A 57,133-nucleotide genomic window follows, 5' to 3' on the forward strand; every position below is an offset into this window, starting at 1 on the left:
CTCGATTGTTCAGGTGCACGGCTGGTCAACGACTCCGGCCCCGCCCTGGACGCCGACAGTCTCCAGGTCGGCCACGGCATGTTTCTCAACAACGGGTTCCAGGCCATCGCATCGAGTGACCTGGCCGCGGTACGACTGCTCAGCGCACACATCGCCGTGTTGGACTGCGACACTGCACGGTTGGTCAACGACTCCGGCCCCGCCCTGCACGCCGACAACCTCCGGGTCGACCACGGCATGTATCTCCGCGGCGGATTCCAGGCCACCGGGTCGAGCGAATTGGGTGCGGTACGACTGATCGGCGCGCACCTCGGCGGACAACTCGATTGTTCAGGTGCACGGCTGGTCAACGACTCCGGCCCCGCCTTGCACGCGGACAACCTCCAGGTCGACCACGGCATGTATCTCCGCGGCGGATTCCAGGCCACCGGGTCGAGCGAATTGGGTGCGGTACGACTGATCGGCGCGCACCTCGGCATGTTGGACTGCGAGACTGCGCGGTTGGTCAACGACTCCGGGCCCGCCCTCAACGCTGATCGCCTCCGGGTTGACCAGAGCATGTTCCTCGGCAACGACTTCCAGGCCACCGCGTCCGGCGACGACGTCGTGCTCCACCTCAGCGACACACACATCGGTGGTGTCCTGTTCGTCAGCCCGAACAGCCTGGAGCACCGCACCCACCCGCACCACAAGCTCCGCCTCGACGGCCTGACGTACACCGGCCTCCCCCAGGGAGTCACACCCGACCAGTGGCTGGCGCTGCTGCGACACGACACCGTCGACTACGCCGCCCAGCCCTACCAACACCTCGCCGCCGCGCACCGCGCCGCAGGCCACGACCGCGAAGCGCGCCACGTCCTCATCGCCCAACGCCAAGACCAAATCCGCCGACACGCCCTCACCGGACGCACCACACGCATGTGGGCACGCCTCACCGGCCTGCTCCTCGGCTACGGCTACAAACCCTGGCGCGCCCTCATCGCCCTCGCCGCCGTCCTGGCCGCTGCGGTCGTGGCCGCCGTCATCCTCGGCGGCACCTACGGGGCACTCGCCCAAACCCGCACCCCACCGACCGCGACACCAGTGCCCTGTACCTGGGTCGAGCACGTCGGCGTCGGCCTCGACCTGGGCACACCGCTGCTCACCACCGGCACCCGCACGCGCTGCGACACCACCAACACCACCCCGGGCCACATCCTCACCATCACCGGATGGACACTGCGCCTGCTCGCCTGGGCCTTCGCCACCCTCTTCATCGCCGGATTCACCGGAGCGGTCCGCAAAACCTGAATTCCACGGACGACCGTGTCCTGCTCGGACACCACCGTGCATCCAGGTACGGCTACGGCTTCACTGGAGCCCGCCCAGGCCCCGCGCCATGATCGGGTACACCACCTCCGGCTCGTTGAGACCGCCGGTCAATGAGTCGTACACCGTCATCCAGATGTCGTTGCCGATGGGCCGGCCGCCCGTGCCCTGCGCACCGCTGAACAGTGCACGGAGTTGTTCGGCACGCATCCCGGACCCGCGCAGGACACGGTCCACAACGAGGTCCTGGATCATGTGCGTGGAAGCCCCGTGCGCCGGGGACAGCTTGAGCACCGCCAGATCCAGGAACCGGTCGCCGGTGAGCACGACCTGGTCGTAGAACTCCTGGACACCGAACGACTCGTTCGGCCCGAGAATCCGCACCGGCGCACCGGCGCGGCGGGAGAGCACCATCGCGGCCTGGCCGTAGCGGCTCGCGGCATCTCGCGGCGCCATCAGCCCGAGCAGGTGCTCCTCCAGCCAGACGTCGGCGAGCGCGTTGGCGATCTGATCAGGGTCCCGCAGTGCCCGCCACACGTCAGGCATCACGCGTGCCAGCTCGTCGTTGCTGCCCACGCCCGGGTTGGCCGCCAGCTGTTGCTGCAGGTCCTGGAACAGTCGCTCGGACCCGGCCGGGTCGCCGGTTTGCGTGGCGGCGCGCAGGTCGGGCAGGACGGCCTGGCGGAGCTGGTGTGCGGCTCTCGCTTCGATGGCACCGCCGGCCGCGCCCAGGGCCGTCCCGGCCGCCGCGCCCACCGCGAAACCGCGTTCCATCGCGGCCGTGATCCCGGCGATGTCCTGACCGTTGATCGCCGCCATCAGCCCGGCCTGCAGGGCACCGATCACCGACCCCGTCGCACCACCGGAAATCGCCCTGGTCAGCGACCTGCGGATGACCAGCGACATCAGGCCGGAGTTGGCCGGCCCGAGCATGGCACGCACGTACTGCCCCACGTGACTGGCGACCAGGCGTTCCGCCTGCGCACCGGCGAACGCGAGCACGCCGTCGACGAAGCCACGCCGCATTCCCTCCCAGCCGGCCTGCCCAAGCTGGGCGACATCGAAGTTGTCGGCCGCACGCTCACTGCCCCTGACCAGATCGGCCAGCGCCATACTGGCCTGTGCGCCGAAGGTCGCGATCACCTGTCCGGAACCTTCGATGCCCGCGCCCAACCCTCCCATCGCCACAGCCGTGCCGCCGTAGGTGAGCAGCGTGCCCGCGCCGGCTGTGGTGAGCGCTCCGGCGACGACCGGCGCCGCCACGACGACGGCGATACCGACCGCGGCGGCGAAGGCGATGTCCCGGACGGTGGTGGAGACCGCGACGACGCCCTCGGCGGAGTGGCTGAAACCCTCCAGATAGGCGGAGTATTCGGCGCGGTACTGGCTGTCGAGCCGGGACACCTCGTCGAACGCCGACATGGCGGCTGAGGACAGTCGCCCGCCTTCCCCGATCGACTGCGCGGTGATCGGATGAGCCAGCGCGGTGTCGAACTGGGCGGCCGTCGAGTCCCAACGCTCGATCACCTGCTGCCAGCGAGCCGGGTCGGTACGGGGAGCCGTGTTGAACCAGTCGATGAACCCGCCCATCAGGCCGAGATTGGCATACCAGTCCCGCTCATCCTGCTGAGTCGCGACACTGAAGCCCTTGAACCGGTCGATCGACCGGCGGTAGCGAAGGACGCGACCGCCCAGGTTCGTCGCGACCTCGGTGACCGTCCGGCCGTTCACCTCGGGGTCCGAGGAGTTCAGGCGGGCGTCTTCGGGCGCACACACCTGGGCCGACGGATCGGCTGGCGTGTACTGCCCGGGGTCGCGCTGCACTGTGAGCCGCTGGACGAACTGCGGCGGAACATACGGCGTATTGGCCGCGCCTTGCAGTAGCCGGCCTACGGCCGCGTTACCCGCCGAGGCGAGCACCGACGCCGATTCCGGCCGGGCATGATGGGCATGCTGGGCTGTTTCCCGCTGTGGGCGACCAACATCGGTGCCCTCAACCCAAGGCGTGGTCATCGACGTACGGTAATCGCCGAGCCATCGCGGCCAACACCCACCGATCGGGACACGGCCACCCGGAAACACCGTCTCACCTGGGGAACGAGCGTCGTCACGCAGCGATGTCCGCCCGTAGTCCTGCCCGTTCGGGCACGGTCACCGCTGGTCCAGGCTGAGCGCCTTCAGCATGCCTTCCACCGACGAGGGCCAACTGAACTCCTCCGCCCGCGCACGGGCCGCCTCACGCCGCCCCGACTCCGGCGCGGCGAGCAGGTCCTCGACCGCGTCGGCGAACGCGTCCGCGTGGTCGTCCACCGCGGCGCCACAGCCGGGCCGGACGATTTCCCGGAGAGCCGACGATGCCGAGACCACCACCGGAGTTCCCGACGCGAGCGCTTCGAGGGCCGCGAGCCCGAACGTCTCATGCGGGCCGGGCGCCAGTGAGACGTCCGCCGTGGCGAGCAGTTGGGCGACATCCGTGCGGGACTGCACGAATCCCAGGAATGTCACGGGCAGGCCCGTTGCCCGGCGCCGCAACGAACTCATGCTGGGACCGTCGCCCGCGACGACCAACCGTGCGCTGTGCCCCTCGGAGTGCAACTGCGCCAGCGTGTCCACGCTGCGCTCCACGTGCTTCTCCGGCGAGAGCCGTCCACAGTGGATCAGCAAGGTCTCCGCGCCCGCGGCGAGGTCCTGGCGCAGTGCCGGAGATCGCCGTGCCGGGGTGAAAGTGGACAGGTCGACACCGAGCGGGACCCGGCGGATGTTGGTGACGCCGATCCGGTCGAACTCCTCGCGGGCGAACGCGGTCGTGCACACCACGGTGTCGTAGTACGCCGCCATCCGGCGGTTGGCGATGTCGGCGGCGCCGCGCGCCCAGCGCCGAGGAAGGAGGAACTGTTCCAGCAGACGGTCAAGGCGTTCGTGGGAGATGACCACGCTCGGCACGCCGTTGCTCCGGGCCCACCGGCCCATGCCGCGAAGTGTCAGCCGGTCGGACACCTCCAACCGGTCGGGTTCCAGCCGGGTCAGCAGCGCGCGGACGCGCCACGGGTCCACCGCGCGGTAGCCACCGGTGCCGGGGATTCGCGGAGCGGGCAACGTGATGCGACGGACACCGTTGGGCATCGGCTCGTCGGCGAACCGCGTGCCGGGGACGACCAGGATCACTTCATGGCCCTGCGCGCGGTATCCGGCGCCCAGGTGGTGCAGGGCCGTGCGCAGCCCGCCGGACTTCGGGCCGTAGAAGTTCGCGAGCTGGACAACCCGCATCACGCCGCCTGAGCCAGGTGGGTCACCGCCGTGTAGTGGCCCATGAGTTCGTCGCAGACAGCCGTCCACGTACGGCCTTGCACGGCGCGACGGCCCGCCGTGGCCAGGCGGACCCGCAGTCCCGGGTCGAGCAGTTCGGCCACAGCCGGTCGCAGTTCCCCAGCCATGTCACGGAGGAGGTACCCGGTCTTGCCGTGGTCGACCAGGTCACGGGGCCCGCCCGAGTCCGGGGCGAGCACGGGCACACCGGAGGCCATCGCCTCCTGGACGGCCTGGCAGAACGTCTCGTGCGGGCCGGTGTGCACGAACACGTCCAGGCTGGCGTACGCCTCGGCGAGCGGCACCCCCGTCCTGAACCCGAGGAAGGCCGCTCCGGGCAGCAGGGACCGCAGGTTGTCGGTGTCCGGGCCGTCGCCGACGACCACCACCCGCACGCCGGGCATGTCGTTCAACGCGGCCAGCCGGGCGACCTGTTTCTCCGGGGCCAGGCGGCCGACGTAGCCGACGAGCAGCTCGCCGTGGGGCGCGAGCTCACGGCGGAGGTCGTCGTTCCGGCGGCGCGGGGTGAACAGGTTCGTGTCCACGCCACGGCCCCAGCGGTGCACCCGGGGAATGCCGTGCTCGACCAACGAGCGCACGGCGTCGGTCGAGGGCGCCAGGGTCCGGTCGGCGAAGGTGTGCAGCCTGCGGATCCAGCGCCAGGCCACGGCGGCGCCTCTGGCCAGGCCGTAGGACGCGGCGAATCCGGCCACGTCGGTCTGGTAGACCGCGACCGTCGGCACGCCGAGCAGGCGTGCCGCCCGTAGTCCGCCCGCGCCGAGCACGAACGGCGAAGCCAGGTGGACGACGTCGGGCTCGAAATCCAGCAGGGCGGTGGTGATCCGCGGCCCTGGCAGGCCGATCGGCAGGGAGGTGACGACCGGGACGTCCACCGCACGGGTCCGCACGACCGGCGCGTGCAGGTAGCTGTCCGGCCCCGGGCCAGGCGCGACCACGAGCGCCTCGTGACCGTGGTCACGCAGGTACTCGACAACGCGGAGAACGGAGTTCGTCACGCCGTTCACCTGCGGCAGAAAGCTCTCGGTGACGATGGCGACTCGCACGGACCTCACGATGATCGGGCATCCGAGCACTGGGGCGACAGCCGCATGACGTGCCGGGGAACGAAGCCGAAACTTCCAACGTGTGGTCTCGCGATCCTTCGCTGGTCATCTCCCGGTCGCATGGCGGACACCCGGCGCGGTCACTCTAGGTCGGCATGACCCTCTTGTCGTCGCGCCCGCCCAGGCCAGTAGAGCCGGGACTGCTGTCACGGGCACTGGAAGTAGCCGGCCGGCTGGCCAACGACGCCACCGACGTGATCACCGCGACCGCGGGCCGCGGCGCCCGCCCCGGCGGGAAGGACTCACCGTTCGACTGGGTCACCGACACCGATCGAACCCTCGAACGGCACACCCGCCGGGTGCTGACCGCGGAGTTCCCCGGGATGCCGGTGGTCGGCCAGGAGTTCGGCCCCGACATCGGCTCGGACCAGGCCGAGTACCGGTGGGTGGTCGACCCGGTGGACGGAACGGCCAACTACGTCGCGGGCGTGCCGTGGTGCGCCTACAGCCTGGCGTTGGTGGACGCCGCGGGTCCGGTGGTGGGAGTCGTGGCGGATCCGTACCGCGGGCAGATCTACGCGGCCGCGCGTGGCCGGGGTGCCCGGGCCAACGGAGTGCAGATCTCGCTGACCGACCGCTTCTCCACGGCGGGCTCGATCGTCTGCACCGAGCTGACCAGGACCGGCCCATGGCCGGGGATGGGCGGGTTCATCGAGCGAGCCGCACAGGCCCACGCGGGCGTCCGGGTGCTGGGCTCGGCCGCCCTGGCGATAGCCCAGGTCGCCTTGGGTCACGCGGCGGCTGCCGTGCTGCACAGCTACCACGAGTGGGACGTGGCCGGTGCGGTCGCGTTGGCGATCGAGGCGGGAGCGTCCGTGCTCGACCGGCACGGCGAGGACACCGCGTTGCCGGTGGACGGCCTGCTGGTCGCGGCGCCCGGGGTGTCCGACGAGGTGCTCAGCTGGTGGCAGGAGACGGCGACGGTCTGAACAGCGGGCCGTAGCGCTTCATCCACCACAGGATGGGCCCGATCACCAACCACAGGAACAGGATCAGCGTGCCCGCGGGCATCAACGACAGGTAGGCACCGCGGCCCGCGACCTTGACCAGGTCGGGTTTGGCGGCGTCGTACTCGACCTCGACCAGCTGGCCCTTCTGGAGTCCGGCCGGATACCCGACCCCGTCCGGCGGAATGTGGTCGGCACCGTCAGGCGTCTGGTAGCGCACGAGCGTGCGGTCGAAGGACACCGACAGCACCTCGGCCGTGGTCCGGACCGCGCGCGAGTTCAATCCGGCGTCCTCGCGGTACGCACCGATCACCAGCACAACGGCGAGCAGCGTCACGGTCGCACCGATCGACACCAACGCGATCGCGGCGATCTGCCGGACCCGCGCCGCTCTACCCACTGCCACGCCCGCACTGTACCGAGGCACCGCGCGCGGTCGTGCGGCCTTCCCGCGGTCCGGCAGGAACCCGCCCGCCACCAGCAGACCCGTGTCCACCACTCCAGCACCCCGAAATCCCCCTTCCAGCACCCCGAAGTTCCCTTTCCGGCACCCCGAAATTCCCCGCACAGGCCCGGCAGCGCGGCACCAGCCAGCCACCACGACAGCCGGGCCGAGAAGCGCTCCACGCGCTGCTCGGCCCGGCGGTCAGTGATCCATCGACTTTCCGGGACGGCTCAGTGGCCGTGACCGTCCCCGTGCGAGTGGCCCGCGTGATCGTGGCCGTGGGAGTGGCCCGCGTGGCCGGTGCGGGCCAGGACGTCACGGGTCAGGTCGAGCTTCTCGATCGCCTTCGGCGGCGCGGCCACACCGGCCACTCCCGCCGAATGGGCCGCCGCGTTGCCGAGGTCCTCCGGAGCCGGCTTGCCCGGGGTGAACAGCCAGGTCTGGAACAGGGCGAACAGCGGCTTGCCGGAGATCCGCTCGGCCAGCGCGATGAACTCCTCGATCTTGCCGTTGCCGTTCTTCTTCGTCGCCTGCCAGGTCTGCAAGGTCTCGAAGAAGGCCTCGTCGCCGACGGCGTTACGGAACGCGTGCACGGCGAGCGCGCCGCGGTCGTACACCGCGATGTTGAACTCGTTGCCTGCTCCCGGATCGCCGACGACGACCTGCCAGAACGGGTCCTCCGCCGGGCGGCGGTCGTAGTAGTACTGGGCGATCTCCGCCGCCGTGCCTTCCGCCTGGTTCTCCGCCCACAGCCACTCGGCATACCGGGCGAAGCCCTCGTTCAGCCAGATGTCACGCCAGTTGCGGACCGACACCGAGTCGCCGAACCACTGGTGTGCCATCTCGTGCGCGACCACGCTGGTGTTGGCGCCACGCGGGAAGAACGCGGTGCTGTACACCGGGCGGGTCTGGGTCTCCAGTGCGAAGCCGATACCCGTGGACACGACGCCGCCCTGGGCTTCGAACGGGTACGGGCCGAACTGGGTCTCCAGGAACTCGGTCACCTCGGGCGTGCGTTCGACGCTCGCGCGGGCGGCCGGACCGTTGGCGCCGAGGTCGTCACCGTAGGCGCTGATCACCGGTTGCCCGTTGGGCGCCGAGCTGCTGCGGATCTCGTACTGGCCGACCGCGAGGAAGGCCAGGTACGTCGCCTGCTGCGAGACGGTCCGCCAGTTCCACCGGATCCAGCCGTTGAGCGTCTGCTGGGTGCCGGCGAAGGTGCCGTTGGACAACGCCTCGACGCCTTGCGGCACAACGACGGACACGTCGAAGGTGGCCTTGTCGGTCGGGTGGTCGCTGCTCGGGTACCACCACTTCGCGATGTGCGGCTCGTCCACCGCGAGCGCGCCGTCCGGGGTCTTCTTCCAGTAGTTGGCGCCCTTGGCGTCGTTCACTGTGGACGGTTTGCCCTCGTACTGCACCACGATGGTGAGGTTCTGGTTGGCACCGATCGGCCTCGGCGGCGTGACGGTGACCTCACCGGTGTTCGCGGTCGACCGGGACAGGAAGTTGTTGACCCGCACCGACTTGATCGGCAGCAGCAGGTCGAGGTTGAGGCTGGACAACTCCTGGGTGCTGCGGGCCAGGATGGTGGTCGTCCCGGTCAGCAAATCGGTCGCGGGGTTGTAGGTGATCCTGATGTTGTAGTGGGAAACGTCGTAACCGCCGTTTCCGTCATTGGGGTAATAGGGATCGCCGACGCCAGGCGCACCCGGCGCGGGCACGGCGCTGGCGGTCGATCCGAACAAGACCGTGGCAAGTCCGGCCGCGGTCGCGGCGACCGCCACTCTCGATCGCAGAAGCATTTCGGTGCCCCCTCCAAGGTTCAGCGAAACGTCTCTGCAACCTAGCCACGTATGCAAGGGCACGAATACCCACCAAAGTGGCTATTCCAGCAAGCGGGATCAGCCGAACGCGGCATCCGAAACAGCGGTCCGCAGCCGAGCGTGCAGGTCCCGCAACCGTGCGCGATCGGCCCGGATTTCGACGACTCGCAAACCAGGCCGGGGCCGCAGTGCCTCGCGCAATTGTTCCGGCGATTCGGCCACCACATGCGGCACGCGATATCCCGCGCACAATGCGGCCAGATCGGTGCCGTGCGGGGTGCCGAACACCCGCTCGAAACTGTTCTTGTGTTCGGCGGCTCCCTGTTCCAGCAAGGAGAAGATTCCGCCGCCGTCGTCGTTGAGCACCACGATCGTCAGGTCCGGCCGGGCCTCGTCCGGCCCGATCAGCAGACCGTTGGAATCGTGCAGGAACGTCAGGTCGCCGAGCAGTGCGTACCCGGGGCGATCGGGCTCACCGAGCGTGACTCCGATCGCGGCGGACACGTTCCCGTCGATGCCCGCCACGCCCCGGTTGGCGTGGATCGCCAGGTCGGTCCGGGTCTCGGCGACCAGGTCGACGTCCCGGACCGGATTGGACGAACCGAGGAAAAGCATCGCGCCGGAAGGCAAAGCGGCGACCACGTCCCGCGCCACCCGGAGCCCGGACGGCCACTCGTCCTCTTCGAGGAGCTTGTCGACCGCGGTCGAAGCACGCTCCGCGGCCGTCCGCCACGCCGTCAGCCACTCCGGATCGTGGCCCTGCACGTGCGAGAGATCCGTTGTGTCGAGCCAGCCCCGGACGTGGATCGCGACGTACTGCGGATCAGTCCACTGTGGATGATCGCCGATCCCGTACACCGGCGCCCGGCCCATCAGGCCACGCACCCCGCGCGACAACGTCGGCCTGCCAACGACAACAACCGCGTCCGGCCGCAGATCCTCAGCCTTGTCAAGGGATGCGAGCAACAACGGGCCACAGCGCAGCACACTCGCACCGCCGGTGGTCGCCACCGGCTCGGCGATGATCGGCCACCCGGCCCGGGTCGCCACCTCGCACGCGGCCGCGGCGCGGTCCGGCCGGCCGCTGCCGACCACCATCAGCGTGCGCGCGGGCAGCGGGAAGTCCACCCGGCTGCTCGCGACCGAGCGCGGCGGCGCGGACGTCGTCCAGCGCTCGTAACCCGGCCTGCCCGTCAGCTCCTCCGGCCAGGCCGGCCCGAAAGTCGGCACCAAAGGCTCACGGAACGGCACGTTGATCTGCACCGGACGCCCTGACTCGGCCTGCGCGACCGCGCGGCACACCAGGCCACGCCAGACCGGGTTCTGCCCGGTGCGCCGCTCGGCCACCGGGAAGTCGACCAGGATCGCCGCCGGGGCGAACAGGTTGCGCTGGTCGATGGTCTGGTTCGCGCCGCTGCCGTGCAGCTCCGGCGGGCGGTCCGCGCTGATCACGATCAGGCCGACGCCCGCGTGGTACGACTCGAGCACCGCCGGGTGCAGGTTGGCGACCGCGGTTCCGGACGTGCAGACGACCGCGGCGGGCCTGCCGGTCGCCACGGCCAGGCCCATCGCCAGGAATCCGGCGCTGCGCTCGTCCACCCGCACATGCAGCCGCAGCTTGCCCTCGGCCGCCGCGTCGACCAGGGCCATGCTGAGCGGCGCGTTGCGGGATCCGGGGCAGACGACCACATGCCGCACGTCGTTGCGCGCCAGCTCGTCAGCGATGACCATGGCCTGCGCAGTCGACGGGTTCACATGCCTATCCTCGCAAACGTGTCTGACACCGTTGTTTCGGAGCTGTTCGACCCGACCGCGTGGCGTGAAGTGCCCGGTTTCGACTTCACCGACATCACGTACCACCGCGCGGTGGACCAGGGGACTGTGCGCATCGCATTCAACCGTCCCGAGGTGCGCAACGCCTTCCGGCCGCACACCGTCGACGAGCTGTACAAGGCTCTTGACCACGCCAGGATGAGCTCGGACGTCGGCTGCGTGCTGCTGACCGGCAACGGGCCGTCGCCCAAGGACGGCGGCTGGGCCTTCTGTTCCGGCGGTGACCAGCGGATTCGTGGCCGTACGGGCTACCAGTACGCGCACGGCGAGACGTCCGACACCATCGACCCGGCGCGTGCGGGCAGGCTGCACATCCTGGAGTGCCAGCGGCTGATCCGGTTCATGCCGAAGGTGGTCATCTGCGTGGTCCCCGGCTGGGCCGCGGGCGGCGGGCACAGCCTGCACGTGGTGTGCGATCTCACACTCGCCAGCGAGGAGCACGCCCGGTTCAAGCAGACCGACGCGGACGTCGGCAGCTTCGACGGCGGGTACGGCTCGGCGTACCTGGCCAGGCAGGTCGGCCAGAAGTTCGCCAGGGAGATCTTCTTCCTCGGCCGTACCTACACCGCCGGGCAGATGCACCAGATGGGCGCCGTGAACGCGGTCGTGCCGCACGCGGAGCTGGAGAAGACCGCGCTGGAGTGGGCCAAGGAGATCAACGGCAAGTCCCCGACCGCGCAGCGGATGCTCAAGTACGCGTTCAACCTGATCGACGACGGCCTGGTCGGTCAGCAGCTGTTCGCGGGCGAGACGACCAGGCTGGCGTACATGACCGAGGAGGCGGTGGAAGGCCGGGACGCGTTCCTGCAGAAGCGTTCGCCCGACTGGTCGGCCTTCCCGTACTACTACTGATGAGGACGATCGTCGCGGTCTCGCCCGCCGAGGTCTACGACCGCCTGCCCGCCGCGCTGGACGGTTCGGGTCCGGCGCTGCTGCCGGGCGGTCCCGAGACCCTGGCGGGTCCGTTCGGGCCCGGCGAGGACTCTCCGGACGACCCCACGGCCGTGGTGGTGGCGACCTCGGGCTCGACCGGAGAGCCGAAAGGCGTGCTGCTGCCGGCGAGTGCCTTGCTGGCCTCCGCGGAGGCGACGCACAAGCGGCTCGGCGGCCCGGGACGCTGGGTGCTGGCGACGCCCGCGCGGTACGTCGGCGGCATCCAGGTGCTGGTCAGATCGCTTCTGGCCGGGGAGCCGCCGGTCCAGCTGCACCTTGATGAGGGCTTCCGGGTGCCGGATTTCGTGGCCGCGGTCGCCGAGGTGCTGCGGACGCCAGGCAGGCACTACACCGCTTTGGTACCGACCCAGCTGGCCCGGATCGTGGCCGTGCCGCAAGCCCTGGAAGCGCTCCGAGCGTTGGACGGGATCGTCATGGGCGGCGCTCCGCTGTCCGCCGAGCTGAGGGCCGCGGCGGAAGGCGTGCCGCTGGTCTCGGCGTACGGGATGAGCGAGACCGCAAGCGGTTGCGTGTACGACGGCGTGCCGCTGGACGGCGTCGCGGTGAAGCTCGTAGGCGACCGGGTGGCGATCTCCGGGCCCACGCTCGCGCGGGGATACCGCAACCGGCCGGACCTCACCGCCGAGAGCTTCGTCGACGGCTGGTTCGTGACGTCCGACCTCGGCCGGTTCGTCGACGGCAGGCTGGAGATCCTCGGCCGGGCCGACGACGTGATCAACACCGGCGGGGTGAAGGTCCCGGCCAACGCGGTCGAGCGGCTGCTGGAGCGGTACGTCGAAGCGGCGTGTGTGGTCGGCCTCGACCACCCCGAGTGGGGCCAGATCGTGGCCGCGGCCGTGGTCGGCGAAGCCGGCCACGACGAGCTGCGTGCCCACGTCCGGGCCGAGCTGGGCGCGCCGGCGGTCCCGAAAGTGGTGAAAACGATCGACCGGATGCCGCTGCGCGGTCCCGGAAAGGTGGATCGGGCCGCGGTACGGCACTATCTGTCCCAATGAGACGGTTCGCACGCCGGCGCCGGTGGCGCCGCGCGGGCGAGGCGCTCGTCCCAGGGGTGAGCGGCGCCACCACCTGCTGAGTTGCCACACTGTCAGCATGGCGACAGTCGCGCAGTGGATGGCGGGCGCACGAGTCCGCACGTTGCCCAACTCGATCTCGCCGGTGCTGGTCGGCGCCGGCGCGGCGGTGGCGATCGACGGGTTCGTGTGGTGGCAGGCGGTTCTCGCCTTGGTCGTGGCGCTGGCGTTCCAGGTCGGCGTGAACTACGCCAACGACTACTCGGACGGCATCCGCGGCACGGACGCCGAACGCGTCGGCCCGCTACGCCTGGTCGGTTCCGGCCTCGTGCCACCCAAAGCGGTGCTCACGGCCGCGTTGGTGTGCTTCGGGATCGCCTGCCTGGCCGGGCTCGGCCTGGTCATCTCCAGCGGCCAGTGGTGGCTGATCGCCGTCGGCCTGGTCTGCCTGCTGGGCGCCTGGTACTACACGGGCGGCAAGAACCCGTACGGCTACTTGGGTCTGGGCGAACTGGCGGTGTTCCTGTTCTTCGGCCCGGTCCCGGTGCTCGGCACCATGTACGTCCAAACCGGACGGATCAGCTGGTTCGGCGTGGTCGCGTCGGTCGCGCTCGGCTGCTTCTCCGCCGCCGTGCTGGCCGTCAACAACCTGCGTGACCTGCCCACGGACAAGGAATCCGGCAAGCACACGATGGCCGTGCGCCTCGGCGACCAGGGCGCCCGCACGTTCTACAGCCTGCTCGCGCTGGCGCCCTTCGTGGTCACGTTCACGCTGACGTTCCTGGTCAGCCCGTGGTTCCTGCTCGGCCTGTTCGCCGCGATCCAGGTCTCGCCGAGCGTCCGGACCGTCTACAGTGGAGCAACCGGTCCGGCGCTGATCCCGGTGCTCAGGGACACCGGGCTGGCCATGCTGGTGTGGGCGGTCGCGACCACGGTCGCCGCGATCGTGTCATGACGGCCAGCGGCCGGTTTCGAAGAAGTCGGCCAGCACCCGGTGGTGGGGTTCGAGATCGAGGCCGTTCGCGGTGACCCAGGCATCGTCGTAGTACGTGTGCCCGTAGCGCTCGCCGCCGTCGCACAACAACGTGACCACGCTGCCTTCCTTACCCGCCGCCACCATCTCGGAGATGATCTCGAACGCACCCCACAGGTTCGTCCCGGTCGACCCGCCGACCCGGCGGCCCAGGATCGGTTCGACGTAACGGATCGCGGCGATCGAGGCGGCGTCCGGCACCTTGATCATCCGGTCGATGACCTGCCCGACGAACGACGGCTCGACCCGCGGCCGGCCGATGCCCTCGATCCGTGACCCGCGGCATCCGGTCAGCTCCGGCAAGGTGTCGCGCCACGCGTCGAAGAACACCGACTGCTCGGGATCGACCACGGCCAGGTGCGTGCGCATCGACCGGTACCTGAGGTAACGGCCGATCGTCGCGCTCGTACCGCCCGTTCCGGCGCCGACGACCACCCAGGCCGGTTCGGGATGCGGCTCCAGGGCCATCTGCTCGAACATCGACTCGGCGATGTTGTTGTTGCCCCGCCAGTCCGTGGCCCGCTCGGCGTGCGTGAACTGGTCCATGAAGTGGCCGTTCAACTCGGCCGCCAGCCGCCGTGACTCGGTGTAGATCGCGCCCGGCTCGTCGACGAAGTGGCACCGGCCACCCTGGCGCTCGATCAACGCGACCTTCTCGGTACTGGTCGACGCGGGCATGACCGCGATGAACGGCAGGTCGAGCAGCCGGGCGAAGTACGCCTCGGACACCGCCGTCGACCCCGACGAGGCCTCGATCACCGGTGTGCCCTCGGTGATCCAGCCGTTGCACAGCGCGTAGAGGAACAACGACCGCGCCAGCCGGTGCTTGAGCGAGCCGGTGGGATGCGTCGACTCGTCCTTCAGGTAGAGCCGCACACCCCACTCGACGGGCAGCGGGAACGTCAGCAGGTGGGTGTCCGCGCTGCGGTTGGCGTCCGCCTCGATGATCCGCACCGCTTCGCACACCCACTCCCGGGTGGTCTCACAACATCGATCGACTGTGGTCACGGAATGCACAGTAAGCGCTGCTCAAACCGGCGACCACCCGCCATTGGTCACCCCGTGTCGACCGCGCTCCTGGTACCTCCCGGCAGGAACTCCGGGTAGTTGTCGCGCATGTACGTGATGAGCTTCTCTCGGATCTCACAGCGCAGGTCCCACGCGCTCGGCGCGTCCGCCGCGGAGGCGAGCACGCGGACGACCATCGTCCACGGCGTGGAGTCGACGACCTGCAGCACCCATTCGCGGCGATCCCACAACTCGGAGTCCTCGACGACGCGTCTGGCCTCGGCGCGCAACTCCTCGACAGGCGCCCGGTAGTCCAGGTGCAGTTGCACGGCGCCGAGCACGCGGGTCTCGTGCCGTGTCCAGTTCTGGAACGGGGTCTTGGTGAAGTACGTCGTCGGCAGGACCAGTCTGCGCTCATCCCACAGGTGCACCACGACATACGTCAGGGTCATCTCCTCGATGCGGCCCCATTCGCCTTCCACCACAACGACATCGTCGTAACGCAGGGAGTCCGTCAGCGCCAGCTGCATGCCGGCGAACACGTTCGTCAGGGTCGTCTGCGCGGCGAGACCGGCGATCACACCGACGATCCCGGCCGAGGCCAGCAGCGACGCCCCGAGGGTCCGCAGCTGGGTGAAGGTCATGAACATCGAGGCGATCGCGATGACCGTGATCGCCGCGCCGGTCAGCCGCCGGATCAGGGCCACCTGCGTGCGCAGCCGTCTGATCCGGCGGTTGTCCGGGACGTCCACGTTCAGGCGTTGCAGAGCGAAATCCTCGACCACGTAGAGCACGCGGATCACCAGCCACGCGGAGACCGCGATCAACGCGAGCAGAAGCGCGTGCCGGATTCCGTCGACAACACGGTTTTCGATCTCGAACAGCACGATGTAGTTGGCCGCGACCACGAGCACGGCGACGAACGGCTTGTGACAGTTCTCATGCAGCCGGGTCAGAGTCCGCCGGTAGCGGCGTCGCGCCACGAAGCGAACCACGAACCCTGTCAGCCAGCCCGCCAGCAGTGCGGCCGCGGTCGCCACGGCAACAGACAGGACAATTCGCCACAACACCCTGCCCAGCCTGACTGATCATGGCCGCGTTGGCGAATCGACAGCACGCGCACGGAAGAACTCGGCTTCCGCCGTGGTCGGCGCGAGGTCCGCGGCCAGCCGGTCGGCTTCGGCCGCCTCATCGCACCGTCCCAGGGCGCGCAGGAACTCGGCGCGAGCGGCAGGCAACAGGTAGTAATGGCCCAGCTCAGCGGAAAGCCGGTCGGCCTCGGCCAAACCCGCTGCGGCGCCGTGGACTTCGGACAGGGCGACGGCACGGCCCAGCGCCGCGGTGGGCGACGGGTACACCGTGACCAGTTCGTCGTACAGGGCAAGGATTTGCGGCCAGTCGGTGTCCGCGTAGGCCGGCGCTTCGGCGTGCACGGCGGCGATCGCGGCCTGCAACGCGTACGGCCCGCCGCCGCGCAAGGCCTTCCTCACCAGGGGAAGCGCCGCCGCGATCGCGGAACGGTCCCACCGCGAACGATCCTGTGCGGCCAAAGGGACCGGCTTGCCGTCGGATGAGAACCGGGCCGCCGCACGCGCCTCGTTGAGCCGGATCAACGCCAGCAGGCCGAGAACCTCCGGCTCGGGCAGCAGTGACGCCACCAAGTGCGCCAGTTCCACCGCCCGGTCGGCGGAACCGGCCGTGTAGACCAGGTACACGACGGCGAGCACCGCGGGCAGCCGGGCGGTGAGGTCGTCGGGCACGTGGAACGGGATTCCGGCCGACCGGATCTTCTTCTTGGCCGTGGTCAGCCGCGCGGCCATGGTCGGCTGCGGCACCAGGAAAAGGTGCGCGATCTCACTCGTCGGCAGCCCGCACACCAGGCGCAGGGTCAGCGCCACACGGGCGTTCATCGCCAACGCCGGGTGACAGCACATGAAGATCAACCGCAGCCGGTGGTCCTGGATGACCTCAGGATCGTCGTCGGGGACGACGAGCAACGGCAGCCTGCGAGCCAACGCGTCCGCGCGGCGCATCCGGTCCAACGCCTTGCGTTTGGCGGTTGTGGTGAGCCAGCCGCCTGGGTTGGGCGGCACTCCGTCACGCCGCCACGCGACCATCGCGGCCTCGAACGCCTCCTGGACGGCGTCCTCGGCCGCTTCGAAGTCACGGGTCAGGCGCATCGTCGCGGCGAGCACAGCGGCCCACTCACGCCGATGCGCCTGCGCCACGGCCGCTTCGAGGCTCATGCGTCCCAGATCGGCCGGATCTCCACCCCCGAGCCGATCGGCACGTGCTTCGCCACTTCGATCGCCTCGTCGAGGGTGTCGGCCTCGATCACGTAGAAGCCGCCTATGTGCTCTTTCAGTTCGACGAACGGGCCGTCGGTGACGATGATGTCATCGCCTTTCGGGCGCAGCGTCGTGGCCGTGCAGGAGGGCCGCAACGCCTCTCCGGAGAAGGGGCGGCCGCGTGCGGCGAGGTACTGGACGAACTCGGCGTGCTCGGCGAGCGCCTTGTCCAGCTCTTCCTGGCCCACCGCGGTCCAGTCGGTGTCCGGTTCGTGCAACAGCAGCATGTATTTCATGTCCACTCCACGAACGCCGGTCCCCGGGAATCGAAAGAGCTAGGACTCCTTGTCGCCGCGCAGTTCGGCACGCAGCCGTTCGCGCTCGGCGCGGCGGGACTCGTTGCGTTCGGCCATCCCGGCGGTGACCCGCTGGTTCAGGCCGCGGAACAGCACGAGGCTGAGCGGGAACGCCACCACGACGGCGACAGCCAGCCCCACGAGCAAGGGGATCTTGACCAGCACGAGGATCACCGTCACCACGGCGACCAGCGCGATCCGCGCCGCCGTGTACAACGCGAGGTCCCGGCCGAAATGCGCTTCCACGGCCACAAAGCCTACTCGGCGGTCGCGGTGTTCGGGCGCCCCTCGAACCTGGTGGACAGCACGACGGTGGTCCGGGTCCGGGCGACGCCGTCGATCCGGCGCAGCCGCCCGAGGGTGCGTTCGAGCTCGTCGACCGTGGGGACGCGGACCTTCACCACGAACGCCTCGTCGCCCGCGACCGCCCAGCACGACTCGACCTCGACCAGTTCGCCCAGCTTGACGGCGACTTCGTTGTCCTCCGCGTTGTCCGACGGCTGGATGCCGACCAACGCGGTGACGCCGAGCCCGATCGAGCTCGGGTCGACCGTGGCGTGGTAGCCGGTGATGACGCCGCTGGACTCCAGCTTGCCGACCCGCTCGTGCACGGCCGACGCGGACAACCCCACCTGCCTGCCGAGCTCGGCGTACGTGGCTCGGCCGTTGAGCCTGAGCTCGTTGATGATGCGGCGGTCCAAGTCGTCCACGCGCAGCAGCCTACGACCAGTGCCACCACCGCCGGCGGACGGTCGCCGAAGGTAAAGCCCAAGCAATGTGCAGTCCTGACGTGAACTGTGCTTGTCTGGTGAAGGAGTCCCACACACGGTCAGGACCAGCGGCAACCGCAGCCGGGAGTGACCAGGCTCACGGCCTGACGAGCGACTTTTTTCCGCGACGGCGAGCGGCGAACACGTCGGCAGGCCGCGAGAGCGGCCGCGGAAGGCGCCGGACGGGCGACGTCTCCGCAGGTCAGAGCACGTGATGTCCAGTGTGGGCGTTTTGCCCCTTACTACCTCTTTACCTTTACTTAGCCGTTCGAGTACCCGACGGGCGAAGTGACACGATGCGACCCATACGCCGGAAAACGTGTTAGGAGGCGGATGTGACCACTACCGTCGGTCATGTCGGAGAGCGGTTGCTGACCCCTGGTGAGGTCGCCGCGCTGTTCAGGGTCGATCCGAAGACGGTCACCCGTTGGGCCACCGCCGGCCGGATCGGCTCGATCCGCACCCCGGGCGGGCACCGCCGGTTCCGCGAGTCCGAGGTGAAGGCGCTGCTGGCGGAGCTGACCACCGAAGCCAGCCATAACGACTGATACCACTGTCCGTCACATTCAGCCATCGCCTGCATGTGACGGCGGCGCGGAACGAGCAAACGGGCTAACCTCGGAGAGGAAACTCAAGGAGGTGGCGACATGCTGTATCTGCTCGCCGCGGTCGGAGCACTGACCATCGCGGTACTTCTGTGGCGAGCGTTCGGAGCTCAGTCAGCCGGCGTGACCACACGCCGCGAGCGACGCGTGATCGCCCCTGACGACGACCCGGAGTTCCTGCGCGGGTTGACCGAACGCAACAAGAAGGCCGGCGAGGACCCGCCGGCCTGAGTGGAAACGATGCCCCTACCGCTCGGTGGCGAAGTCGTCGGCGACGGTGGCGGCCATCTCCAGCAACGCCATCTTGGTGGCGTGCTGCAGCCGATCCAGTTCGATCTCCGCACCTTCTTCCAGGTGCGGATCGAACGGGATCCGGCACACCGCACGGCAGCGTGACGCGAAGTGCGCGCTCAGCTTGTCCAGGTCGACCGAGCCGGACTTGGGCCGCACCGAGTTGATCACTGCGACCGACCTGGCGACCAGGGTGCGATAGCCGTGCGCGTCAAGCCAGTCCAACGTGGCTGACGCACTGCGTGCGCCGTCGACCGAACCGGACGACACGATGACCAGCGAGTCGGCGATGTCCAGCACGCCCTTCATGGCCGAGTGCATCAAACCGGTGCCGCAGTCGGTCAGCACGATGTTGTAGAAGTGCTCCAGCAACGCGACCGTACGCCGGTAGTCGTCCTCGCTGAACGCCTCCGACACCGCCGGGTCCTGTTCACTGGCAAGCACTTCGAGCCTGCTCGGGCCCTGTGAGGTGTACGCGCGCACGTCGCTGTACTTCGTCACCCGGCTCGCGTCGCGCAGCAAGTGCCGGACTGTCGCCGTGGTCTCGAGCGGGATCTTCTGGCTGAGCGTGCCACGGTCGGGGTTGGCGTCCACGGCGATCACGCGGTCACCGCGCAGCGACGAGAACGTCGAGCCGAGCGTGGTGGTGACCGTGGTCTTGCCGACGCCGCCCTTCAGGCTCAGCATCGCGATCTTGTAGCAGCCCCGCAGTGGCTGGCTGACCCGCGCGATCAGTTCGCGCCGGTGCACGTCCTCCGGGCTCTCGCCCATGTTGATCAGGTGGCCGGTCGCCTTGTAGACAGCCTTGCGCCAGCCCGACTGCGGGCTCTTCTTCTCCTGCTTGATCAAACGGGAGGTGGACAGTTCCGAGGGCACCGGGTGACCGGGCTGCTGGTACTGCTGCGGCGGGAACGGCTGCTGTTGCGGGTACTGGTATCCCTGCGGTGGCACGGAATACGGTCCCGAACCGCCCTGCGGGACGTGGTAGGGCCCGGAACCGCCCTGTGGCACTTGGTAAGGACCGGAGCCGCCCGGCGGAACCTGGTACGGCCCAGAACCTCCCGGCACCTGATACGGCCCGGATCCCCCCTGTGGCACCGAATACGGACCAGAGCCGCCCGGCACCTGGTGCGGGCCAGACCCGCCCGGTGGCACCGAATACGGACCGGAACCCCCCGGCACGTGGTACGGCCCGGACCCGCCGGGCACCTGGTGCGGGCCGGACTCGCTCGCGTCGCCGGCAGGCGCGTACGGCGCCGAGTCGGTCGACGGCTCGACGTAGAGCTCGGGCTGGTCCGCGGCCGTCTCGTCAGCAGAGGTCCGATCGGCCGGAGGGTTTTCTCCGCTAGGCGGCTGCCACCCGGCCTCGGGCCGCTGAGCGGAGTCGTCGTAGCGTCCAGTCACCCCGGGGTCCCTCCCTGCACGGAACTTCATGGTTCGAGACCACCTCGACCATCACATCGACGGTAGCCGTAGCTCTGCGCGCAGGTCGAACGGGGGTTACCCGTTCGTCGGGGTCATCCGTTGGCGTACGAGTGCAGTCCGACAGTCACCAGGTTGACGAAGAACAGGTTGAAGACCGTCGCGGCGAATCCGAGGATGTTGATCCACGCCGCCTTGCCGCCTCGCCACCCCGCGGTGGCGCGAGAGTGCAGGTAGGCCGCGTAAATCACCCACGCGACGAAGGCCACGGTCTCCTTCGGGTCCCATCCCCAGAAGCGTCCCCACGCCGCCTCGGCCCAGATTCCGCCGCAGATGACTCCGAAGGTGAAGATCGGGAAGGCGATGATCGTGGTCCGATAGGCCACCCGATCGAGCACGTCCGCACCCGGCAACCGCTCGCCGAGCCGGACGAACTTGGCCTGATCGTGGTCATAACGATTGCGGATCAGGTACAGGACACTGGCCACACCGGGCACCAGGAACAGGCCGGACGCGATGATCGCCGCGGCCACGTGCACGATCAGCCAGTACGAGCGCAGCGCTGGTTGCAGCGGCGCGGCCTCGGAGTACAGCACGGTGCCGCCGAGGAACATCAGGATCACGATCGGCAGCAGCACGAACGCGGACAACCGGCGGACCGGGAACTTCTTCATCAGCACGATCCACGTGACCACGGCGACCAGGCTCACCGCGGACATGTACTCGTACATGTTGCCCCACGGCACGCGGCCGACGGCCAGTCCGCGCAACACGAGCGAGGTGAAGTGCAGCAACGCGCCCAGCACCATGAGCGCCGCGCCCATCCGCCCGAACCGCTCCGACCGGGTCCGCTCCGCGGGCCGTGCCTCCACCGCGGGCACTTCCTCGACAGAGGTACTGGGACCGCCGACCGTGGCGAGCTGGCGGGCCACGGCACGCCGCGGCTTGGCCTTGCCGAACGCCTGCTCGATCAGGGCGAACGCCATCGCGAAGACGTAGACGACGACGGTGGCGCCGTACGTCCAGTCACCGAATCGGGCCAGGGTCTCGTTGACCATCAGTTCTTCCCTCCGGTTACCGCACCCGAGAGCCGTTCGAATTCCTCGCCGTATCCGGCCTGGTCAGTGCGGGCGAGCCCGCCCACCTCGACCACGGTACGGCCATCCGCCGCGGGCACCACACGGACCCACAGCCGACGTCGCTTGATGATCAGCGACGCCCCGATGCCCAGGATGATCGCGATCGCGAACACCAGCACCCACACCTGCGCCGGGTCGTGCGAGACCTGCAGGTAGACCCAGCGCTTCACACCGTCGAACCGGACGACCGTGCCGTCGTCCAGCTTGACCTCACCGCCGACGGAAAGGTTCTCCCGCGCGACCCGCTTCAGCCTGCCGTCGTCGACCATGCTCTGGTCGATCGTGAAGATCGACTGGCCGCGGCCGTTGTCGATGCCCAGATCACCGCGCATCACGTCGACCGCGACCATCGGGTCGCGCAGATCCGGGAAGCTGGAGTTCAGCAGCGACCCGTGCAGCTGCGCGGTCGGCGCGAACACCCCGGTCACCGCGATCTGCTTGGTCCGCCGCTCCTCGGAGTCCGTGATGCCCGGCGGGTCGAACTTGGTCGCCCCTTCGGACAGGAACGTCACCTGGTCCACCGGCCGCCACTGGGTGTCCATCGTGCGCTTCTCGCCGTTGGGGAAGGTCACGGTGAACACCGGCGCGTAGCCGTGGCCGAGCAGGTAGACGCGGTCGCCGTCGGTGCGCAGCGGGGAGTTGACCTCCAGGCCGTAGGTCTGCCACGTCCCGGTGTCCAGGTCCTTCTCCGACTGGTACTCCAGGTTCGCCCGGAACAGGTCCGGCTGGCCGGTCGGCAGGAAGTTCACGTCGAACGACGCGACCTTCAGGCAGAACGGCGTCAGGTCGGTGCCGTCGACCCGCAGGCCGGGCTGGAAGGAGTCGTAACCGAGCACACCGGAGTTGCAGAACTCCTGGCTGCCGTCGGCCTTCACGATCACCTGGCCCTCGTAGCCGAAGAGCTTGCCGACCGCCAGTGCGATGATCAGACCGAGCATGGCGAAGTGGAAGACCAGGTTGCCGGTCTCGCGCAGGTAGCCGCGTTCGGCGGAGATCGTGCGGGCGCCGTTCTCCTCTTCCCGCTCGGTCTTGCGCCAGCCGGACAACGCCCTGGTGGCCTGGGCGATCACCTCGTCCGGCGTCTTGTCCACAGTGGACTCGCTGTGGTGCGGCATCCGGCTGAGGTTGCGCGGCGTGAGCACCGGCTTGGTCCGCAGCGCCCTGGCGTACTCCAGGGTCCGCGGCAGCAGGCAGCCGACCAGGGAGATCATCAGCAGGATGTAGATCGCCGAGAACCACACGCTGGCGTAGACGTTGAAGAACTGCAGCCGGTCGAGCAGCCGGCCCCACCAGCCGTGCTCGGCGATGTAGTCCGCGACCTTGTTGGCGTTCAGCGTCCGCTGCGGCAGCAACGCGCCGGGCAGCGCCGCCAGCGCGAGCAGGAACAGCAGGATCAGGGCGGTCCGCATGGACGTCAGACCGCGCCAGGTGTTGCGCAGGAACGGAACCACTGTGCTACTCACAGCGGCAGCCCCGTGTCGGTGATGAAGGCGTAGCGCATCCACGCGATGAACTCGCCCCAGAGCCCGGTGATCAGCAGCACGCCGACCGCGAACATCAGCACGCCGCCGAAGATCTGCACCTTGCGGCCGTTGCGGCGCAGCCAGCCGGTGGCCCGCACGGCCCACCGCGCCCCCAGCGCGATCAGCAGGAACGGCACACCGAGCCCGGCACAGTAGATCAACACCAGCAGCATGCCGCGTGCGGCCGACTCGCCGGTGCTCGCCGCGATGGTGAGCACGCCGGAGAGCGTCGGGCCGATGCACGGCGTCCAGCCGAGGGCGAAGATCGCACCCAGGATCGGGGCGCTGACCAGGCCGCCCCGCGGCAGTTTGTGAATCCGGATGTCGCGCTGCAACTTCGGCACCAGGCCGACGAAGACCAACGCCATCAGGATCATCACCACGCCGCCGACGCGTTGCAGCATGTCCTGCTTGTCGATGAGCTGGTCCGACAGCCACACCAGGCTGCCGACCGTGGCCGTGAAGACGACAGTGAACCCGAGCACGAACAGGCCGACGGCGCCGACCACCCGGTACCGGCCACGCTTGGCCTGTTCCTCGGCGTTGACCGCCGGGGCGTCCGCACCGACCAACGCGGCCAGGTAGGCCAGGTAGCCGGGGACCAGCGGGACCACGCAGGGCGAGGCGAATGAGATCATGCCGGCGAGCAGGGCCAAGCCGCTGGCCAGCAGCAGCGGTCCCGACGCCGCGATCTCAGTCGGATTCACACATCAGAGGGTAGGCACGGGTCTTGACACGCCAGGAACCGGCACCCAGGACCTAGGTCCCTGGTCACACCTCGTGAGTGTTTATCCGTGTTCTAACCCTGACAAACACTCACGAGGGTTCGGCCAGGAGTTTGTCGACGATCGGCTCGAAATCCGACTTCAGCTTGCCGATCAGGAAGACCTGCGCCACCCGGTGCTGCTTGTCCAGGATGATCGTGCTCGGCACGGCATTGCGGGGATAGCCCTTGAGGGCCAGCAGGGAGCGGCTGCCCGGGTCGTAGATCGACGGGTAGGTGAGGCCGCGGTCACGCATGAAGTCCTCGGGCTGGCTGCGGATGTCGTCACGGACGTCGACGCCGAGGACCTGCAAGCCCTTGTCCTTGCGCTCGTCGTACAGCTTCTGCAGCTCAGGAGCCTCCGACCGGCACGGCCCGCACCACGCGCCCCAGATGTTGACCAGCACGACCTTGCCCGCGTAGTCGGACAGTTTGATCTGCTTGCCGGGTTCGAGCAGGCTTTCGCCGGTCAGCTCGGGCAGCTTCTTGCGATCCGCGCCCTCGTAGGCGATCTCCAGCTGGCCGCCGGGGGCGACGAAGTCGAACTCCGTGCCCCGCACGACCGCGTCCGTCCCGGTCGAGCAGCCGGTCACCAGCAGCAGAGCCGCGAGCAGAAGCTTCCTCATGCCCCGGTCACCTTCGGGTCGGTGGCGCCCGCGGGCTCGGTGTAGACGATCCGGACCAGCCGCTCGTCGTCGAACTCCAAGCTGGTCAGCGACGCCAGCGAGCACTCCCGGTTGCGCGGGTCGTGCCACATCCGCTTGCCCTCCAGGAACCGCCGCAGCGTCCAGATCGGCAGCTGGTGCGACACGCACACCGCCTCGTGCTCCACGGCCGCCGCCCGGGCGCGGTGCGCGGCGCCGAGCATGCGGTGGGCGATCTGGAGATACGGCTCACCCCAGGACGGCAGGAACGGGTTGGTCAGGTGCCGCCAGTGCTTCGGCGAGCTCAGCGCCCCCGCGCCGACCGACACCTTCTGGCCCTCGAAGACGTTGTCCGACTCGATCAGCCGCTCGTCGGTGGCCAGTTCGAGCTGGTGCGAGTCGACGATCGGCCGCGCCGTCTCCTGCGCCCGCTGTAACGGCGACGCCACGACGTGCGTGATGTCGCGGTCCTTCAGGTGCTCCGCGACCGTCAGCGCCTGACGTCGTCCCAGGTCGGAAAGGCCGTAACCGGGCAGACGGCCGTAGAGGACGCCCGTCGGGTTGTGCACCTCGCCGTGCCGCAGCATGTGAACGATCGTGCGGGTCACTTGACGGCCCCCGCAGCCGCGGCCGCCGCGTGGGGCAGGGCGTCGGCGATGACGGTGAACGCCTCGTCATCGAGCGCGGCGTTGACGAACCACGCTTCGAACGCACTCGGCGGTGCGTAGACGCCGTGTTCGAGCAGCGCGTGGAAGAAGGCCGGGAAGCGCCAGGTGTCGGCCTTCTTGGCGGCCTCGTAGTCGGTGACCAGGTCCTCGGTGAAGAACACGCTGACCAGGTTGCCCGCGTACTGCACCCGATGCGGCACGCTCTTCTCGGTGAGGGCGTCGGTGAACAGGGCGCCGAGGCGATGGGCGTTGGCGTCGAGCTTCTCGTAGACGGTGGCGTCCGCGTTCTGCAGTGTGGTGAGCCCGGCGGCGACCGCGACGGGGTTCCCGGAGAGCGTCCCGGCCTGGTAGACCGGGCCCTGCGGGGCCAGCCTGGCCATGATCTCCTGGCTGCCGCCGAACGCGGCGGCGGGCAGCCCACCGGACATGACCTTGCCGAACGTGTACAGGTCGCCCGCGACGCCCTCAAGCCCGAACCAGCCGGCGCTCGACACCCGGAAGCCGGTCATCACCTCGTCGATGATCAGCAGGGCACCGTACTGCTTTGTGAGCGAGCGCAGGCCCTCGTTGAAGCCGTTGATCGGCGCGACGGCGCCCATGTTGCCCGCCGCGGCCTCGGTGATCACAGCCGCGATCGTCTCGCCGTGCGTCTCGAACGCCGCACGCACAGCGTCGATGTCGTTGTACGGGAGGACAATCGTGTCGCCCGCCTGCGCGCCCGTGACCCCCGGCGTGGTGGGCAGGCCGAGCGTCGCCACGCCCGAACCGGCCTCGGCGAGCAGCGCGTCGACATGTCCGTGATAGCACCCGGCGAACTTGATGATCTTCGTGCGCCCGGTGAACCCGCGGGCCAGCCGGATCGCGCTCATCGTCGCCTCGGTACCCGAGTTGACCAGCCGCACCTGCTCGACCGGCTCGACCCGGGTGATGATCTCCTCGGCGAGCTCGATCTCACCCGTCGTCGGCGTGCCGAACGACAGACCGTTCAAGGCCGCCTCCCGGACCGCTTCGACGACCTTCGGATGCGCGTGCCCCAGGATCATCGGGCCCCACGAGCTGACCAGGTCGACATAGCGGTTGCCGTCCGCGTCCCAGAGGTACGTGCCTTCGCCCTTGACCATGAACCTCGGCGTGCCGCCCACCGAGTGGAACGCCCGGACCGGCGAGTTCACCCCGCCCGGAATCAGGGCACTGGCCCGCTCGAACAACTGGGCCGAGGTCTTGACCTGCTCAACACCTGTGCTCACGACCTTCAGTCTTACAGGTCACCGGATGTGGCCTGACGCACGGGCAGGTGTGCGCCCCGGCCTGGTCGTCACTGGAAGATGGCCAGGACCGGGTCGATCACGAGCCGCTTCGTGTCGGGATCCCACTTCTGGATCCGGCCGAGGCAGCGCGCCGGGAACGGACCGGTGGGAACGTCCTCGCGGCGCAACTGCGCGGTCACGCACGTCACGCTCACCTGACGGGGTTCGCTGGTGGGATCGGCGGGGTCACCGTACGGCGCGGAGAACGTGGTCGTCTTGTCGGTCTTGTCGGTCACCCGGAACCGGCCCATGACCGACACGAAGATGAGCGGCTTGAGATCGCGCAGGCGGGCGGAGCGCCGCCATGCCGGGTTCTTTCCCGGAACGGGCCGGAACGCGTGGTCCAGCCCGTTGGTCGGTTCGAACGACTCGGTGAACAGGTCGACGTGCACGATCTTGTTGGCGCGCTCCAGCTCGGCGATGATCCGGCGGATGACGGTGACCGGGCCTTCGTCGGCGATGTACCGGATGGTCTTCTCCTTCTCGGCCTCCCGTGCTCCGTGCGCGCCGACGCCGTGCACCTCCGCGCTGACCCTGCCTTCCGTGCTGCTCCGCCACCTTTCCTCGACTTCTTGTTGCAGGGCTTTGTATTCGCCCTGCAGGTTCACGACTGTCTCGTCATGCAGGTAGAAGCAGATACCCGGATCGTCGTGCGAAGGGGCCGTCATCCGCCGGTACCGGTGCACGGCGAGCCAGTACGCGCGCACGATCGCCGCGGCGGCCAGCACTGAGCCGCCGAGGACCAGCCACAGGATCATGTCCGTCTCCAAGCGTTATCGGCAGCCGCGGGTTTTCTTGAACGCTTCGTGCAGCGATGTCGCCGAGGCGTCGACCATCTGCCCGCCGGTCGCGCGGGCGGCGCGATCCAGCGCGGCCGGATCCGCGTCCCCGTACCGGATCGTGTACGTGTGCACCGCGCGGGCTTCCGGCGGGAGTGAGCCGTGGCGCCGCAGGAACTCCTCGAAATCGATACCGGCGTTGCTCTCGCCGTCGGTCATCAGCACGATCGTGACCGGTTGCCCGGGATTGTCCCGGACCAGCCGGGAAGCCGTCTGGTACGCGTGGTCGAGCGCGGACCAGACCGCGGTCCGCCCGTCGAACTGGTCGGTCGCCAGGAACGCCCGGATGGCGTCGATGTCCGCCTGGCCGCCGATGGTGAAACTCCGCTCGGCGAGCACCTGCCCGCCGAACCGGGTGAGCACGAACTTCTCCCCTTGGTAGAACCGGAGAAACCGGCCGGTCGACGAGCTGTCCGCGCCGCTCAGACCGTCGAACGTGGACCGCAGCGCGGCGATCCGGTCGCCTTTCATCGACCCGGAGAAGTCCAGCAGGAAGATCACCTGACCGTGTACGGCCGACCGTGGGTCGTAGTTCGCGAGCAGCTTGTCCACGACCTCCGGCTGGTCGGGGAAGAACAGCGCGTTGCCGATCGTGGCCGCCAGGCGTGGATCGCGCGGGATGTTCGGGTCGACCGGACGCCGCAGGGTGCGCTCCATGATCCTGCGCTGGCCGGTTTCGCTCTTCAGCCAGGTGACGACCGTGTCGTAACTCGCGCGGTGCGCGGGATCGAGGAGCAACAGCGGGTAGTCGGACAGCACGATGCCGTCCTCCGGATAGATGATCTCCAGCGGTTCGGTCAGCCGCCCGCTGGCGTTGAGCGACAACAGCACCGACTCGTAGGTGATCAGCGCGTCGGTGTCGGCCTGCCGCGCGACGAACTGGTCGACCAGCAGGTTCGAGGTCTCCGCGGTCATCGTCCGGCCGGTGAGGAAACCCCGCAGCCGATCACACGTGACGTCCTGCGGGCGCAGTGCGCTGCCCGTGCCCGCGGCCGCGGTGGCCACACCGATCAACGCGGAGAGACCGCTGTTCGTGCGACTCGGGTCCGCCATGCCGAACCGGACCCGCCCGACGGCGGCGGCGTCGGCGATGTCGGCCCAGGACAACCGCGGATCCGGTGCCTCCCGGCGCAGGAGTTCGGCCGTCTTCGGGCGGACGCCGATGACCACGGGAGAACTCATGATCTTCGTGGACAGCGGCCGGGGCCTGGTGTTGCGCGTCGCCTGGAGTTTGAGGTGGAAATAGCGCTCCGAGGACAGCCACGCGAGGTCATGGCGGTGATCACCCGCCGCCAGCGAGTCGGCGGCGGCCACACTGCCCTGGTAGTCGAGGACGAGTTCGATGCCGGTGTCCCGCCGCAGGTCGTCGAGCAGCGGTTGCATGTCGGCGAGTTCCGAACTCGCCAGCACCCGCAGGGTGGTGGCCGGCGGCGTCGTCGGCGCGGGCGCGGTGCACGCACCGACGGCCAGAACCACGCAGAGCACCAACAAGACCCGGACGGACGGCGGTTTTGTCATTGCTGGCACCGGCCCACCGTGCGGATGAGGTTCTCCAGCAGGCCCAGTTCGGGAAAGTCCGCGCTGGTGAGATCGGTGCGGTCGGCCGGGGGGATGATCCCGTTCACGCGGAGATAGTCGAACAACTGGCGCGTGCCACGGACATCGGCGCCCTCCGTGACGCGATAGCCCAGTTCCTTCATCCGCTCCTGGAGGGCCGTGTCGGTGGCGAGCACCTCGGCGAGCCTGTGACCGTTCGGGGTCAGCGCGACGAACTCGGGATCGCTTTGGAACTCCTGCTCGGGGTAGAGCAGCACCCGGGTGTCGTCCACCCGTTCATGCCGGCGCACGTGTTCGATCTGGTACGCGAAGTACTGGTGCTCGTACACCACGACGATCGGTCCCTGGCTTTTGCCCTCCGGCGTGACGTACGACTTGAACAGGTCCGACTCCGGCATGCCCGCCGCGGTGATGAGCGGCTGGATCTGCTGGGCCACGTTGCTGACCTCGGCGTCGTCCTTCGGCGGCCGCGTGCCGTTGCGGACGAAGGCCAGCAAGCTGAGATAGGTCGCCGCGGAGTTCGAGCGGCACACGCCCGAGCTGTGCGCGAGCACCCGGTTGCCGTTCGCGATCACCCGGTCGTTCACGTCGCGCTGTTCCTGGATTCCGATGCTGTTCCAGGTGCTGCCGTTCTCGCCGAGTTCGATGAACTTCCCGGTGTGCAGCGTGTAGTAAAGGGACGTCTCCGGTGGCCGGTGGTGTGTGGTGACGGCGCCGTTCCTGGACAGCGTTTCAGCGTACTCGCGATAGCTGGCGAGCACGATCGGGCTGGTGAACAGCCTCGTCGTCCGGTTGTACTTGCCTTTGGCCTGCCGGTCGTTCTTGATCAGGTCGGCCGCGGGCTGACCGGACGGGAACGCGAAGTCGTACTGCTCGGACTGCTGGCCGGTGACCTCCAACGCCACTTCCCGCGAGCCCCGCCTGGTGACTTCCACCTGGATGTTGTGACCGCGCAGGAGCCGTTGCACCTCCTTGTCGTCGAAGAAGTCGGCCTTCGACGCCATCACGCCCTTCAGCGTGAGCACGACCGGCTGGGCCGGCGGCTGAACGGCGGTGGACAGCAGCAGGATGGAACAGGCGAGTGCCACTCCGGCGGCCGCGGCGAACGACCATCCGAACGGCGAGGCCCAGAATCGAGGTGGACGGGGAATGGTGAGGGCGGGCTCTTCATCGATCGAGCTGTCGGCCGTCACCGACACCTCCTCGCGATCACTTTTGATATATGCCACGAGTTTACGCATGCCCACCGACACCGGCGAGCGGTTTGCCGCACCCTGCCACCCGTCCGTGGCCGGGTCACCGGCCGTGCCCGGCGGCGACCCGGCCCGCCCGGGACCGGCCTACGAGGCCGGGCGTTGGGTGATGGAGTTCGCGCTGACCGAGCCGTCCTCGCCCCGCGGGCCCTGGACCACCACGGACGAGCCGGGAGTGATGTCGGACATCTCGCCCTCGACGGTCTTCTCCACCTTCGTGGCATCCGAAGTGGTCACCTTCACCTCGGAGCCGTCGGGCATCTTCAGGTAGATCGTGTCGCCTTCGATCCGGTCGACCGTTCCCATCGTGCCGCTGCGCAGGCCGCCGCCCTGACCGCCCTGGCCACCTTGACCGCCGGGACCGATGCGGATGCCGCCTTGCCCGCCGCCGGGCCGTTGCGGTTGCTGGGCCGCCGGTGTGGTGGAGCCGGCGATCGCCGAGTGCGTCCAGACGCCACCGAAGAACGCGGCCAATGCCAGGACCAGGACACCGAGGCCGACGGTGACCTTGGACAGCCCGCGTTTCGCCTGGGTCAACTCCTTGTCCAGATCGCTTCCGGCCACCGGTGTGGCGACCACGTGCTCCGGGTTCTGCCGTTGTTCGGTCATCAACTCTCTCCTAATCGTGGCGCAGGGCTTCGATCGGGCGCAGCGAGGCGGCCCTGCCCGCCGGGTAGCTGCCGAAGAACAGGCCGATCAGCGCGGACACGCCGAACGCCAGGAAGATCGAGCCGGGCACGACCACGGGCGTGATGCCCGCGATGGTGAACTGGCTGCCGACCACGCCCGCCGCGACACCCAGCGCGCCGCCGAACAGGCTCAGCAGGGTCGCCTCGGTGAGGAACTGGCCGAGGATCACGCCACGGGTCGCGCCGATCGCCTTGCGGATGCCGATCTCGCGGATTCGCTCGGTCACCGTCACCAGCATGATGTTCGTGACGCCGATTCCACCCACCAGCAACGAGATCGCGGCCACCGAAGCGAGCAACACGGTGAACGTCTCGGTCGCGGTCGTGCGCGTCGCCAGCAACTGTTCCTGGCTCAGCACACGGAAATCCGGTGTCTGGTTCGCCGCGATCCGGTGCCGTGCGGACAGAATCGCCGTGATCTCCGCCTGCGCGGCCGACATCGAGTCCGCGCTCGTCGACTGCACGAGGATCTGGTTGACCTGGCCGTAGCCGGTCAGCGAGTTCTGCACGGCGGTCAACGGGGCGATCGCGGTGTCGTCCGCGTTCGCCAGGCCGGAGGAGCCCTTCGACTGCAACACCCCGATCACGGTGAACTGGATGTTGTCCAGCAGCACCTGTTCGCCGACCGGATCGGCGCCCGCGAACAACTCCTGAGCCGTCGTCGGACCGAGAACCAGCACCTTGCGCCCGAAGGACACGTCGTCCGCCGTGAACAGCGAGCCGGACGCCACCGCGCTGTTGGACGTCGAGAAGTACTCCGGGTTCGTGCCGATCAACTGCGGCACGTCGTAACTGGTGCCGCCGGACACAGCGGTGACCGGAGTGGACACGACGGGCGAACTGGCCTTCACGTCCGGCGCGCCCAGTGGATCGACCAAGGCCTTGGCGTCCTCGACGGTCAACGGCCGCGCGGTCGAGCCTTGTCCGCCCGCACGCGAAACCGTCAGCACGTTGGTGCCGAGTCCGGCAATGCTCTGTTCGATCGACGCCGACGCACCACTGCCCACGGCGACGAGCAGGATCACGGCCGCGACGCCGATCATGATGCCCAGCGTCGTCAGGCCGGAACGCAGTTTGTTCGCCGCGAGCCCGCGCAACGCGAACCGCAGCACCTCACCGGTTTTCACGTCAGGGCTCCCGTCCTGTGCCACCGCGAGGTGTCCTCGACGATCTGCCCGTCCGAGACGCGGACCGTCCGGGCGGCGCGCCCGGCGACGTGGTCCTCGTGCGTGATCATCACGATCGTCCGGCCGATCCGGTTGAGCCGGTCGAACACGGCCAGCACCTCGTCCGTGCTCTCGCTGTCGAGGTTTCCGGTCGGTTCGTCGGCGAGCACCATCGCGGGCCCGGTGACCAGCGCACGGGCCAACGCGACGCGTTGCTGCTGTCCTCCGGACAGCTGGTTGGGCTTGTGCCCTGAGCGATCCGCGAGGCCGACCATCTCCAACGCGGCCACCGCGCGCTTGCGCCGTTCCCTGCGGCCGACGCCCGCGTAGATCAGCGGAAGCTCCACATTGGACAAGGCGGACGTGCGCGGCACCAGGTTGTACGACTGGAAGACGAAGCCGATCTTCCGGTTGCGCACCAACGAGAGCTGACGCTCGTTCAGGTCGCCGACGTCGATTCCGTCCAGTTTGTACGTTCCCCGGGTCGGCACGTCGAGACACCCGAGCACGTTCAGCAGGGTCGACTTGCCGGAGCCGGACGCCCCCATGATCGCCAGGTACTCGCCGGACCACACCGTGAGATCCACTCCGCGCAACGCGTGCACCTCGGTTTCGCCGGTGCCGTACGTCTTGTGCAACGCGGTGACTTCGATGACCGGGTTCATCGCCCGTTCCCGCCGCCCTGCTGAATCCGCACTCCGCCGCCACCGGCTCCGCCGAGGCCGCCGCCCCCGCCGAACGGCGCGTCACCGCCGCGTTGCTGCTGGCCACCGGTGGCGGGCGTGGCCGTCGGGAGGACGACCTGGTCGCCCACGGTCAGCCCAGAGGTCACCTGGACCAGCGACTCGCTGCGCACGCCGATCTCGATCGCGCGGCTGCTCTGCTGGCCGTTCACCATCAAGGTCACCGTGTGCGCGTCGCCGACGGTGCGCATCGCGGCCGACGGGATCGCGACCGCGCCGTCGGCCCGTGCCACGGTGATCGCCACGCTCGCGGACTGACCGGGCTTCAGCGACGCCGGAGGCTGGTTCAACGTCAGGGTCACGCCGTAGGTCACGACGTTGTTGGTGCCCGTGGTCGCGGTGAGATCGACCGCCGACACCTTGGCCGCCTGCGGGCTGTCCGGCATCGCGTTGAGCGTCACGGTCGCGTCCTGGCCCGCTTTCACCTTGGCCACGTCGATCTCCGCGAGATTCGCCTTGACCTGCAGGCTCGCCAGGTTGGTGATGGTGATGAACCCGGACGAACCGCCCGTGGCGGCGGACGAACCGGCCGCTGAGGACGAACTGGTCGAGCCACCGGCCGACGAAGATCCGGTCTTCTGGCCGACGGTCCCGTTCACCGCGGTCACCGTGCCGTCGCCCGGCGCGGTCAACGTGGTCGCGTTCAAGGCTTCCTGGGCCTGTTCCACGTTGACCTCGGCCTGATCCACCTGCGCCTGCAACGACTTCGTGCTCTGTTGCTGAGACGACTGCCCAGTCTGGGTCGCGGTCGTCGTCGAGGCGTTGGCCAGGTTTTCCTTGGCGGCACTCAGACTCGACTTGGCCGCGGCGAGCTGGAGGCGGGCCTGCGAGTCGTCCAGTTTGGCCAGCTGCTGGCCTTTGGTGACGGTGTCACCGATTTTGACGTTGATCTGCGTGATCGTGCCGCTCGTGGCGAAATCCGCGGTCCCGACGTAACTGCTGGCCACCGATCCCGCCGCCGACACCGTCTCCACGACATCGGCCGTGGTGGCCGCGACGGTCCGGGCACCGGTCGGCGTGGCAGCGTTCGAACTGGGCCACAGGAAGGTGTACGCACCCCAGCCCGCGGCCACCAACGCCACCACGAGCACACCATTGATCAACCACGCACGGCGTCCGCGTCTCATGGCGGCAATGCTCGACGCGGCAGTTCCCAGTCAGCTGGGAGCGGCCTGGGAGTTGACTGGGAGCCCTCAGGCCCGGTGCTTGGGCCGGGACCGTGCGGCCAGCATCAGCTGGCGGATCGCGTCGACCAGCAGGACTCCGGCGACCGTGCCGGAGAGGATCGCCAACGACATCCAGCTGCCGTAGTACCGGTGCGAGACCAGCGCTGGGCGGCCGTCGTCGAACGTCGTGGTGATGGTCGTGATGGCCTTCGGCCACAGCCAGAACGCCAGCCAGATCAGCCCCGCGGCGACAAGCACCTCCGCCGCCGCGACGAGCGCGCGCTTCGGCTGGTTCAGCTTCGCACGCACCGGCGGCAGATCAGGCAGCTCAGGCTCCTGCTCCGGGGCGGCCTTCGGCTGGGCAGTCACGTCTTGCAGCTTCTCACGAGTCGATCCGCTCGCGTAGGGCAGCCCGCAGCGCCTCACCGTCCTTGGCCCACGCGAGCACAGTCGTGCCGTCGTACAGCTTCACCGGGACGGAGTCGAACTTCCGCGGCACGGCCAGGCCACCACCGAGGACCCGGGCCGCCATTGGCGTACCGACTTCCTCGTCGGCCGCGACGATCTGCTCCAGCGGGATCACCTCCCGGCCCTGCCGCAGCGTGAGATGCGTCAGCTCGACCGAGCAGATCTTGCGCCTGGCCTGCACCCACACCGCTGAGGCACCGGCGAACAGGAACGCGACGATCACCCACGCCGCGGTGTGCACCGGTCCGGTCATCCACTCGACGAGCGCGCCGACGACCGCGAAGATCGGTCCCCACAGCACCGGCCACCACGTGGAACCGGGTTCGGAGTAGAGGACCGGTGCGCTCATGCCTTCTCCTCGCTGTTGGTCACTCGCGTCGCATGAGCGGGCCCTGTGTTGATGATTCGCTCGCAAGCTCGCTCATGCCTTCTCCTCGCTGTTGGTCACTCGCGTCGCATGAGCGGGCCCTGTGTTGACGATTCGCTCGCAAGCTCGCTCATGCCCGCGGCGGCACCTTGCGGAAGCTGCGGAAGTACGCGTTCGACGGCGGCATGTACATGTACACCAGCCCGGCCGCGAGGATCACCACCGCGACCATGCCGATCACCGACGTCGTGCCGACCGCGGACGCCTGCGTCACCAGGCTGAACACCGCCCACGCGGTGAGCAGCGCCCGCGCCCAGTTCTTCCCCGAGCGCATCGCCCACGCGAACGCGATCACCACCAGGGTCAGCACGATCTGCGTGAAGATCAGCATCAGCTTGATCGTGCCAGGCGGCGCCTGCATCTCCGGCTGGTCGGCGGTCAGCTTCAGATACTGCTCGACCGTGGCGTTCAGGTCGAGCAGCTGGATCACCGACATCACGATCGCGCTGAGCACCCAGACCGCGAACGCGATGTTCACTTCCTTCGGCACCGGCGGGCGTTCCGGCTTCTTCTCGGGTGCCGTCGACGATGGCGGAGCGGGGAAAAGCGGATCGGACACGGGAGAGAACTCCTAGACCTCGTTCGTGAAGTAGGTCTTCGCGGTGGCCGGCAGGTACATCGCCAAGGCTCCCACCAGGGACAGCACCACGCCGATCAGCACGACCAGGCTCACCGGGAACAGGATGCTGACCACCAGGTGCACCACACCGGCGATGAGCAGCCTGGTGCGCGCCTTGCGTTCGCCCGCTCGCATCCGGTACGCGAAGTACACGTACAACGAGCCGAACAGGACCGCCAGGATCAGCGTGAGCCAGACGAACGAGTTCGCCCCCGACCGGACCTGGTCGATGTTCAGGCTCGGATTGGCCCGCATCGTGCTGTCGATCAACTGGTTCTTGAAGTAGAAGAACAGCACGGCGTCGATCAGCCCGACCACGGCGGCCGCGATCCACGACCAGAACGACACGCGGATCACCGAAGGCGCGTCTGTGTCACCGCCCGAAATGCGCATCTTCACAGTGCGCACGCTACCCTCAGGCCTCGCGTAGCCAGCCCGCGACCTCGACTGCCCAGTAAGTGAGCACGATGTCGGCACCGGCCCGGCGGATCGACATGAGCGCCTCCATGATCGTGCGCCGCCGGTCCAGCCAGCCGTTCGCGGCCGCCGCCTCGATCATCGCGTACTCGCCGGAGACCTGGTACGCGGCCACCGGGACGTCCGAGATCTCCGCCGTCGCCCTGATCACGTCCAGGTAGGCCAACGCGGGCTTGACCATCACCATGTCCGCGCCCTCGGCCAGGTCGAGCTGGACCTCGCGCAACGACTCGCGGACGTTGGCGGGGTCCTGCTGGTAGGCCTTGCGGTCCCCGGTCAGCTGCGAGTCGACCGCGTCACGGAACGGGCCGAAGAACGCCGAGGCGTACTTCGCCGAGTACGCGAGGATTCCGATGTCCTGGAACCCCGCGTCGTCAAGTGCGCCACGGATCACGCCGACCTGGCCGTCCATCATCCCGCTCGGGCCAAGCACGTGCGCTCCGGCACGGGCCTGCGCGACCGCCATCTCGGCGTAGACCTCGAGGGTCGCGTCGTTGTCCACGTTGCCGTGCGCGTCGAGCACGCCGCAGTGGCCGTGGTCGGTGAACTCGTCGAGGCACAGGTCGGACATGATCACCGTGCTGTCGCCGACTTCAGACTTCACGTCCCGCAGTGCGACGTTCAGGATGCCGTCCGGGTCCGTCGCACCGGAGCCGACCGCGTCGTGGTTCTCCGGGACGCCGAACAGCATCAGCCCGCCGACACCGGCCTGCACCGCCTCGACAGCGGCCTTGCGCAGCGAGTCACGGCTGTGCTGCAGCACGCCGGGCATCGACGTGAGGGCGACCGGTTCGGTCAGGCCCTCCTTGACGAACATCGGCAGGATCAACTGCTCCGGCCGGATCGCCGTCTCGCTGACCAGCCGCCGGAGCGCCGCGGTACGGCGCAACCGACGGGGCCGATGACTCGGAAACATCAGCATCTCCGCTGCTAGAGACTCGTGAGTGTTTATCGGTGTTAGAACACGGATAAACACTCACGAGGGGTTACCTGCGGGCGCGCTTGGTCTTGCGGGGTGGGGGCAGGGCGCCTTCGGCGCGCAGCCGGGCCGCGTGCTCGGCCAGGGCGTCCACCAGCGCCGGGATCTGCGGCACCTCGGGCTGGACGTCCACGCGCAGACCGAACTCACGCGCGGTCTCCGCGGTCTTCGGACCGATGCAGGCGACCAGCGTGCGAGCGTGCGGCTTTCCCGCGATACCCACGAGGTTGCGGACCGTGGAGGACGAGGTGAAGCACACCGCGTCGAAGCCGCCGGTCTTGATCATCTCGCGGGTCTCGGCGGGCGGCGGCGCGGCGCGCACCGTCCGGTACGCGGTCACGTCGTCGATCTCCCAGCCGCGGTCGCGCAGGCCGGCCGCCAGCGTCTCGGTGGCGATGTCGGCCCGTGGCAACAGAACCCGGTCGACCGGGTCGAGGATGTCGTCGTACGGCGGGAAGTCCGCGAGCAAGCCCTCGCTGGACTGCTCACCCGACGGGATCAGCTCGGGAATGATGCCGAACGACCGAACGCGGGCCGCCGTGGACTCACCGACACAAGCGATCTTCACGCCGGAGAACGCACGAGCGTCCAAACCGAACTCGGCGAACTTCTCCCACACCGCACGGACGGCGTTGGTCGACGTGAACACGACCCACTGGTAACGGCCGTCCACCAGCCCCTTGACCGAACGCTCCATCTGCGCCGGGCTCCTCGGCGGCTCGACCGAGATGGTCGGCACCTCGGACGGAATCGCGCCGTGGATACGCAGCCGCTCGCTCATCTCCTGGGCCTGGTCCTTGGTGCGCGGCACCAGGACCTTCCAGCCGTAGAGCGCGCGGGACTCCCACCACGACAGCTTGGACCGACCGGCGACCTCTTGTCCCACAGTGACAACGAGGTGCCCGACGAGCTCACCCGCGTCCGCGGCAAGGGAAGCGAGCGTGGTGTCGATCGTGCGCTGCGACGATCCGGTGCCGTCGGAGGTGACGGCGACCGGAGTCTGCGGCGCGAGACCGTGTTCCACCAACGAGGACGCGGCCTCGGCGAGGTGGCTTGCGCTGGCGTGCAACACGAGCGGGCCCCGCACACCGGCCAGCCCGGCCCAGTCGACCGTGCCGCGAACGTCCACTTCGGTGTGTTGCGAGCCGAGCGCGACACCCGCGTACGCCGGGACCGCCGTGCCCGCGGGGACACCGGGGACCACGTCGAACGCGACGGTGTTCTTCGCGACCGCCTGGGTCTCGGCGACCACCGCGGTCTGCGTCAACGGGTCACCGGCGACCAGCCGGACCACCGAACGGCCCGCCTTGGCCTCGGTGGCGAGGTCCTTGGCGACGTCGGCGGGCTGGCCGACGGCAGGCCGGACCTCCGCGTCGGCCTTGGCGTACGCGAGTACGCCCGCCGGTACGTCCGGGTCGGTCACCACGAGCTCGGCCCGCTCGATCAGCTCGCGTGCGCGAACCGTCAGCAGCCCGGCATCTCCGGGGCCGGAGCCCACGAATGCGACGCGGCCAGGGGCCTTACGTGCATTGGTCGTCATTTCAGGGCACTTCCCATCAACTACGGCTCTCGGGGCCGGACAGCACACCGGCGCCGAGGTCGAGCAGTTCCGCGGCCAGGTCACGGCCGAGCTGCTCGGCAGCGGTCAGGTCACCAGTGGCCGAAGCGCGAAGGAGATCGGCGACCACCGGGTCGCCTGCCTCGTTCTTCGCGTAAACCGCGGCGACACCACGCAACGACAGGCGCATCACCACGCGCCCGTCGTCGTCGAGGTCCTCCACGACATCGGCCAGTGCGCCAACGGGCGCGTTGCAGCCGGCTTCGAGCTTGGCCAGCATGGCCCGCTCAGCGGCTACAGCAGCCCTGGTGGCTTGATCGTCCACAATGGAGCGAAGAAGGTGTTCGACGTCGACGTCGTCGACACGGCACTCGACCGCGAGGGCGCCCTGCGCGGGCGCGGGCAGCATCTGGATCGGTTCGAGCACTTCGGTGATCACGTCGAGGCGGCCGAGCCTGCTCAGACCGGCCTTGGCAAGGACGACGGCATCCAGCTCGCCGTCGGTGACCTTGCGCACCCGAGTGTCCACATTGCCCCGCAGGCCGACGATCCGCAGCCCGAGGCCCAGCGCTTCCAGCTGGGCGGCCCGGCGCGGGGAACCCGTGCCCACGGTTGATCCGGGAGGCAGCTCACCGAGCGTCAACCCGTCCCGCGCCACCAACGCGTCCCGCGGATCCTCGCGCTGCGGCACAGCCGCGAGCGCGAGCCGAGGATCCGGCGCGGTGGGCAAGTCCTTGTACGAGTGGACGGCCACGTCCACTTCGTCGTCGGCGAGCGCGTCGCGAAGGGCTGACGTGAACACGCCGACACCGATCTCGGCGATCGGCTTGTCCGACCGGTCACCGGGAGTGGAGATGGCGACGATCTCGACGTTCACGTCGCCCTCGCGCTCCAGCGCGTCGGCGACTGTCCGGGTCTGCGTCAGCGCCAGTGCGCTGCCGCGGGTCCCGATCCTGATGGTCCGCTTCATGTCAGTGTTCACCGTCCACACGGGACTTCGTGATCGCGTCCGGCTTCGCCGGGTCGAGTGCGAACAACTCGCGCAGCGCGTCGGCATAGCCGGCGCCGGCGGGGTTCGCGGCGAGCTGCTTGACCCGCACAGTCGGGGTGTGCAGCAACTTGTCGACGACGCGACGGACGGTCCGCGCGAGTTCCGCGCGCACGGCACCGTCCAATTCGGGCAGTTTGGAGTCGAGCCTGAGCAGCTCGGCGTCGACGACCTCGGCGGCCCGACGGCGCAACGCGGTGACGGTCGGGGTGACCTCCGCGGAGCGCTGCGCGGCGAGGTACGCCTGGACTTCCTCGGCCACGATCCGCGCGGCCCGGACGGCACCCTGGCCGCTCGGCGCGTCGGCGAGACGCCGTTGCAGGCTTTCCAGGTCGACGACGGTGACGTTGTCGATGTCACCGACGCCGTGTTCGACGTCCCGCGGCAGGCCGAGGTCGCAGATGACCAAAGGCTTGTCGCGCTTGAGGATGTGCGTCTGACGGATGACCGCGGTCACCGCGCCGGTGCACGACACGACCACGTCCGCGACCGCGATGTGCTTCTCGATGTCCTCGAGACCCACGGCGCTGGCGGCGATGCCGTCCTCGGCGAGGGTGTCGGCGAGCCGGGAACCGTTGGCACGCGAGCGGTTCGCGATCACGACCGAACCGATCTCCGCACGGCGCAACGCGGCGACCGCGAGGCCGCCCATCGAACCGGCGCCGACCACGAGCGCCTTGCGCCCGGCCAGACCGTTCAGCACGCTTTCCGCGTCCGACAACGCTTCCGAGACGACCGAGCCACCGGCCTGGTCGAGATCGGTCTCCGAGTGGGCACGCTTGCCCACCCGCAAAGCCTTCTGCGTCAACTCATGCAGGACACGGCCGACCGTGCCCTGTGCACGAGCCACGTTGTACGCGTTGCGCACCTGGCCGAGGATCTGCGCCTCGCCGACGACCATCGAGTCGAGCCCGGCGGCGACAGTGAAGAGGTGCTCGACCGCGGCGCCCGCGTAGTGCACGTAAAGGTGGCGGTAGAGCGTGGCAGCCGGTTCGCCGGAGTGCCGGGACAGCACGTCCACCACGTCCGACAGGCCGCCGTGGAACGCGTCGACGACCGCGTAGACCTCGACCCGGTTGCAGGTCGAGACCAGGACGGCCTCGGCGACGTTGGCGCACTGCAGCAGGTCGGCGAGGACCTTCTCGGTCCGGTCGGCCGGGACCGCGACCCGCTCGAGCAGGTCCACGTCCGCGGTGCGATGGGAGAGCCCAACCGCGAGGACACTCATCGGCCAATCACCACCCCGTCGACATTGCCCAACGCCGACCCGTTGACGTTCATGCTGTCCGCCCTGCGCGCGACGTGGAACGAGAGGATCTGCAGTTCGACGGCGAGGTCGACCTTGCGGACCTCGACGTGGTCCGGAACCTGCAGCACCACCGGCGCGAAGTTCACGATGCTGGCGACGCCGCCCGCGACCAGCCGGTCGCACACGGCCTGCGCGGCGGCGGGCGGCGTGGCGATCACGCCGATGGAGATCTCGCGCTCGGCACAGACCTTGGGGATGTCGTCGATGTGGCTCACCGGGAGGCCGCCGACGGGCACCCCGACCAGATCGGGGTCGACGTCGAAGAGCGCGGCCACGGGGAACCCCCTGCTCGGGAACCCGCCGTAGTTGGCGAGAGCGTGCCCGAGGTTACCGATTCCGACCACGGCGACGCTGTGGCTGCGGGTGAGACCGAGGATGCGCTCGATCTGGTCGACGAGCACGCTGACCTCGTAACCGACGCCCCGCGTGCCGTAGGAACCGATGTAGGAGAGGTCCTTGCGCAGCTTGGCGGAGTTCACACCGGCGGCGGCGGCGAGTTCCTCGGAGGAAAGGGTGACGATGCCCTGCTCGGCCATCCCGGACAGGACGCGGAGGTAGACCGCGAGCCTGGCCACGGCGGCCTCGGGGATCGCCCGCGCGCGCTGCATGGGCGTGTCGGAGACAGGCGGGATCGGCATGGTGACTTCGGCTGCGTTGGGTGCGGCAGGAACATCCCGGTCACCGCCACGCTGCCCACGCGCTGCCGCCACGCTGCTACTCCTCACCGAAACCCGGACTGTTCGCACAACCACCGGAGACTGGAAGGCGTCCGGGGTGATGTGCTTACGGTAGCCACTTGTGAACGAATGCACAAAGTGGCTGGAACTGGGCTTGACGCGGTTCACAACGGCCTGGTCCGACGACCCCATTCGGTCAGCATCCCCGGCCCTGGCGCGGCGCGGAACGTGACTTGACGGACTACCGCGGAAAACCACCCCGGCACGCGCCGTCAGGGCGCGACCGGCATGACAGGCCTCGTCCACATCCGCCAACTCCCCCCGAGCCGCCTCAACCGGACGAATCCGCAGCTCAAGACACCTTTTTCCGTGATCAAACTCCCCCAGCGCACCCCCCACCACTCCCGGGGGGCAGCCCCGCTCCAGTCTACCGGCGGTGCGGGCTGAGCAGGGGGTTCGCAAGTGTGAGGACGGTGTGAACGGTCCGTTCGCACGAGATTCACTCGGGTGGGTGTTGGCAAACTCACGCTGAGGATCTTGTACGCGCTGGTCATCGCGTTCCGGCCGCACTGGGGTTCTTCGGCGGCTGGGGTGCGCTTCGGCCAGTCCTCCGCTTGAGGTGCGGGGTTGCTCACAGTGAAGGACGCCACGCGTGCCCCGGTCGCGTGGCGCTGAGGCGAGCCGCGATCCGCAAAGATGGCCGCCCGTCAACCAATCGCGCGGCCCCGAAGCCACCCACACCCCACAGGGAAGGCCGCCTGCCGACCATTCGCGGGGTGCCAAGGCGAACCTCAATCCGCAAGGTTGACCGCCTGCCGACCGATCGCCCGGCGCCAGCCGCAACCCACAGGGAAGGCCGCCTGCCAACCAATCACGCGGCGCTGAGGCTGACTGGTGCTGGTCGCCGTGTGCCAACCGATGGCGCCGCACTTCCACCGGCTCACACCGGAACAGCCACGACGCTGAAGCCAGCTCACGCCGCCGATCACGAAGAGCCAACCAGCCGCGCCACGCCTCCGCTGCCTCCCGAAGACCGACGTAGCCCGCACACGAAACGGCTAGCTCACGCTGATGCTCACCGTGTGCCAGCCGGTCGCGCCGTCGGGGGCGGGGGCGGCGAGCGCGTCCGTCTGGGTGTAGCCGGTGCGGTCGGTGGCCCGGCACTGGATCGTGTGCTCGCCAGGGGCCAGTTCCAGGTCTGTCTGCCACATTCGCCACGTGTCCGGGTTCACCTCCGTCGCCAGGCTCGCCGGGACCCAGTCCTGCTCGTCGGCACGGACCTCCACTTTCGCGATGCCCCGGGTCTGTGCCCACGCGACGCCCGCGACGGTGACCTTGCCCGCCTTGGCCGACCCGCGTGGTGTGTCGATCCGGGACTGGGTCTTGATCGGGCCGCGTTGCGCCCAGCCTCGTTCCAGCCAGTACGCCTCCTTGTCGGCGAACCGGTTGAACTCCATGTCTACAACCCACTTCGTCGCAGAGACGTAACCGTAGAGGCCAGGCACCACCATCCGGGCCGGGAAACCGTGCTCGACGGGCAGTGGCTCGCCGTTCATGCCGATCGCGAGCAGGCCGCGTTCCATGATGTCGGCGACGGGCGTGCCGCAGGTCCAGCCGTCGGCACTGGTGGAGAACAGTTGGTCGGCACCGGGTTTCACGCCCGCGCCCGCGAGGACGTCCTTGAGCGGCACGCCGATGAAGTTCGAGGTGGAGATCAGGTCCCCGCCGACCTCGTTGGACACACACGCCAGCGTCACCGTGCGTTCGACCAGCGGAAAGCGCCGGATGTCCTCGTAACGCAGGGTCAGTTCGTTGTCGACCGCGCCATGGATGCGCAGGACCCAGTCCTCGGCACGGACTTTCGGCACGCTCAGGGCGGTGTCGATCCGGTAGAAGTCCCGGTTCGACGTCACGAACCGCGCGGTGTGCGGCACGAAGTCCGCACCGGCAGGGACCGGCGCGGCGGGTGTGGCCGGTGTCAGCTGGCCGATCGCGGCACGGGAGCCTTCGACGTCGGTACGGCTGCCCAGCAACTGGCCACCGACCCCGGCGAGCCCGACTCCGGCGACGACGCCTGCTGATGTCTGCAGGAACTTGCGGCGGTCCGCCGACTCGATCGGCGGCCGGGACAGCCGGTGCATCAACCGGAAGACGGCCACTCCGGCGAAGAGGCTGGCGAGCGGCGCGAGGATCGCCAACTGGCCCAGATCGGGCCGGACCATCACCGCGATCAGCCCGAGGGCGCCGACCACGACGGCAACGACCGTGCCCGGGGCAGGGCTCTGCCGTGACAGCAGGCCTGCGAGCGCGGCGAACCCGAGCAACACCACGGCCATGCCCGTCAGCAGCACGACCTTGTCGGCGGTGCCGAACGTGGCGATGGCCCAGTCCTTGACCGGCGCGGGCGTGATGTCGATCGCGGTGTTGCCGACCGCGAGGAACGGCGACGCGTTGGCGTCGAGCAGTCCCGCGACGAGGTGCCCGGCCGCCACCGCCGAAACGACGCCGAGGACAGCCGCCCAGATCGCCCGGCCTGCCGACAGCCTGTTGTCAGAGTTCTCCACGACATCCATTCGACGCCTCGAACCACTCGGCTCGCACCCGTGCACGACGATCGGTAAGAAGTCCGTTACGTTCCCGCTCCCCTGAACGACACCACGCGCGAACGTGTGTTCTCCGATCAGGGAGGACCTCCCCCGACCTACACCGAGGCCAAGTTCACCGAGGTCGTCCAGGCCATGATCACGGACTGCCGAGGGCCGCGCGCAGCCGCGGCTCCTCGACCTTCCAGTACCCGTGTTCCCTGTCGTCGATCAGGATGACAGGGACCCGGTCGCCGTACTCCGCGCGCAGTTCCGGGTCGCTGTCGACGTCCTCCGCGGACCAGGGGACGCCGAGCTCGCCGCAGATCCGAGCGATGTCGGCTTCGGCGACCTCGCAGGCGTGACAGCCCTGCCTGGTCATCACGGTCACATGTGCCACGGTTACACGCTATCCGCCTTGCGCAGCGACGCGCGCCGCAGCTTGCCGGTGATGGAGTGCGGCAGCGCGGTGACGAACTCGACGAGCCCCGGCACCTTGAACTTCGCCAGGCGCGCGGCGCAGTGGTCGCGGACCTGGTCCTCGGTCAGTTCGGCGCCTTCCCGCAGCACGAGCACGGCCTTGACGCGCTCGCCGCTGCGCTCGTCGGGGATGCCGACCGCGGCGGCTTCGGCGACCTCGGTGAGTTCGCCGAGGACCTGCTCGACCTCGTGCGGGTACACGTTGAAGCCGTTCACGATGATCAGGTCGTTGGCGCGGTCGACCAGGTGCAGGTCACCGTCGTTGTCGAGGTAGCCGACATCGCCGGTACGGAACCATCCTTCGGCGTCGGGACCGTGCGCGCCGTCCGGCCAGTACCCGCTGAACAGGTTGGGGCCGCGAACGGACACGACACCCGCGTCCTCGTCCTCGTCGTCACCGCCTGGTGTGCCGTCGCTGTCGACGAGCCGTAGCTCGACGCCGGGCAGCGGCCTTCCCACCGAACCCGGTTTGGCCACGCCTCCCACGAGGGTCCACGTGAGCACGGGACCGGTCTCGGTGAGGCCGTAGCCCTCGTACACGTTCAAACCGGTGGCGCGATTCATGGCCGTGAGCACGCTGGGTTCGAGCGGCGCGGCACCGGAGGTGAGCAGGCGCAACGTGGACAGAGCGCCGGCCAGCCGCTCGGCGGGCACCTGCGCGAACGCTTGGTACATGGGCGGGACGCCGACGATCACGGTGATCCGGAAGTCCTCGCACGCCCGCAGCGCGGGCTCGACGCTGAAGTGGTCCATCAGCACGCCGCTCGCCCCGGCCGACGCGACCTGGAACAGTCCCGGGCCGAGGCCGTACGCGTGAAAGAGGGGCACGGCCAGCAGGACCCGGTCAGTCGACGACACCGGTGCGGGCTTGAGCGAGGCGCACTGTTCGACGTTCGCCAGCAGGGCCCGGTGCGACAACATGACACCACGTGGCGTGCCCGCCGTGCCGGACGTGTAGCACAGCAGCGCGATGTCCTCGCCGCCCGGCGCTCCCCGGACCAGGTCGGCGGAGGCGTTCAGGTCGGGCGCCTGGTCGGTGACGACCTTCGGCCTGCTGTCTTCGAGGATTCGCTCGCGCTCGCGGCCGGGCAGGTCGGCCGCCATCGGCACGGCCACCGCACCGGCGCGAATCGCCCCGAACAGGGCGATGACAAACCCGATGCCGGTGGGCAGCTGGATGGCGACCCGGTCGCCCGGTTGTACGTCCGCGTCGAGCAGGCGGCGGGCCTCGGCGTTCACCGCGTTGTCGAGCTTTGCCCAGCTCACCGCGTTGTCGGTGGCCGCTTCGGCGAACGCGAGGCGGTCCGGCACCCGCTCGGCCGCGTTGGCGACCAGGTCGGACACGTTGCGCGGCGCCTCGCTCATGCGAACCTCACTTCTGTCGTGGCCTTCTCGCGACACGCAGTGTGGCATGCCCCACTCGCGTCATGCAGGTGCTCTTCTCGTGTCTCATTCTCATACTTCGACCCGCTACCTACTTTGCAGTAACAACACGTATGCTGCGTTACGGCTCTGGTGCGGCGGTGCGGTCGCCCAGGGAACCGACGAGGGAGTACCGATGCCTTCACCGTCGTGGCAGGCGCGTTCCAGCGCCGAGACACGGCTGGATGCCGGCTCGGAACAGGAGCCGGACGCCGAGCACCGCCAGGCCTGGGACCTGGTGCACAGTGCCCAGCGCGGCGACACCTCGGCTTTCGGCAAGCTCTATGGGCGTTATGTCGACGTTGTCTACCGGTATGTCCTGATCCGCCTGGGCGACAAGGAACTCGCCGAGGACGTCACCAGCGAGACCTTCCTGCGAGCCCTGCGACGCATCACGTCGGTCAGCTACCAGGGCCGTGACGTCGGCGCCTGGCTGGTGACCATCGCCCGCAACCTCGTCCTGGACCACGTCAAGTCCAGCCGCTACCGGCTCGAGGTGACCAAGGCCGAGGTGGACGACGGCCGGACGGTGCAGGCAGGTCCCGAGCAGCAGGTGCTCTCCAAGATCACCAACGCCGAGTTGCTGAAGTGCATCCAGCAACTCGGCGACGACCAGCGCGAGTGCATCGCCCTGCGCTTCTTACAGGGCCTGTCCGTCGCGGAGACGGCAGAGCTGATGCACCGCAACGAAGGCGCCATCAAGGCGTTACAGCACCGAGCCGTGCGCCGTCTCGCCCAGCTGCTGCCCACCGGCCTGCGCTGAACCCCTCCGACCCCCGTTCGGGGTCGCACTCCGCCCGCGTTTTTCGACGTCGTGTTGTTTAAAGTCGACATGGTGTAGATTTTTCGGGGAGGACCATCCCGAAACCGGAGTGACCATGACCAAGACCTTTCTGATCACCGGCGTCAGCAGCGGCCTCGGCCGGGCGTTCGCCCAGGGCGCGCTCGCGGCCGGGCACACCGTCGTCGGCACCGTCCGGCGGCCGGACGACCTGGCCGCCTTCGAGGCGTTGCAGCCGGAGCGGGCGATCGCCCGGCTGCTGGACGTCACCGTGGACGACGCGGTCTTCGCGCTCGTCGAGGAGGTGGAAGCCGAGATCGGGCCGATCGACGTGCTGATCGCCAACGCCGGCTACGGCCACGAGGGCGTGTTCGAGGAGTCGCCGATGGCCGAACTGCGGGCCCAGTTCGCCACCAACGTCTTCGGCGTGGTCGCCACCGTGCAGGCCGTCCTGCCCGCCATGCGGAAGCGCCGTTCCGGGCACATCTTCGCGGTCAGCTCGATGGGCGGGTTGATGACCGTGCCCGGGCTGGCCTACTACTGCGGCAGCAAGTACGCCGTCGAGGGCATCCTCGAAGCCGTCAGCAAGGAGGTGGCCGGGTTCGGCGTGCACGTCACGCTGATCGAACCCGGCTCGTTCCGGACGGACTGGGCAGGCCGGTCCATGGTCCGCTCGGACCGTTCGATCGCGGACTACGACACGTTGTTCGAGCCCATTCGTGCGGCACGCCAAGCGGCCAGCGGCAACCAGTTGGGCAATCCGGCGAAGGCGGCCGAGGCGGTACTGACCGTCCTGGAGTCACCTGCTCCGCCGACGCACCTGGTGCTCGGTTCCGACGCGCTGCGACTGGTCACCGCGGGCCGTGCGGCGGTCGACGAGGAGATCCAGCAGTGGGCGGACCTGTCCCGCTCGACCGACTTCCCCGAGGGCCACCAGCTCTCGTGACAAGATCTGCCCGCTGGTTCCGGCACGGCGAAGCATGGAGGTGACGGCGCGACATGGCCACCACGCGCAAACGGCGTGACACGCCGCGCAAAGGCGACCTTCGCGAACAAGCCATCCTCGACACCGCCGAGGCGCTGTTGGACCACGAGCACGTCGAGCCGATGACCGTGGAGACGATCGCGAAGGGGGCGGGGATCTCCCGCGCTTCGCTCTACTTCTACTTCGGCTCCAAGCAGGAAGTCCTCACCGCACTGGTCGCGCGAACAGTCGCCGTGCTGGTCGAGGACGCACGCGCCGCTTCGGACGACGTCGACTCACCGCCGTTGGAGACCGTGCGCGGCGCCGTGCGCCTGACGGAGAAGATGTGGCGGGAGCACGGCCGCGTGATGCGCGCGGCCGTGGACTTCTCGCCGAGCGTGCCGGAGATCGAGCGGCTGTGGAACGACACCGTGGCGGTCTACATCGACGCCATGACCAAGGTCCTTGTCCGTGCGGGAGTTTCCGACGGACCAGGACCGACCGGTGCGGCGGCACTCGCGCACACACTGTGCTGGATGACCGAACGAGCCTTCTACCTCGCGTCGCAGAACGGCGACGAACAGGACCTGCACGCCGCCGGGACCACCTGCGCGGAGATCTGGTGCCGCACCGTCACCGGAGCCTGAAACCGCGCTAGGACAAGCGTTTGCGGTACGCCAGGCCTGCCGCGATCGCACCGGCCAGAGCACCGGCGCCGAGCACGGACGGGACACCGATCTTGGCCGCCTTGCGGCCGGTCCGGAAGTCCCTGATCTCCCAGCCGCGTTTGCGGGCCACGTCCCGCAACTCGCCGTCGGGGTTGATCGCCACGGCCGTGCCCACGACCGACAGCATCGGCACGTCGTTCACCGAGTCCGAGTAGGCCGTGCAGCGACGCAAATCCAGGCCTTCCCGCGCGGCGAGAGCGCGGACGGCGTGGGCTTTGGCCCGGCCGTGCAACATGTCGCCGACGAGCTTGCCGGTGTAGACACCGTTCTCACTGCCGAGGACCGTGCCCAGGGCACCGGTCAGACCGAGGCGGCGGGCGATGATCGCGGCGAGGTCGACCGGGGTGGCGGTGACGAGCCAGACGCGCTGACCGGCGTCCATGTGCATCTGGGCGAGGGCACGGGTGCCCGCCCAGATCTTGTCGGCCATCAGCTCGTCGTAGATCTCCTCGCCGTGCGCCCGCATCTCCTCGACGCTGTGGCCGGCGATGAAGCTCAGGCCCGTCTCCCTGCTCCTGCGGATGCCTTCCTTGCTCTCGCTGCCGATCAGCCGGAACTTGGCCTGTTCGAGCGCGAACCGGGCGAGGTCACCGGTGGTGAAGAACTTGCGGGCGGCCATCCCGCGGGCGAAGTGGAAGATCGACGCGCCCATCATCATCGTGTTGTCCACGTCGAAGAACGCGGCCGCGGTGAGGTCGGGCGGACCGGTCACCGGCGGGGCTTCGGTCTCCATCGCGACAGCGGCGTCGGCGGACGCCGCACCGGCGAGCGCGGCCAGCCGCTCGAGCTCCGGTTGCTTGTCCTTGTCGCGCCTGCGGGTCACCACCGAGCCTCCGGGAACGTTACGAGTTACCCCCATCCAGACAGGGTACTGACCCGAACGGCGTCACCCGACGCGGATCGCCGGGAGTCCAGGCAGCAAGGGGGGAACTTCCAGAATCGGCACGGGCAACCGCGGCTGGCTGGGCGCCGTCGGCACGGCGGGCGTCGGGATGCTGGGTGTCGGTGCCGGAGCGGGCACCAACGGGACTGGCGGAGCGGAGGTCACGGCGGGCGGTGGTGTCGGCTGTGCGGGCACGGGTGGTGGTGCGGGGTAGGAGGCTTGAATCCGAGGTGGCACAGGCTGTACGGGGGCGCTCGGGGCACCGGGCGCAACGCTGTTCGATGTGTCGCGGTGGCACGCGTCGGTGGCGGGCAACGCGCCCACCTCGTCCGAGCTGCCGGTGGTGATCTGGTAGCAGTCAGCCCGTCCCAGCAAGACCTCCGCACGGCCGGCGATCTTGTCCAGAAGTTGCCGGGACGTCTCGGTACGGCTCTGCACCTGCGGCGGCAACTGCGGGTGCACCGCGATCAGCCTGCTCTTCTGCTGACCGGCCCACGCCCGCAGGGAGTCGAGCTGCCGCACGTCGCCGCGCGTGGCCAGGGCGATCAGCTGGCGTGCGGCCTGCGTCGCGTCGGCGTCGAAGTCCGTCAACGCGGTGAGGTACCCGCCGACCGGGGCATCGGCCGGATCGGGATGGCGCTGCGCCAGGGTCTCCAGCTCGCCGACCCTGGCATTGGCGAACTCCAGGTGTTTCAGGGCCTTGGACTCGTCACCGAACGTCAGCCCGAGTGACGCCGCCTCGGCGGTGCGCTTGACGCCGTACAACGTGTCGCCGGGCAAAGCGTCACGTGACAGCAGCAGGCTCATCCCGGCCAGCGCGAAGACCAGGACCACGGCCGCCGCGGCCGCGACGAGAAACCGGCCGCGGCGCGAGCTGATCGCGGGCGTGGCCTTGGCCAGCATCCGCGCCCGCGCCGCCTCGTCCGGTCCGATGTCCAGGCCACGCAACGCGGCGACGATCGCGAGCTCGGTCTCGAACTCGGGGCCGGCGGCGCCGGCGTCCAGGGCACGGGCAAAACGCTCGGCCTGGTCACCAGTCGGTCCGCTGTCCACACCTGGATAACGAACCGGGGCGACCGACAGTTACGCGCTCGGTCGCGTCAGCCCCGGAAGATGCCCGGACGCTGCGCCAGCAACCGGTACAGCGTCTGCTGGATGGTTTCCCGCACCTGGTCGGAGAGGTTGAACACGATCATCGGGTCGTCCGCGTCGGCCGGGTCGTGCCGGTCGGTCCGGATCGGCTCGCCGAACTCGATGTACCACTTCGACGGCAACGGGATCGCACCGAGCGGGCCCAGCAGCGGGAACGTCGGCGTGACCGGGAAGTACGGGAACCCGAGCAGCCGGGCGAGCGGCTTGAGGTCGCCGATCTTCGGGTAGATCTCCTCGGCGCCCACCACCGACACCGGGATGATCGGAACACCGGTCCTCAGCGCGGCCGAGACGAACCCGCCCCGGCCGAACCGCTGGAGCTTGTACCGGTCGGAGAACGGCTTGCCGATGCCCTTGAAGCCCTCCGGCCACACGCCGACCAGTTCACCCGCGGTCAGCAGCCGCTCGGCGTCGGCGTTGCACGCCAGCGTCTGGCCGGTCTTGCGGGCCAGCGCGCCCAGCACCGGCACCTGGAACACCAGGTCGGCGCCGAGCATCCGCAGGTAGCGGTTCGGCGAGGTGTTCTCGTGCACCGCGATCCCGGTCATCACCGAGTCCAGCGGCACCGTGCCGGAGTGGTTCGACACGATCAGCGCGCCGCCCTCGGACGGCAGGTTCCCGGTGCCGATCGCCTCGACCCGGAAGTACTTCTCGTAGATCAGCCGCAGCGGCGGCAGGATGACGTTCTCGGTGAGCTGCTCGTCGAACCCGAACTCGTCGACCGCGTAGTCCCCGGTCAGCCGCTTTCTCAGGAACCCGATCGCGTCGGCGAGGCGTTGTTGCACGCCGCCGGCGGGTTGTGCAGCGGGACGCAACGGGGTGGGCGCGACAGCCGGCCGGGCGGCGCCGTTCCTCCCAGGACCAGCGGTGCGGTTTGACCGACGACGTTGTTCGGGGCTGCGCAGCGGAATCACTCTGGCTTCCTGCATGAGCCTTTCACCCATCGGTTCGGCGGATCCTGTTCTCCAGGACGGCGAGGCGCTCCGGGTTCAGCACCGGGTGCATGCCTCGGCCGTGTACGTAGTCATCGAACGCCTGACGCGTGCTCCACCGCGGCGTGAAGCCGAAATCCCGTTTCAGCCGGGTGGTGTCCACGACTCGGCCGAAGTTCAGGAACTGGATCTGGTCGTTCGAGAAGTCCACGCCGCGAGCGTTGCGGAACACGCGTGCGGCCGCGGGCATGGCGACTCGCGGCACCGGCACGTTGACGCGGCCGGCCCGGCGGATCGCCTGGGACAACGTGAGCACACCGTCCCCGCCGACGTTGTACACGCCGGGATGGTCGGCTGTGGTGGCGCGTTCGAGGACGGCCAACGCGTCCTCCGGGTGCAGCAACTGCACGCGCGCGTCGTAGCCGAGCACGGTCGGCACGACGGGCAAGGAGAAATACCGCGTGAGCACGGTGTCGATGCCCGGTCCGATCAGGTTCGTCAGGCGCAAGGTGGTCACACGCACGTCAGGACGACGGCGTGCGAAACCGCGCACGTACCCCTCGACTTCGACCGCGTCCTTGACGTACCCGCTGCTGGAGATGTCCTTCGGCGCCATGTCCTCGGTGCAGACGGCGGGCACGCGCGCACCCGCGCCGTAGACCGCCGCGCTGGACTTCACCACGAGCTTGCCGACCTGCGGCGAACGCTGGCAGGCCGCCAGCAGCTGCATGGTGCCGATCACGTTCATCTCTTTGATCGCCGTGCGGCGGGCCGGTCCCGGCGGGCCGGTCGTGGTCGCGGCGTGCACGACCGTGTCCACCCGCGCCGAGGAGATGACCTTGGCGATCAGCGGGTTGCGGATGTCGGCGCGGACGAACTCCGCCCGGCCCATGGACTTCAACAGGTCCCTGGCGGGCGGAGCGGTGTCCACTCCGAGCACTCGCTCGATGTCCGGGTCGGCGGCGAGGCGTGCGGCCAGATGTGCTCCGACGTACCCGCCTGCACCGGTGACCAAGACGACCTTGGGCGTCATTCGATCCCCTCTACAGGCGTGCTGACGGCCGGAAGCCTACTCGCCCGCCGCGCCAGGACCCGTACCGAGAAACGAGGTATTAACGCAGGTCACGCGGGTTCCAGCAGTTATCACCCGATCGGCTCAAGCCGGTTACTTGCCCTGCTTACGACGCGCGTGCCTGGTCTTGCGCAGCAACTTGCGGTGCTTCTTCTTGGACATGCGCTTGCGTCGCTTCTTGATAACCGAGCCCATACGGGTTCCTTGCCTTGTCTGTTGGTGGATCGTCTTGCGCGCAGGGCCGCTTTCAGGGCATACGCACGAACGACCGCCGAGTTTACCCGGCGGTCGCCCGGTGGTTTCATCCAGCGTCGAAGTAGGCGTTCTCGAGGTAGGTGTGGACCGCCTTCTCCGGTACCCGGAACGACTTCCCGACCCGCACCGCGGGCAGTTCGCCGGAGTGCACCAGCCGGTACACGGTCATCTTCGAGACCCGCATCATCTTGGCCACCTCGGCCACGGTCAGGAACTGCACCTGGGTGATCGTGGTGGGTTCACTTCTCTTGTTGGTCGGCATGGTTCACGCGTCCTTAGCCACGCGTCGCGCTGCCGATCTTCCCCATCGACAGTATCGACACGCACGTGCTTCTCAAGAGAGTAGCGGGACACGTGTGACACATGCGACCTCCATGAGGGCTACGCCGCATCACCCCACGTGAGCAGCCTGGATCAGTCCTCGTGCGCCTTGCCGAGCTCCTGCGAACGGTCCCGCGCGGCCTCGATCGCGGCCAGCAGGGCGGCCCGCACGCCGTGCTTCTCCAGCTCCCGGATCGCCATGATCGTCGTACCCGCGGGCGACGTGACGGCCTCCCGCAGGATCACCGGGTGCGTTCCGGTCTCGGCCAGCATCGTCGCCGCGCCGACCGCCGACTGGATGATCAGCTTCTCGCTGATGTTGCGCGGCAGGCCGAGCAGGATGCCCGCGTCGATCATGGCCTCGACCAGGTAGAAGAAGTACGCCGGGCCGGAGCCGGACAGCGCGGTCACCGCGTCCTGCTGCGGCTCGGGCAGCCTGATCACCTCGCCGACCGTGGACAGCAGCTCCTCGACCAGGTCCAGGTGCTCCGGCTTGGCGTGCTTTCCCGGCGAGATCACGCTCATCGCCTTGCCGACCAGCATCGGCGTGTTCGGCATCACCCGGACGACCGGCACGCTGTCGGGCAGCTTGCGCTCGTACAGCGACGTCGGCAGGCCCGCGCACAGCGAGACGACCAGGTTGCGGTCGTTGACGACCGGCGCGAGGTCCGCCAGCACCGGGTCGATGTCCTGGGGCTTCACCGCGACGACAAGCACCTCGGCCTCGGCGGCCGCGGTGGGCACGTCGACCGCGCGCAGGCCGTACTGCTTGGTCAGCTCGGCCGCGCGCACCTCGTAGCGCTCGGTGAACAGCAGCTCCTCCGGCTTGCGCCCGCCGGACAGCAGCCCGGACAGCAGCGCCTCACCGATCTTGCCAGCCCCCAGCACAGCGATGGTCGTCATGACCCGTAAGCGTGCCAGATCAGCCGGTCGTCGCCGTCAGGGCCAGCTGCCGGGCCTGACAGACCAGGCGGCCCGTCGAGTCGACCACGGTGGCGTCCGAGTCGAACCACGCGCCGTGCACGGCCCGGCAGTCGACCTGGATACGCAGCCAGCCCGGCGCGGGCCGCGACCTCAACAACGCGGTCAGCTGCACAGTGGGGGACCAGCCCATGCGGCCGAGGTTGAACGTGACCGGCATCGAGATGTCCCCGGCGACAAGCGCGAACAACGGGTCCGCGTGCTCGCCGCGTGGACGCGCCCACAGCCGTAACCGCAACGGGTCGCCGACGTGTCCGTGCAGGAATCCCGCGCCGGACGGGTCAAGCCGCACGTCGCAGCCCTCGGTCAGCCGGAACATCGACGCCGACGGCAGCGTGGAGATGTCGATGGCGTTGCCGGGCGGTTCGGCGGACTGGTTCGGCAGATCCGTCCACGCGGCACGGTCGCGCGGCAACCTGCCCGTGGTGATCACGGCCTCGATGCAGCTACGGCCCCGCTGTTCGAGGTTGACCGCGACCACAGTCGCCTGCCTGCCGGTCTTGCGGACCTCGGTACGCAGCAAGGCAGGACCGACGCCAGGCGAGTGCAGGAACTGCGCGCTCACCGCCAGCGGGTCCACCAACGGCGTGCCGTTGCCGGTGTGCAACGCGACCGCCGTCTTGGCGAGCAGCGCGAGCAGGAAACCGCCGTGCGGTTTGCCGCCGACCGTCCACTCCGCGGGCAGTTCGGCGGTGAAAGTGCCATCGCCGAGCGGCCGGATGGCGGCGGCTGTACTGAACGAGATCACGTTACTTCCTCGCCCGTTCACGAATAGCTGACCAGTGCGCGCGCGAAGAACGTTGTGTTGGCGGGTCTTTCGGCCAGCCGACGCATCAGATAGCCGTACCATTGAGAGCCATAGGGCACGTAGACCCGCACAGTCTCCCCCTCCCTCGCCAACCGGCGCTGTTCGTCTGGCCGGACTCCGAAAAGCATCTGGTACTCGTAGGTCCCCGGCTTCCGGTCATACCAACGCGCCCGTTCAGCGACGATACGCACCAGACGGGGGTCGTGGGTTGCGAACATCGGGTACCCATCGCCGGCGAAGAGAGCGTTCACACAGCGGACATAGCCGAGGTCGACCTCGTGCCCGCGGAACGCGACCGACTCCGGTTCGTCGTACGCACCCTTCACCAACCGGACACGGGTGTCCGCGAGCGCGACGCAGTCGTCGAGCGTGCGACGCAGGTAGCTCTGCAGGACGGCCCCGGTCGACGGCCAGGTGCGGCGCAGTTCGGCGAGCACGCGGAGAGTCGAGTCGGTGGTGGTGTGGTCCTCCATGTCGAGGGTGACCGTGGTGCCGCACTGTTCGGCGGCGGCACATACGCGTGATGCATTGGCCAACGCCACCCGCTCGTCCAGCTTCTGGCCGACGGCGGACAGTTTGACGCTCACCTCGGCCCTGGCCGAAAGGCCCTCGGCGTGCAGGGCGTCGAGCAGTTCGAGGTAGGCGCGGACGTTCAGATCGGCCTGCTGGGCGTCGGTGACGTCCTCGCCGAGGTGGTCGAGGGTGACCGACCTCCCGGAGGCGACGAGGTCCCGGGTCACGCCGATCGCGTCGGCCGTCCGGTCCCCGGCGACGAACCGCCGGACGACATCTCGGCTGACCGGGGCGGTGGCGACCAATCGACGGATCGCGTCGTTGCCGGCCGCCGCGAGGATCAGCGATCGCAGCGGGTGCACGGACAGACTCTACGACCCCACGGCAAGATCATTTCGGCCTGGATCCCTTTTGTGACCACGCGCCACCGAAAGCCCGGCGCGAATCCACGCTGCCGCGAAGCCCATCTCACGCTGCCGCAAGCGCGACCCACGCTGCCGCGAAGCGCATCCCGCGTGCCGCGAAGCGCCACCCACGGCGCCGCGAAGCCCATCTCACAGCACGGCAATGCGCGATCCACGGCGCCGCGAAGCGCATCCCGCGTGCCGCAAAGCGCATCTCACCGTGCCGCAATGTGCGACTCGCGGTGCCGGAATGGTGGACACGCGGTGCCGGAATGGTGGACACGCCTCAGGGCCGTGCGCCCGGAACCCGCCGTCCACCACGCATTCGCCATCACCCGCCCCCAGGTATGCCCCCGCCCTTCCCGGGGGCCGGCCCCGCTTCCATTCTAGTCGGGGTTGGGGCTGGTCAAAGGGTTGCCGGGCGGTTGTGGACAACCGGATTTGCCGAAGGTGCCATCGGTACGGGCGTCAGCGGTCGAGGTGCAGGCGCGCGAACAACAACGCCTCGGCGAGGTCCTTGGCGCGTTCGGCGGGGTTGCGGGCGTTGCGGGTGTTGGTCTCCAGGACCACCTGGCCGTCGAACCCGTTTGCTGCCAGCGTTTCGCAGAGCTCGGCGCAGGGCTGGTTGCCGCGGCCCGGCACGAGGTGTTCGTCGCGCGGCAGGCCGGTGCCGTCCGCGAGGTGGATGTGCCGGAGGCCGGAACCCATGCGTTTCGCCAGTGCCAGTGCGTCTTCCTGCGCGGCGGCAGTGTGCGAGAGGTCCAGCGTGTAGTGGCGGTGGCCCGCGTCGGTCGGGTCGGTCGACGGCGTGAACGCCGACATGCTTCTGGCTCGCGCCAACGGTTTGACCGGGAACATGTTCTCGACCGCGATGGCGACGCCGGACTCGTCTTCCAAGGACGCCACCAGATCCGGAAACTTGTCGGCGTAACGGCGTTGCCAACGGAAGGGCGGGTGCACGACGACCGTGGGCGCGTGCAGGTCGACGGCGGCCTCGACGGCACGGCGTAGCCGTACCTCTGGGTCCGGCGACCAGATCCGTTGCGTGATCAGCAGGCACGGCGCGTGCACGGCGAGCACTGGCACGCCGTGGTTACGGGCGCAGCGGCGCAACGCGTCGACGTCCTGGCTGATCACGTCGGCCCAGACCATCACTTCGACGCCGTCGTAGCCCAGGGCGCCCGCGATCTGGAAGCCTGCGGCCGCGTTCTGAGGCCATACGGACGCCGTCGACAGTCCGACCGGGATGCGGGCCACTACTTGGCTAGCAGGAGCATGGCCGCCGGCGACACCGTGACGACCAGACC

58 protein-coding genes and 1 pseudogene (1 of these 59 cut by a window edge) are annotated in these 57,133 nt (G+C 69.0%); 10 read left to right on the forward strand and 49 right to left on the reverse strand.

Annotated elements, in window-relative coordinates; translation table 11 throughout:
* Positions 1-1,290: pseudogene (locus GC106_RS30635) on the forward strand (hypothetical protein); the annotation flags it as partial.
* Positions 1,291-1,350: 60 nt separating this feature from the next.
* Here GC106_RS30635 and GC106_RS30640 read toward each other — a convergent pair.
* From GC106_RS30640 to GC106_RS30650, 3 genes are all read right to left on the reverse strand, one after another.
* Positions 1,351-3,321, reverse strand: a complete 1,971-nt coding sequence (locus tag GC106_RS30640; protein ID WP_173137853.1) for a hypothetical protein — start codon at positions 3,319-3,321, stop codon at positions 1,351-1,353.
* Positions 3,322-3,459: 138 nt separating this feature from the next.
* Entirely contained in the window at positions 3,460-4,575 is a 1,116-nt protein-coding gene (locus GC106_RS30645) for a glycosyltransferase (protein WP_173137855.1), read from the reverse strand.
* Entirely contained in the window at positions 4,575-5,678 is a 1,104-nt protein-coding gene (locus GC106_RS30650; protein ID WP_312872991.1) for a glycosyltransferase family 4 protein, read from the reverse strand. Before GC106_RS30650 ends, GC106_RS30645 begins: the two co-directional genes overlap by 1 nt.
* A gap of 155 nt (positions 5,679-5,833) precedes the next feature.
* Between GC106_RS30650 and GC106_RS30655 the strand changes: the two genes are divergently transcribed.
* On the forward strand, positions 5,834-6,667 hold the full coding sequence (locus GC106_RS30655) for an inositol monophosphatase family protein (protein ID WP_173137859.1): 834 nt from the start codon (positions 5,834-5,836) through the stop codon (positions 6,665-6,667).
* On the opposite strand, the gene GC106_RS30660 is transcribed toward GC106_RS30655, so the two are convergent.
* From GC106_RS30660 to menD, 3 genes are all read right to left on the reverse strand, one after another.
* Complete coding sequence (locus GC106_RS30660) at positions 6,636-7,091, reverse strand: DUF3592 domain-containing protein (protein ID WP_173137861.1); 456 nt, start codon at positions 7,089-7,091, stop codon at positions 6,636-6,638. The genes GC106_RS30655 and GC106_RS30660 overlap by 32 nt on opposite strands.
* A gap of 269 nt (positions 7,092-7,360) precedes the next feature.
* Positions 7,361-8,935, reverse strand: a complete 1,575-nt coding sequence (locus GC106_RS30665) for a M1 family metallopeptidase (protein WP_173137863.1) — start codon at positions 8,933-8,935, stop codon at positions 7,361-7,363.
* A 99-nt stretch (positions 8,936-9,034) separates the two neighbouring features.
* A complete protein-coding gene (gene menD, locus GC106_RS30670; RefSeq protein WP_173137865.1) occupies positions 9,035-10,711 on the reverse strand; it encodes a 2-succinyl-5-enolpyruvyl-6-hydroxy-3-cyclohexene-1-carboxylic-acid synthase in 1,677 nt (558 codons plus the stop codon).
* 18 nt (positions 10,712-10,729) lie between these two features.
* Between menD and GC106_RS30675 the strand changes: the two genes are divergently transcribed.
* The 3 genes from GC106_RS30675 (at position 10,730) to GC106_RS30685 (ending at position 13,711) form a co-directional block, all read left to right on the forward strand.
* On the forward strand, positions 10,730-11,641 hold the full coding sequence (locus tag GC106_RS30675) for a 1,4-dihydroxy-2-naphthoyl-CoA synthase (protein ID WP_173137867.1): 912 nt from the start codon (positions 10,730-10,732) through the stop codon (positions 11,639-11,641).
* Positions 11,641-12,738 (forward strand): o-succinylbenzoate--CoA ligase, encoded by a 1,098-nt coding sequence (menE, locus tag GC106_RS30680; RefSeq protein ID WP_173137869.1) that lies wholly within the window; start codon positions 11,641-11,643, stop codon positions 12,736-12,738. The genes GC106_RS30675 and menE overlap by 1 nt, the downstream gene beginning before the upstream one ends.
* Before the next feature lie 97 nt (positions 12,739-12,835).
* Positions 12,836-13,711 carry a 1,4-dihydroxy-2-naphthoate polyprenyltransferase gene (locus GC106_RS30685; protein ID WP_173137871.1) on the forward strand — a complete coding sequence of 292 codons (876 nt, stop codon included), beginning with the start codon at positions 12,836-12,838 and terminating at the stop codon, positions 13,709-13,711.
* Here GC106_RS30685 and cds1 read toward each other — a convergent pair.
* The 6 genes from cds1 to GC106_RS30715 are packed head-to-tail and all read right to left on the reverse strand — an operon-like array spanning position 13,706 to position 18,151.
* Positions 13,706-14,797, reverse strand: a complete 1,092-nt coding sequence (gene cds1 / locus GC106_RS30690) for an L-cysteine desulfhydrase Cds1 (RefSeq protein WP_173137873.1) — start codon at positions 14,795-14,797, stop codon at positions 13,706-13,708. The genes GC106_RS30685 and cds1 overlap by 6 nt on opposite strands.
* Positions 14,798-14,844: 47 nt before the next feature.
* Positions 14,845-15,867: a mechanosensitive ion channel family protein gene (locus GC106_RS30695; protein ID WP_217281203.1), complete on the reverse strand. Its 1,023-nt coding sequence runs from the start codon at positions 15,865-15,867 to the stop codon at positions 14,845-14,847.
* 18 nt (positions 15,868-15,885) lie between these two features.
* Positions 15,886-17,043, reverse strand: coding sequence for an RNA polymerase sigma factor (locus GC106_RS30700; protein WP_173137875.1), 1,158 nt, complete (start codon positions 17,041-17,043; stop codon positions 15,886-15,888).
* Entirely contained in the window at positions 17,040-17,381 is a 342-nt protein-coding gene (locus GC106_RS30705; protein WP_173137877.1) for a YciI family protein, read from the reverse strand. The genes GC106_RS30700 and GC106_RS30705 overlap by 4 nt, the downstream gene beginning before the upstream one ends.
* 39 nt (positions 17,382-17,420) lie before the next feature.
* Positions 17,421-17,687, reverse strand: a complete 267-nt coding sequence (locus tag GC106_RS30710) for a DUF4229 domain-containing protein (RefSeq protein WP_173137879.1) — start codon at positions 17,685-17,687, stop codon at positions 17,421-17,423.
* Between the two features lie 11 nt (positions 17,688-17,698).
* On the reverse strand, positions 17,699-18,151 hold the full coding sequence (locus GC106_RS30715; RefSeq protein ID WP_173137881.1) for an Lrp/AsnC family transcriptional regulator: 453 nt from the start codon (positions 18,149-18,151) through the stop codon (positions 17,699-17,701).
* 395 nt (positions 18,152-18,546) lie between these two features.
* On the opposite strand from GC106_RS30715, the gene GC106_RS30720 reads away from it, so the two are divergent.
* Both GC106_RS30720 and GC106_RS30725 read left to right on the forward strand, forming a co-directional pair.
* A complete protein-coding gene (locus tag GC106_RS30720) occupies positions 18,547-18,759 on the forward strand; it encodes a BldC family transcriptional regulator (protein WP_173137883.1) in 213 nt (70 codons plus the stop codon).
* A 99-nt stretch (positions 18,760-18,858) separates the two neighbouring features.
* Positions 18,859-19,047: a hypothetical protein gene (locus GC106_RS30725; RefSeq protein WP_173137885.1), complete on the forward strand. Its 189-nt coding sequence runs from the start codon at positions 18,859-18,861 to the stop codon at positions 19,045-19,047.
* Between the two features lie 15 nt (positions 19,048-19,062).
* Here the strand turns inward: GC106_RS30725 and GC106_RS30730 are convergent, their stop codons facing one another.
* The 26 genes from GC106_RS30730 to GC106_RS30855 form a co-directional block, all read right to left on the reverse strand.
* Complete coding sequence (locus GC106_RS30730; protein WP_312872993.1) at positions 19,063-20,511, reverse strand: MinD/ParA family ATP-binding protein; 1,449 nt, start codon at positions 20,509-20,511, stop codon at positions 19,063-19,065.
* 113 nt (positions 20,512-20,624) lie between these two features.
* Positions 20,625-21,590: a c-type cytochrome biogenesis protein CcsB gene (gene ccsB / locus GC106_RS30735; RefSeq protein WP_173138139.1), complete on the reverse strand. Its 966-nt coding sequence runs from the start codon at positions 21,588-21,590 to the stop codon at positions 20,625-20,627.
* A complete protein-coding gene (resB, locus tag GC106_RS30740) occupies positions 21,587-23,077 on the reverse strand; it encodes a cytochrome c biogenesis protein ResB (protein WP_173138141.1) in 1,491 nt (496 codons plus the stop codon). Before resB ends, ccsB begins: the two co-directional genes overlap by 4 nt.
* Before the next feature lie 50 nt (positions 23,078-23,127).
* On the reverse strand, positions 23,128-23,898 hold the full coding sequence (locus GC106_RS30745; protein ID WP_312872994.1) for a cytochrome c biogenesis CcdA family protein: 771 nt from the start codon (positions 23,896-23,898) through the stop codon (positions 23,128-23,130).
* Between the two features lie 109 nt (positions 23,899-24,007).
* Positions 24,008-24,580: a TlpA disulfide reductase family protein gene (locus tag GC106_RS30750; protein ID WP_173137889.1), complete on the reverse strand. Its 573-nt coding sequence runs from the start codon at positions 24,578-24,580 to the stop codon at positions 24,008-24,010.
* The gene (locus tag GC106_RS30755; RefSeq protein ID WP_173137890.1) at positions 24,577-25,185 is read right to left on the reverse strand and encodes a histidine phosphatase family protein; all 609 of its coding nucleotides are present in this window, start codon (positions 25,183-25,185) and stop codon (positions 24,577-24,579) included. The genes GC106_RS30750 and GC106_RS30755 overlap by 4 nt, the downstream gene beginning before the upstream one ends.
* 17 nt (positions 25,186-25,202) lie before the next feature.
* Complete coding sequence (gene hemL, locus GC106_RS30760) at positions 25,203-26,513, reverse strand: glutamate-1-semialdehyde 2,1-aminomutase (protein ID WP_173137892.1); 1,311 nt, start codon at positions 26,511-26,513, stop codon at positions 25,203-25,205.
* A 68-nt stretch (positions 26,514-26,581) separates the two neighbouring features.
* On the reverse strand, positions 26,582-27,331 hold the full coding sequence (locus GC106_RS30765; protein WP_173137894.1) for a hypothetical protein: 750 nt from the start codon (positions 27,329-27,331) through the stop codon (positions 26,582-26,584).
* A gap of 15 nt (positions 27,332-27,346) precedes the next feature.
* Positions 27,347-28,930, reverse strand: coding sequence for a substrate-binding and vWA domain-containing protein (locus tag GC106_RS30770; protein ID WP_173137896.1), 1,584 nt, complete (start codon positions 28,928-28,930; stop codon positions 27,347-27,349).
* Positions 28,927-30,162, reverse strand: a complete 1,236-nt coding sequence (locus GC106_RS30775; RefSeq protein ID WP_173137898.1) for a hypothetical protein — start codon at positions 30,160-30,162, stop codon at positions 28,927-28,929. The genes GC106_RS30770 and GC106_RS30775 overlap by 4 nt, the downstream gene beginning before the upstream one ends.
* A gap of 147 nt (positions 30,163-30,309) precedes the next feature.
* Entirely contained in the window at positions 30,310-30,831 is a 522-nt protein-coding gene (locus GC106_RS30780) for a DUF5666 domain-containing protein (RefSeq protein ID WP_173137900.1), read from the reverse strand.
* Between the two features lie 10 nt (positions 30,832-30,841).
* Positions 30,842-32,038 (reverse strand): ABC transporter permease, encoded by a 1,197-nt coding sequence (locus GC106_RS30785; protein ID WP_173137902.1) that lies wholly within the window; start codon positions 32,036-32,038, stop codon positions 30,842-30,844.
* Positions 32,035-32,742 carry an ABC transporter ATP-binding protein gene (locus tag GC106_RS30790; RefSeq protein ID WP_173137904.1) on the reverse strand — a complete coding sequence of 236 codons (708 nt, stop codon included), beginning with the start codon at positions 32,740-32,742 and terminating at the stop codon, positions 32,035-32,037. The genes GC106_RS30785 and GC106_RS30790 overlap by 4 nt, the downstream gene beginning before the upstream one ends.
* Complete coding sequence (locus GC106_RS30795; protein ID WP_173137906.1) at positions 32,739-33,947, reverse strand: efflux RND transporter periplasmic adaptor subunit; 1,209 nt, start codon at positions 33,945-33,947, stop codon at positions 32,739-32,741. Before GC106_RS30795 ends, GC106_RS30790 begins: the two co-directional genes overlap by 4 nt.
* A 66-nt stretch (positions 33,948-34,013) precedes the next feature.
* Positions 34,014-34,355 carry a hypothetical protein gene (locus tag GC106_RS30800; RefSeq protein ID WP_173137908.1) on the reverse strand — a complete coding sequence of 114 codons (342 nt, stop codon included), beginning with the start codon at positions 34,353-34,355 and terminating at the stop codon, positions 34,014-34,016.
* 13 nt (positions 34,356-34,368) lie between these two features.
* The gene (gene mce1N, locus GC106_RS30805) at positions 34,369-34,803 is read right to left on the reverse strand and encodes a transport-regulating membrane protein Mce1N (protein ID WP_173137910.1); all 435 of its coding nucleotides are present in this window, start codon (positions 34,801-34,803) and stop codon (positions 34,369-34,371) included.
* A gap of 148 nt (positions 34,804-34,951) precedes the next feature.
* A complete protein-coding gene (locus GC106_RS30810) occupies positions 34,952-35,440 on the reverse strand; it encodes a hypothetical protein (protein ID WP_173137911.1) in 489 nt (162 codons plus the stop codon).
* A 12-nt stretch (positions 35,441-35,452) separates the two neighbouring features.
* Positions 35,453-35,899 (reverse strand): hypothetical protein, encoded by a 447-nt coding sequence (locus GC106_RS30815; protein ID WP_173137912.1) that lies wholly within the window; start codon positions 35,897-35,899, stop codon positions 35,453-35,455.
* 16 nt (positions 35,900-35,915) lie between these two features.
* Positions 35,916-36,893, reverse strand: coding sequence for a porphobilinogen synthase (hemB, locus tag GC106_RS30820; RefSeq protein ID WP_173137914.1), 978 nt, complete (start codon positions 36,891-36,893; stop codon positions 35,916-35,918).
* 70 nt (positions 36,894-36,963) lie between these two features.
* Positions 36,964-38,496 carry a bifunctional uroporphyrinogen-III C-methyltransferase/uroporphyrinogen-III synthase gene (locus tag GC106_RS30825; protein ID WP_173137916.1) on the reverse strand — a complete coding sequence of 511 codons (1,533 nt, stop codon included), beginning with the start codon at positions 38,494-38,496 and terminating at the stop codon, positions 36,964-36,966.
* A 16-nt stretch (positions 38,497-38,512) separates the two neighbouring features.
* Complete coding sequence (hemC, locus tag GC106_RS30830) at positions 38,513-39,484, reverse strand: hydroxymethylbilane synthase (RefSeq protein WP_173137918.1); 972 nt, start codon at positions 39,482-39,484, stop codon at positions 38,513-38,515.
* 1 nt (position 39,485) lies between these two features.
* A complete protein-coding gene (locus GC106_RS30835; RefSeq protein WP_173137920.1) occupies positions 39,486-40,790 on the reverse strand; it encodes a glutamyl-tRNA reductase in 1,305 nt (434 codons plus the stop codon).
* Positions 40,787-41,581, reverse strand: a complete 795-nt coding sequence (locus GC106_RS30840) for a redox-sensing transcriptional repressor Rex (protein ID WP_312872999.1) — start codon at positions 41,579-41,581, stop codon at positions 40,787-40,789. The genes GC106_RS30835 and GC106_RS30840 overlap by 4 nt, the downstream gene beginning before the upstream one ends.
* 1,025 nt (positions 41,582-42,606) lie before the next feature.
* Positions 42,607-44,121, reverse strand: a complete 1,515-nt coding sequence (locus tag GC106_RS30845) for a molybdopterin-dependent oxidoreductase (protein WP_173137922.1) — start codon at positions 44,119-44,121, stop codon at positions 42,607-42,609.
* Positions 44,122-44,290: 169 nt separating this feature from the next.
* Positions 44,291-44,530: a glutaredoxin family protein gene (locus tag GC106_RS30850; RefSeq protein ID WP_173137924.1), complete on the reverse strand. Its 240-nt coding sequence runs from the start codon at positions 44,528-44,530 to the stop codon at positions 44,291-44,293.
* Between the two features lie 2 nt (positions 44,531-44,532).
* Positions 44,533-45,975 carry an AMP-binding protein gene (locus tag GC106_RS30855; RefSeq protein ID WP_173137926.1) on the reverse strand — a complete coding sequence of 481 codons (1,443 nt, stop codon included), beginning with the start codon at positions 45,973-45,975 and terminating at the stop codon, positions 44,533-44,535.
* Between the two features lie 193 nt (positions 45,976-46,168).
* Between GC106_RS30855 and GC106_RS30860 the strand changes: the two genes are divergently transcribed.
* From GC106_RS30860 to GC106_RS30870, 3 genes are all read left to right on the forward strand, one after another.
* Positions 46,169-46,795: a sigma-70 family RNA polymerase sigma factor gene (locus GC106_RS30860; RefSeq protein ID WP_173137928.1), complete on the forward strand. Its 627-nt coding sequence runs from the start codon at positions 46,169-46,171 to the stop codon at positions 46,793-46,795.
* A gap of 115 nt (positions 46,796-46,910) precedes the next feature.
* Entirely contained in the window at positions 46,911-47,759 is an 849-nt protein-coding gene (locus tag GC106_RS30865) for an oxidoreductase (RefSeq protein WP_173137930.1), read from the forward strand.
* A gap of 53 nt (positions 47,760-47,812) precedes the next feature.
* A complete protein-coding gene (locus tag GC106_RS30870) occupies positions 47,813-48,424 on the forward strand; it encodes a TetR/AcrR family transcriptional regulator (protein WP_173137932.1) in 612 nt (203 codons plus the stop codon).
* A 7-nt stretch (positions 48,425-48,431) separates the two neighbouring features.
* Here GC106_RS30870 and GC106_RS30875 read toward each other — a convergent pair whose 3' ends face one another.
* The 11 genes from GC106_RS30875 to GC106_RS30925 all read right to left on the reverse strand — a co-directional run.
* A complete protein-coding gene (locus GC106_RS30875; RefSeq protein ID WP_173137934.1) occupies positions 48,432-49,364 on the reverse strand; it encodes an HAD family hydrolase in 933 nt (310 codons plus the stop codon).
* 27 nt (positions 49,365-49,391) lie between these two features.
* Positions 49,392-50,441, reverse strand: a complete 1,050-nt coding sequence (locus GC106_RS30880) for a DUF5667 domain-containing protein (RefSeq protein WP_173137936.1) — start codon at positions 50,439-50,441, stop codon at positions 49,392-49,394.
* Positions 50,442-50,488: 47 nt separating this feature from the next.
* On the reverse strand, positions 50,489-51,469 hold the full coding sequence (locus GC106_RS30885; RefSeq protein WP_246367178.1) for a lysophospholipid acyltransferase family protein: 981 nt from the start codon (positions 51,467-51,469) through the stop codon (positions 50,489-50,491).
* 7 nt (positions 51,470-51,476) lie between these two features.
* Positions 51,477-52,505: an NAD-dependent epimerase/dehydratase family protein gene (locus GC106_RS30890; protein ID WP_173137940.1), complete on the reverse strand. Its 1,029-nt coding sequence runs from the start codon at positions 52,503-52,505 to the stop codon at positions 51,477-51,479.
* Between the two features lie 132 nt (positions 52,506-52,637).
* Positions 52,638-52,739 carry a 30S ribosomal protein bS22 gene (locus GC106_RS30895; RefSeq protein WP_076993459.1) on the reverse strand — a complete coding sequence of 34 codons (102 nt, stop codon included), beginning with the start codon at positions 52,737-52,739 and terminating at the stop codon, positions 52,638-52,640.
* A 106-nt stretch (positions 52,740-52,845) separates the two neighbouring features.
* Entirely contained in the window at positions 52,846-53,061 is a 216-nt protein-coding gene (locus GC106_RS30900; protein ID WP_173137942.1) for a helix-turn-helix domain-containing protein, read from the reverse strand.
* A gap of 152 nt (positions 53,062-53,213) precedes the next feature.
* Entirely contained in the window at positions 53,214-54,023 is an 810-nt protein-coding gene (proC, locus tag GC106_RS30905) for a pyrroline-5-carboxylate reductase (RefSeq protein WP_173137944.1), read from the reverse strand.
* A gap of 19 nt (positions 54,024-54,042) precedes the next feature.
* Entirely contained in the window at positions 54,043-54,846 is an 804-nt protein-coding gene (locus GC106_RS30910) for a thioesterase family protein (protein WP_312873022.1), read from the reverse strand.
* A 20-nt stretch (positions 54,847-54,866) separates the two neighbouring features.
* The gene (locus tag GC106_RS30915) at positions 54,867-55,784 is read right to left on the reverse strand and encodes a proline dehydrogenase family protein (protein ID WP_173137948.1); all 918 of its coding nucleotides are present in this window, start codon (positions 55,782-55,784) and stop codon (positions 54,867-54,869) included.
* Between the two features lie 510 nt (positions 55,785-56,294).
* Entirely contained in the window at positions 56,295-57,083 is a 789-nt protein-coding gene (locus tag GC106_RS30920; protein WP_173137951.1) for a sugar phosphate isomerase/epimerase family protein, read from the reverse strand.
* Positions 57,083-57,133: the final stretch of an Rv0497 family membrane protein gene (locus tag GC106_RS30925; protein WP_217281204.1), read on the reverse strand. It continues 1,197 nt past the right edge of the window; only the last 51 of its 1,248 coding nucleotides appear in the window; its start codon lies beyond the right edge, outside the window; its stop codon occupies positions 57,083-57,085. The genes GC106_RS30920 and GC106_RS30925 overlap by 1 nt, the downstream gene beginning before the upstream one ends.

It is taken from the genome of Kibdelosporangium persicum (assembly GCF_013280595.1).
In the GTDB taxonomy this organism is placed as follows: domain Bacteria; phylum Actinomycetota; class Actinomycetes; order Mycobacteriales; family Pseudonocardiaceae; genus Kibdelosporangium; species Kibdelosporangium persicum.

Excerpts from the sequence above, each read along its gene's own strand:
- GC106_RS30640 (WP_173137853.1), bottom strand. The coding sequence starts at position 3,321 with ATGACCACGCCTTGGGTTGAGGGCACCGATGTTGGTCGCCCACAGCGG.
- GC106_RS30645 (WP_173137855.1), bottom strand. The coding sequence starts at position 4,575 with ATGCGGGTTGTCCAGCTCGCGAACTTCTACGGCCCGAAGTCCGGCGGG.
- GC106_RS30655 (WP_173137859.1), top strand. The coding sequence starts at position 5,834 with ATGACCCTCTTGTCGTCGCGCCCGCCCAGGCCAGTAGAGCCGGGACTG.
- GC106_RS30665 (WP_173137863.1), bottom strand. The coding sequence starts at position 8,935 with ATGCTTCTGCGATCGAGAGTGGCGGTCGCCGCGACCGCGGCCGGACTT.
- menE (WP_173137869.1), top strand. The coding sequence starts at position 11,641 with ATGAGGACGATCGTCGCGGTCTCGCCCGCCGAGGTCTACGACCGCCTG.
- GC106_RS30685 (WP_173137871.1), top strand. The coding sequence starts at position 12,836 with ATGGCGACAGTCGCGCAGTGGATGGCGGGCGCACGAGTCCGCACGTTG.
- GC106_RS30700 (WP_173137875.1), bottom strand. The coding sequence starts at position 17,043 with ATGAGCCTCGAAGCGGCCGTGGCGCAGGCGCATCGGCGTGAGTGGGCC.
- GC106_RS30705 (WP_173137877.1), bottom strand. The coding sequence starts at position 17,381 with ATGAAATACATGCTGCTGTTGCACGAACCGGACACCGACTGGACCGCG.
- GC106_RS30725 (WP_173137885.1), top strand. The coding sequence starts at position 18,859 with ATGCTGTATCTGCTCGCCGCGGTCGGAGCACTGACCATCGCGGTACTT.
- resB (WP_173138141.1), bottom strand. The coding sequence starts at position 23,077 with ATGCGGACCGCCCTGATCCTGCTGTTCCTGCTCGCGCTGGCGGCGCTG.
- GC106_RS30750 (WP_173137889.1), bottom strand. The coding sequence starts at position 24,580 with ATGAGGAAGCTTCTGCTCGCGGCTCTGCTGCTGGTGACCGGCTGCTCG.
- GC106_RS30755 (WP_173137890.1), bottom strand. The coding sequence starts at position 25,185 with ATGCTGCGGCACGGCGAGGTGCACAACCCGACGGGCGTCCTCTACGGC.
- GC106_RS30765 (WP_173137894.1), bottom strand. The coding sequence starts at position 27,331 with ATGATCCTGTGGCTGGTCCTCGGCGGCTCAGTGCTGGCCGCCGCGGCG.
- GC106_RS30770 (WP_173137896.1), bottom strand. The coding sequence starts at position 28,930 with ATGACAAAACCGCCGTCCGTCCGGGTCTTGTTGGTGCTCTGCGTGGTT.
- GC106_RS30780 (WP_173137900.1), bottom strand. The coding sequence starts at position 30,831 with ATGACCGAACAACGGCAGAACCCGGAGCACGTGGTCGCCACACCGGTG.
- GC106_RS30790 (WP_173137904.1), bottom strand. The coding sequence starts at position 32,742 with ATGAACCCGGTCATCGAAGTCACCGCGTTGCACAAGACGTACGGCACC.
- GC106_RS30795 (WP_173137906.1), bottom strand. The coding sequence starts at position 33,947 with ATGAGACGCGGACGCCGTGCGTGGTTGATCAATGGTGTGCTCGTGGTG.
- mce1N (WP_173137910.1), bottom strand. The coding sequence starts at position 34,803 with ATGAGCGCACCGGTCCTCTACTCCGAACCCGGTTCCACGTGGTGGCCG.
- hemB (WP_173137914.1), bottom strand. The coding sequence starts at position 36,893 with ATGTTTCCGAGTCATCGGCCCCGTCGGTTGCGCCGTACCGCGGCGCTC.
- GC106_RS30825 (WP_173137916.1), bottom strand. The coding sequence starts at position 38,496 with ATGACGACCAATGCACGTAAGGCCCCTGGCCGCGTCGCATTCGTGGGC.
- hemC (WP_173137918.1), bottom strand. The coding sequence starts at position 39,484 with ATGAAGCGGACCATCAGGATCGGGACCCGCGGCAGCGCACTGGCGCTG.
- GC106_RS30835 (WP_173137920.1), bottom strand. The coding sequence starts at position 40,790 with ATGAGTGTCCTCGCGGTTGGGCTCTCCCATCGCACCGCGGACGTGGAC.
- GC106_RS30845 (WP_173137922.1), bottom strand. The coding sequence starts at position 44,121 with ATGGATGTCGTGGAGAACTCTGACAACAGGCTGTCGGCAGGCCGGGCG.
- GC106_RS30855 (WP_173137926.1), bottom strand. The coding sequence starts at position 45,975 with ATGAGCGAGGCGCCGCGCAACGTGTCCGACCTGGTCGCCAACGCGGCC.
- GC106_RS30860 (WP_173137928.1), top strand. The coding sequence starts at position 46,169 with ATGCCTTCACCGTCGTGGCAGGCGCGTTCCAGCGCCGAGACACGGCTG.
- GC106_RS30865 (WP_173137930.1), top strand. The coding sequence starts at position 46,911 with ATGACCAAGACCTTTCTGATCACCGGCGTCAGCAGCGGCCTCGGCCGG.
- GC106_RS30870 (WP_173137932.1), top strand. The coding sequence starts at position 47,813 with ATGGCCACCACGCGCAAACGGCGTGACACGCCGCGCAAAGGCGACCTT.
- GC106_RS30875 (WP_173137934.1), bottom strand. The coding sequence starts at position 49,364 with ATGGGGGTAACTCGTAACGTTCCCGGAGGCTCGGTGGTGACCCGCAGG.
- GC106_RS30885 (WP_246367178.1), bottom strand. The coding sequence starts at position 51,469 with ATGCAGGAAGCCAGAGTGATTCCGCTGCGCAGCCCCGAACAACGTCGT.
- GC106_RS30890 (WP_173137940.1), bottom strand. The coding sequence starts at position 52,505 with ATGACGCCCAAGGTCGTCTTGGTCACCGGTGCAGGCGGGTACGTCGGA.
- GC106_RS30895 (WP_076993459.1), bottom strand. The coding sequence starts at position 52,739 with ATGGGCTCGGTTATCAAGAAGCGACGCAAGCGCATGTCCAAGAAGAAG.
- GC106_RS30900 (WP_173137942.1), bottom strand. The coding sequence starts at position 53,061 with ATGCCGACCAACAAGAGAAGTGAACCCACCACGATCACCCAGGTGCAG.
- proC (WP_173137944.1), bottom strand. The coding sequence starts at position 54,023 with ATGACGACCATCGCTGTGCTGGGGGCTGGCAAGATCGGTGAGGCGCTG.